Raw genomic sequence first — 57,671 nt, forward strand, 5'->3', positions numbered from 1 at the left:
CGCCGCTCTCGAAGCCGCAGGCGTCAGGGTCTCTCCCTCCCCCGCACGCCTCGGTACCACGCTCACCGAACTGCTGAAGGGTTGACATCAAGGGGCTGAGATCGGACCGGGGCCATGGCCCCGGCCTTCAGAACCGAAGGAACGGGACGATGGATCGTCAAGACGATAGGAACCTGCAAAGCTTCGCCTATGGTGGCGACGCCGAGTATCTCGAAGATCTTTATGCGCGTTACGAGGACAATCCGTCCTCGGTCAATGGCGAATGGGCGGCCTTCTTTGCCGGCCTCGCCGACGACAAGGCGATCGTCGAGAAGAATGCGCGCGGCGCGAGCTGGGCCAAGCCCAACTGGCCGATCGTGGCCAACGGAGAGATCGTCTCGGCCCTCGACAGCAATTGGGGCCAGATCGAGAAGAAGGTCGGCGAGAAGATCAAGGCCAAGGCGGATGCCCAGGGCGCGACCATCTCGTCCGAGGCCATGCTGCAGGCGACGCGCGATTCGGTGCGCGCCATCATGCTGATCCGTGCCTATCGCATGCGCGGCCATCTCTTTGCCAATCTCGATCCGCTCGGCCTGCAGGAGGCGCGCGACCACGAGGAGCTGCATCCGCAGACCTATGGCTTCTCGGAGGCCGACCTCGATCGCAAGATCTTCATCGACCATGTCCTGGGGCTCGAATTCGCCACTGTCCGCGAGATCGAGGCCATCCTCAAGCGCACCTATTGCTCGACGCTGGGCGTCGAGTTCATGCATGTCTCCGATCCCGCCCAGAAGGCCTGGATCCAGCAGCGCATCGAAGGGGCCGACAAGGAGATCACCTTCACCCGCGAGGGCAAACGCGCCATCCTGTCCAAGCTGATCGAGGCCGAGGGCTTCGAGAAGTTCATCGACGTCAAATATACCGGCACCAAGCGTTTCGGCCTCGACGGCTCGGAATCGGCCATCCCCGCGCTGGAGCAGATCATCAAGCGCGGCGGCGCGCTGGGCGTGCAGGACATCGTGCTGGGCATGGCCCATCGCGGCCGCCTCAACGTGCTGGCCCAGGTGATGGGCAAGCCGCACCGCGCCATCTTCCACGAGTTCAAGGGCGGCTCTTATGCGCCCGACGACGTGGAAGGCTCGGGTGACGTCAAATACCACCTCGGCGCCTCCTCGGACCGCGAGTTCGACGGCAACAAGGTGCATCTGTCGCTGACCGCCAATCCCTCCCACCTCGAGATCGTCGATCCCGTGGTGCTTGGCAAGGTGCGCGCCAAGCAGGACCAGCAGGGCGACACCGATTCGCGCGCCAAGGTGATGCCGCTGCTCATCCATGGCGACGCTGCCTTCGCCGGCCAGGGCGTGGTCGCCGAATGCCTGGGCCTGTCGGGCCTGAAGGGCCACCGCACCGGCGGCTCGATGCATTTCATCATCAACAACCAGATCGGCTTCACCACTTATCCGCGCTATTCGCGCTCCTCGCCCTATCCATCCGACGTGGCGAAGATGATCGAGGCGCCGATCTTCCATGTGAACGGCGACGATCCCGAGGCGGTGGTGTTTGCCGCCAAGGTGGCGACGGAGTTCCGCCAGACCTTCCACAAGACCGTCGTCATCGACATGTTCTGCTATCGCCGCTTCGGGCACAACGAGGGCGACGAGCCAGGCTTCACTCAGCCCCTGATGTATCGCAAGATCCGCTCGCATCCGGGCGTGGTCGAGCTCTACTCCAACAAGCTGATCGAAACCGGCGTGGTCACGGCCGGCGAAGTCGAGAAGATGAAGGCCGATTGGCGCGCCCGCCTGGAGGCCGAGCATGAAGCCGGCCAGGCCTACAAGCCCAACAAGGCCGACTGGCTCGACGGGCAGTGGGCAGGGCTACGTGCCATCGGCGCTACCGACGACGATCCGCGCCGCGGCGCCACCGGCGTCGACGTTGCCAAGCTCACCACCATCGGCAATGCGCTCACCACGGTTCCCGAGGGGTTCCAGGTCCACAAGACCATCCAGCGCTTCCTCGATACGCGACGCAAGATGATCGAGACCGGCGAAGGCATCGACTGGGCGACGGCCGAGGCTCTCGCCTTCGGCACGCTGTGCGACGAGGGTCACCGCGTGCGGCTGTCGGGCCAGGACTGCGAGCGCGGCACCTTCTCCCAGCGCCATTCCGTGCTGATCGACCAGGAGACGGAGAAGCGCTACACGCCGCTCAAGAACATCCGCGAAGGCCAGGGCAAATACGAGGTCATCAACTCGATGCTCTCGGAAGAGGCGGTGCTCGGCTTCGAATATGGCTACTCGCTGGCAGAGCCCAAGGCCCTGACCCTGTGGGAAGCCCAGTTCGGCGACTTCGCCAATGGCGCGCAGGTGGTGTTCGACCAGTTCATCTCCTCGGGCGAGCGCAAGTGGCTGCGGTTGTCCGGCCTGGTCTGCCTGCTGCCGCACGGCTATGAGGGGCAGGGACCCGAGCATTCCTCGGCCCGCCTCGAGCGCTTCCTGCAGATGTGCGCCGAGGACAACATGCAGGTCGCCAACTGCACGACGCCGTCGAACTATTTCCACATCCTGCGCCGGCAGCTCAAGCGCGACATCCGCAAGCCCTTGATCCTGATGACGCCGAAATCGCTGCTGCGCCACAAGCGCTGCGTCTCGAAGCTCAGCGAGATGGGGGCGGACACCACCTTCCATCGCATCCTGTGGGACGACGCCCAGTTCGGCAACTCCACCACCAAGCTGGTGGCGGACGAGAAGATCCGGCGCGTCATCCTGTGCACGGGCAAGGTCTATTACGACCTGCTCGACGAGCGTGAGAAGCGGGGCATCGACGACATCTATCTGCTGCGCGTCGAGCAGCTCTATCCCTTCCCGCTGAAGTCGCTGGCCAACGAGCTGTCGCGCTTCCGCAAGGCCGACGTGGTCTGGTGCCAGGAAGAGCCCAAGAACATGGGTTCCTGGTCTTTCGTCGAGCCCTATCTGGAATGGGTGCTGGGGCAGGCAGGCACCAAGGCCAAGCGGGCTGCCTATGCCGGTCGGCCGGCTTCCGCCGCGACTGCGACGGGCCTGATGTCCAAGCATCTGGCTCAGCTGCAGGCCTTCACCGACGAAGCCCTGACGATCTAACGGGCTCATTTCGCACCGACAGGCGGGACCTGATCCCGCTTGTCGCAACTCCATTGAAAAGAGGGCGCCTGAAGGCGGGCGTGAAATCATGGCGACGGAAATCAAGGTGCCGACTCTCGGCGAGTCGGTCACGGAAGCCACCATCGGCAAATGGTTCAAGAAGCCTGGCGAAGCCGTGAGGGCCGACGAGCCCCTGGTTGAGCTCGAGACCGACAAGGTCACGCTGGAAGTCAACGCTCCTGCCGCCGGTGTGCTCGGCGAAATCCTGGCCAAGACCGGCGAGACAGTCGGTCCGGGCGCTACGCTCGGCACCATCGCGGCGGGCTCCGGCGCAGCCGCTGCCCCGGCAGCTGCTGCGGCTCCGGCTCCAGCCGCCCCGGCCCCGGCTCCTGCCGCGCCTTCTGCCGCCGCACCGGTCTCTCCCGCGGCTCCGCCGTCGCCTGCCGCCGCCAAGATCGCCGCCGATCGCGGGCTCGACCCTGCCCAGATCGAAGGCTCGGGCCGCCGTGGCCAGGTCCTCAAGGGCGATGTGCTTGCGGCGCCTGCTCCTTCCGCCGCAGCTGCTCCGGCGCCGGCCGCCGCCCCGGTTCCGGCCGCGCCGCGCGTCGCTTCGCCGCCGGCCGATGCCGCGCGCGAGGAGCGCGTGCGCATGACCAAGCTGCGCCAGACCATCGCCCGCCGCCTCAAGGAGGCCCAGGCCAACGCCGCCATGCTGACGACCTTCAACGAGGTCGACATGACCAACGTCATGGCGCTGCGCAACCAGTACAAGGACCTATTCGAGAAGAAGCACGGCGTGAAGCTCGGCTTCATGTCCTTCTTCGTGCGGGCCTGCACCCAGGCCCTCAAGGAGATGCCGGCCGTCAATGCCGAGATCGACGGCCAGGACATCATCTACAAGAATTATTGCCATGTCGGCGTCGCCGTCGGCACCGACAAGGGCCTCGTCGTGCCGGTGATCCGGGATGCCGAGACACTCGGCCTTGCCGGCATCGAAAAGACCATCGCTGATTTCGGCAAGCGGGCCCGTGACGGCCAGCTCAAGATCGAGGAGATGCAGGGCGGCACCTTCACCATCTCCAATGGTGGCGTCTATGGTTCGCTGATGTCGACGCCGATCCTGAACGCGCCCCAGTCGGCCATTCTCGGCATGCACAAGATCCAGGAGCGCCCGATGGTGGTCGGCGGCCAGATCGTGGCGCGCCCGATGATGTATCTGGCGCTGTCCTATGATCACCGCATCATCGACGGCAAGGAAGCGGTCACCTTCCTGGTGCGCGTGAAGGAAAGCCTGGAGGATCCGGCTCGCCTCGTGCTGGACCTGTAACAGCCGTCATCCTGGACGCGGCGCAACATGCAATGTTGTGCCGCAGATCCGGGATCGCGTGCCGCAATATTCCTCATCCTGATGACGGTCCCGGGTCTGCGCAGCACCGCTTCGCGCTGCGGCGCGCCCGGGATGACACCCAGAAGCGAGTCTCCCCATGCCCTCTCATGATCTCGTCGTTATCGGCACTGGCCCCGGCGGCTATGTCTGCGCCATCCGCGCTGCCCAGCTCGGCATGAATGTCGCCGTGGTCGAGAAGCGCGCCACCTATGGCGGCACCTGCCTCAATGTCGGCTGCATCCCGTCCAAGGCGCTGCTGCATGCCTCCGAATTGTTCGACGAGGCCGGGCATGGTTTCAAGGCCTTCGGCATCGAAGTCCCCGCTCCGGTGCTCAATCTGCCCCAGATGCTGAAGCACAAGCAGGAGACCGTGGACGCCAATGTCCAGGGCGTTGCCTTCCTGTTCAAGAAGAACAAGATCACGGCCTATCGCGGCACCGGCAAGATCCTGGCTGCCGGCAAGGTCGAAGTGACGGCCGAAGACGGTTCGAAGCAGACGTTGGAAACCAAGTCGATCGTGATCGCCACCGGCTCGGACGTTGCGCAGCTCCCCAGCGTCACCATCGATGAGAAGACCGTGGTCTCCTCCACGGGCGCACTCGAACTGGCTGCCGTGCCCAAGAAGCTGGTCGTCATCGGCGCCGGCGTCATCGGCCTCGAGCTCGGCTCGGTCTGGCGCCGCCTCGGCGCCGAGGTCACCGTGGTGGAGTTCCTCGATCGCATCCTGCCGGGCATGGATCTGGAAGTCGCCAAGCAGGCCCAGCGCCTGCTCGGCCGCCAGGGCATCGAATTCAAGCTTGCCACCAAGGTGACCGGTGTCGAGACCAGCGCCTCGGGTGCCGTCGTTTCCGTGGAGCCGGTCGCCGGCGGTGACAAGCAGACCATCGCGGCCGACATCGTCCTGGTCGCCACCGGCCGCCGCCCCTATACGGACGGCCTCGGCCTGGAGGAAGCCGGCGTCGTCACCGAGCGCGGACGCGTGATCATCGACGACCATTTCGCCACCAATGTCCCCGGCATCTACGCTATCGGCGACGTGGTACGCGGGCCGATGCTGGCGCATAAGGGAGAGGACGAGGGCATCGCCGTCGCCGAGATCCTGGCCGGCCAGCATGGCCATGTGAACTATGACGTCATTCCGGCGGTGGTCTACACCTACCCCGAGATCGCCTCGGTGGGTAAGACCGAGGAAGAGCTCAAATCGGCCGGCATCGCCTACAAGGTCGGCAAGTTCCCCTTCACCGCCAATGGCCGTGCCCGCGCCAACCGCACCACCGAAGGCTTCGTCAAGGTGATTGCGGATGCGACCACGGACCGCGTGCTCGGCGTGCATATCCTCGGCGCCGGCGCCGGCGAGATGATCCATGAGGGCGTGGTGCTGATGGAGTTCACCGGCTCGTCCGAGGACCTGGCTCGTTCCTGCCATGCACATCCGACCATGTCGGAAGCGGTCAAGGAGGCAGCGCTTGCCGTCGAAGGTCGCGCGATCCATATTTGATCGCAGCTTCGGCACGGCTTTGTTGTCACAAAGTCGCTAAAAGGCCATAGACACGCTTTAGGGCACACTTCCCAGAGCAAAGCGCGTTTGGTGAAAACGCCGCTTTGCTCTAGTTCTTCGCTTTGACGCGTCTTTGCGATTCTTGGTGAGACCGTCGAATCGCAAAACGCTATGAAGTGTGCCCACACTGTTTTCTGTCGCCGGTTCCGGTCCCTCAGGCCGGCCGTCCCGGAGTTTGCAATGCCTTTTGCCCGTACCGTTCTCGTCGCTCTTAGCCTGTCCTTGCTGGCCGGCACAGCCTATGCGCAGAACGAGTCAGGCACACCGCCCGCCGAAACGGCGCCTGCTCCCGCGGATGCGTTGCCGCCGGCCGACCTGGTCGCCGCCAATCAGCCGCTGGAAATCGACACTCATCGCGTCAATCCCAAGGCGCTGAGTGCGGCCGATAAGGCGACGCTCGACCGGGTCGACAGTTATTTCAACAATATCAAGTTCTTCTCCGGCAATTTCGTGCAGGTCGGCTCGGACGGCAAGCGCATCACCGGCAAGTTCTGGGTGTCCAAGCCTGGCCGCATGCGTTTCGACTATGATCCGCCGTCTTCGCTGCAATTGCTGGCCGACGGTACCTCGGTGGCGGTGCGCAACCGCAAGCTCAACACCCAGGACCTCTATTTCATCAAGCAGACGCCGCTGCGCTTCCTGCTGGCCAGCAGGCTCGACCTGATCGAGGATTCCAAGGTCCTGGCCGTCGGCAACGAGCCGGCCGGCATCAGCGTCATCCTGGAGGAGGGCTCGGCTGCCAGCGGCGGCAAGTCCCGCATCCAGCTGACCTTTCCGGCACCGGCCTATGATCTGAAGCAGTGGACCGTCACCGATCCGCAGGGCTACGATACCACGGTGACCATTTCCGGCATCGACCGCAAGCTGCAGCTGCCTGACAAGATCTTCTATATCGATCAGACCAAGATCCTGAAGTAGCCGGGCGGGAGCAGGGCGCCCCATCATAGGCGTCTCAACGCGAATTCGTACAGCGCGCGCCCGGGTTACCTCCGAGGCTTCGCCATCAGGGCGATTCGCATCAAGGCACGCGCGACGATCGCCTGGCCCAGAACGGCGTTGCGGCGGGCGTCGAGCACGGCTTCCGACAGGTCCGCCACGATGCGGTCGAGCCTTGCCATGGTCAGGGCCGAGAGCTGGGCCGTGACGCCGGCCTTGCGTCGGAAATGCACCTGCATGCCCATGGAATCGACGACGCCCGCGGCCGGGCGGCCCTTCTCGACCTCGCCTCGCAGGCGGTGAAGCAGGAGTGCATGACGCAGGGCCGTTCCCGCCAGCTGCGAGGTGTTGACGCCTTCGTTCCAGGCCTTGGCGAGGGTGGAGTCGAGCAGATCCGCCCGGCCGGAAAAGGCAGCGTCGATGATCTCGTCGGTGGCGAGCGCACTGGCATCGCCTACCACGGCCTCGACGTCGCTGAGCTCGATGCGCCCGGCGCCATGGGCGTAGAGCGTGAGTTTCTTCAGCTCGCTACGGGTGGCCAGGCGATCGCCGCCGAGTAGCCCGATCAATGTCTCTCGGGCTTCAGGCGCGATGGTGAGGCCTGAAAGGGCGACTTCCTCGGCAATGATCTGGCCGATATTGGCGTTCTCGTCGCCGAAACAGGCGATCACCGCGCCGGCGCGCGACTTCTCCACCAGGGAGACCAGAGCATGGCTCTTCTTGAGGTCGCCCGCTTCGATCACGACCCGGCAGGCGCTGGGCGGATTGGCGAGCACGGGCTCGACTGCCGGCACGATATTGCGGCTGCCTGCCCTGAGGCGCACGGCGCGGCGCCCGCCGAAGAGGGGAATCGTGAAGACCTCGTCGGCGAGCCGCGCCGGATCACCGCTGATCTCGTCGCCGTCGAGCCGGACCAACTGGAACGGATCCTCGACATCGTCGACCGAGGCTGCGACCAGGGCGCGCACTCGCTCGCTCACCAGCCCGGTATCCGGCCCATAGACCATGATCACCGCGAAATGGGCGTCCGGCTTCTTGATGAAGGCATCGACGGCGCGCCGTTCGATGGAGGCCATGGGTCAATCAGCCATCAGGGATGGTCGGCGAGCCAAGTCGCCAACCTCAGGCGGATCTGGTCAGCCATCACGTCGGCCGCATCGTTCTCCGCATCGCGTCGGGCGCGTACGGTGGCGAAACGCTGCAGGCCGGAATTATAGGACTTGCGCGTGAAGTTCTTCGCCTTGAGCAGGATCTTGTCCGTGGCCGGGTCGAGCAAGGTGTAGTCGGTTGTCAGTGTCACTGTGTCGATTTGCGGCGTGGCGTTCAGCGCGTCGACCAGCGCCGAATCGGAGCTGGAAGAGGTTACAAGCACCAGCCGGTAGCGCGCCGGCGGAGCCTCGGCGCCGCCCGTGAGATTGAACGACAGCCGGTTGCGCACCTGCTGGCCGACACGGTCGTCGACCGGATCGATGGCAATGGCGGCAAGCCTGTTCTTCAGCCCGGGCGAACCGTTGCCGGGCTCGGCCAGCATCGGACGGAAGCAGCCACCCAGCATCACCGCCGGCACGAGGGCGAGGGCGAACAGTGCGCCGCGGCGCGAGGTCTGACTAGACGACGACATTCACAATCCTTCCCGGCACCACGATGATCTTTTTGGGAGCGCGCCCTTCCAGCACGCGCTGGACGGTTTCGTTCGCCAATGTGGCAGCTTCGACTTCCTTTGGCGATGCCGATTTCGGCACCGTCAGATCGGCCCGCTTCTTGCCGTTGAACTGTACCGGCAGGGTGACGGTGTCGTCTTCCAGCAGCGCAGGATCGGCCACCGGCCAGGAGGCCTGCGCCACTAGGCCCTGACAGCCCAGCACGCTCCAGCATTCCTCGGCCAGATGCGGCATCATCGGCGCGATCAACTGCACCAGCATGACGCCGGCTTCCTTCAGCGCAGCGGCGAGATTGGCGGGCACCGCCTCGCCGTTCTTGTAGCCGTCCAGCGTGCGCCCCAGGCTGTTCACCAGCGTGTAGATATGGGCGACGCAGCGGTTGAAGCCGAGACGCTCGATATCGCCCTCGACGGCCGCCAGGGCACGGTGTGCCGCCTTGCGCACGGCGAGGACATCTTCCTCGCTTGCGGGGGCAGCCGATGAGGGGATTTGGGCGGCGATCTCGTTGACGATGCGCCAGATGCGCTGCACGAAGCGGCTGGCACCCTGGACGCCGTCCTCGGTCCAGATCACGTCGCGCTCGGGCGGCGAGTCCGACAGCATGAACCAGCGCGCAGTGTCAGCGCCGTAATCGGCGATGATGTCGTCGGGGTCGACGACATTCTTCTTCGACTTCGACATCTTTTCGATCGAGCCGATCTCGACCGGCTCGCCGGTGCGGTTGTTGACGGCGCGGCGCTCGGCGCCGTCGCCCTCGATGCGCACATCGGCCGGCACCACCCATTCGCCATTTTCAGCGCGATAGGTCTCGTGCACCACCATGCCCTGGGTGAACAGGCCCTTGAACGGCTCGTCCAGGCCGACATGGCCGGTCTTCTTCATGGCGCGCACGAAGAAGCGACTATAGAGCAGATGCAGGATGGCGTGCTCGATGCCGCCGATATACTGGTCGACCGGCAACCAGGCATCGGCTTCCTTGCGCACCGTCGGCGCCGTCTCGATCCACGGATCGGTGAACCGGGCAAAATACCAGGAAGAATCGACGAAGGTGTCCATCGTGTCCGTCTCGCGCCGGGCCGGCTTGCCGCATTGCGGGCAGTCGACATGGCGCCAGGTCGGATGATGGTCGAGCGGATTGCCGGGCCGATCGAAGGTGACGTCGTCGGGCAGCTTGACCGGCAGGTCCTTCTTGGGCACCGGCACCACGCCGCAGACCTCGCAATGGATCACCGGGATCGGGCAACCCCAATAGCGCTGGCGCGAGATGCCCCAGTCGCGCAGGCGGAAATTGACCTTGCGCTCGGCCACTGGTGCGTTGCCATGCGTCCTGCTTTCCAGGCGACGGGCCACTTCTTCCTTGGCCTGCTCGATGGTCATGCCGTCGAGGAAACGCGAATTGATCATCCGCCCGTCGCCGTCATAGGCGACGTCGGTGATCACGAAGCTGGCCGGGTCCTGGTCCGGTGGGCACACCACCGGCGTGTTGCCCAGGCCATAGGCATTGACGAAGTCGAGGTCGCGCTGGTCATGCGCCGGGCAGCCGAAGATGGCGCCCGTGCCGTATTCCATCAGCACGAAATTGGCGACGTAAACCGGCAGCTTCCAATCGGGATCGAAAGGATGCACGGCACGGATGCCGGTGTCGAAACCCTTCTTCTCGGCCGTTTCGATCACGGCGGCCGAGGTGCCCGTACGCCCGATCTCCTCGATGAACGCAGCCAGTTCCGGGTTGTTCGCGGCGGCGGCCTTGGCGAGCGGGTGATCGGCCGCGATCGCCATGAACTTGGCGCCGAACAGCGTGTCGGGGCGGGTGGTGTAGATCAGCAGTTCGTTCTCGCCCGCCGGCGCCGTCGCCGTGTCGAGCTCGAAGCGCACCTGCAAGCCTTCCGACTTGCCGATCCAGTTCTTCTGCATCAGCCGGACCTTTTCGGGCCAGCGATCCAGCGTGTCCAGGGCCGAGAGCAGGTCCTGCGAGTAATCGGTGATCTTGAAGAACCACTGGGTCAGCTCGCGTTGCTCGACCAGGGCGCCCGAGCGCCAGCCACGGCCGTCGATCACCTGCTCATTGGCCAGCACCGTGTGGTCGACCGGATCCCAATTGACCTTGGAAACCTTGCGCTCGACCAGGCCCGACTGCAGGAAGTCCAGGAACATCGCCTGCTGGTGGCGATAATAAGAGGGATCGCAGGTCGCGATCTCGCGGCTCCAGTCCAGCGACAGGCCCATCGATTTGAGCTGGCCGCGCATGGTGTCGATATTGGCATAGGTCCATTTGGCCGGATGCGTCTTGTTCTGCATCGCGGCATTCTCGGCCGGCATGCCGAAGGCATCCCAGCCCATTGGGTGCAGCACGTTGAAGCCCTTGGCCCGGCGATAGCGCGCCACCACGTCGCCCATGGTGTAGTTGCGCACATGGCCCATATGGATGCGCCCGGAAGGATAGGGGAACATCTCGAGCACGTAGTAGCGCGGACGCGGATCCTCATTCCTGGTTTCGAAGATCGCCTGGTCGGCCCAGGTCTTCTGCCATCTGGGCTCGGCGTCGCGGGCGTTATAGCGCTCGGTGGTCATGGGGAAGGGAACTCGGCGTTGAATAGTCAACTGACAGTTGATTTTGAAACGCCGCTTTTAGCGGGCGCGGCGGTGCAAAGCTAGCCTCGTCTCCTTTCCAAGGCCTGAAGAGGACCGGTTTTTCGCAGGCGGGACGCCGAAACATGGTGTGCCGGTCTTCTCAGCTCCGTCAAAGGATAGAGCGGAACCGGCATTCTCGAAAGCGGCGCGCCTGCCGACCAGAGTGCCGATCCGAAGATCGGCACACCGGCCTTTGGCTCATGTCCGCCAAGTCTCGTAGGGCAGCGGGCGCCTAGGGTGCGAGCTTGACCGGCACCGGACGGGTCAGAAGATCGACGTAGAAATCGAAGAAGCGCTTGTTGTCGAACTGCTTGACCACCTTCACCTTCTGCAGGAGGTCCGTCGGCTGCTTCTGCCAATAGCCGAGCGTGCGGCCATAGCCCGGCCCGAACGCCACATCGACGTCGATATAGAGATCGTCGACCTTGGTCGCGTAGCTCGGATCGACCAGATAGGCGAGGGCGAGCGTATCGAACACGCTGGCCTTGGCCTTATCGTTCTTGGCGAACTTCTTGGCCATCCAGCTGTCCCGGAAGAGCTTCTGGACCGGGCCTTCGCCGGCGGTGAGGCGATCGAATTCGGGCTTGCCGATCTGGGTGATGTCGGTGACATCAAGGGGAATGAGGGCCTGTTCGATCGGCTCGCGCATGACGATACGGGCGGCCTCCGGATCGATCCAGACATTCATTTCGGCGGCGGGCGTGGTATTGCCCTTCACGTCGACCGCGCCGGCCATGTAGACGATACGCTTGATCAGCGGCACGATTTCCGGATTCTTGCGGATCGCCAGGGCGATGTTGGTGGCCGGCCCGATCACCAGCAGTGAGACTTCGTGCGGATTGGCCTTGATCGTCTCCACGATGAAGTCGACAGCATCCTCCTTGCGCAGCTTCGCCTTCTTGGCGAAGCCGTCCGGCGGGGCGATCAGGTCGGCCTCCTTGGGCTGCGGGCGATGGAACGAGGTCTTGTAGCTCTCCCCGAAGCCGAACAGGGCACGCTCGTGCTCGAAGCTCCTGGGATCGTGAACGAGGGGCAGGTTCGCGCCGGCATAGACGCCGACCCTGTCCTCGATGCCGAGGCGTTCGACGGCGCGCAGGGCATCGGCGACTTCCTGCTTCAACCAGTCGTTGCCGGTGACGACGGTGATGCCCAGGAGGTCGATCGCCTTATCCTTCTGCAACTGGGCCGCCATGATCAGCACCTGGCCGTCATCGCCGATCGTCGAGAAATCCGTGTCGAGAATGATCTTTTCGGGGGCAGCATAGGCGGGCGAAGCCAGGAATGCGCCTGCGGCCAGCACGAGGGCGGCCATTAATCGCTTCATAGAAATTTCCTCCTGATCCTCAATTGTCTGGTCATGCCTAAAGAGCGGCAGGCCATGCCGCTCGAATGGCGGCGAGACCACATTCGAGCCTGTGGCAGGGGATGACAAGCCGGCACGCGGCGGGGCTGGCCGGCGAGATGTGTTTCACGCGGAACAGATGATGGGCAAAGGGGAACTCCGCCGCGCTTGCGCCACAGCCAAAGCCCGACTTTGCCATCATCGGCGGGAAGCTTGGCCTGCCGCAATTCGATTGCAGAACGCCCGGGAGACATGCCGTGAAATTTCCTCTTCGCCTCGCTTTCGCGACGGCCAGCCTGCTGGCGCTCGCAGCGCCTATCCTGCCTGCCTACGCAGCTCCGGATGCGCAACTGCGCCCGCGCGTCGAGGTTGCCTTCGTGCTCGACACCACCGGCTCGATGGCGAGCCTGATCGACGGCGCCAAGCGCAAGATCTGGTCGATCGCCAACGCCATCGTCGACGCCAATCCGGATGCGGAGATCCGCATGGCTTTGATCGGCTACCGCGACCGTGGCGATGCCTATGTCACGGATGTCCATGCCCTCACCGGCGACATCCAGGGGCTTTATGGCGATCTGGTGCAATACACCGCCGATGGTGGCGGAGACACGCCCGAATCCGTGAACGAGGCCTTGGACAAGGCCGTCCGCAGCCTGCAATGGGACAGCGGAGGCCAGACCCGCAAGATCATCTTCCTGGTGGGGGATGCGCCGCCCCACATGGATTACCCCAACGCGCCGCGCTATCCCGAGGTCGTCAAGGCGGCCGTTGCCAAGGGCATCGTGGTCAATGCGGTCCAGGCCGGCGATGCCGGCGACACCCGGCAGATCTGGCAGGACATCGCTCGCCGCGGCAATGGCCGCTATTTGCCGATCCCCCAGGATGGCGGCCAGATCGTCGAAGTGCCCACGCCCTATGACGAGGACATTCTGCAGTTGCAGCAATCGCTCGACGATACCGTGCTGCCTTATGGCGATGGCGAAAGGCAGCAGGCCGTCCGCAACAAGATGGACCTGCGCAAGCAGGCTCCGGCACCAGCCCAGGTCGACAATTCCAGCTTCTACAGCAAGAAGGCCGGGCCCAAGGAGGTCGTGACCGGCGAGGGGGATCTCACCGCCGACATCGCCAATGGCCGCCAGAGCCTCGACAAGGTTGCAGCCTCCGCGCTTCCCAAGGTGCTGCAGGGCAAGTCCGACGCCGAGCGCAAGGCCTATGTCGAGGAACAACTCGCCAAGCGCAAGGCCCTGCAGGACAAGCTCGCCGAGATCAATCGCAAGCGCGATGCCTTCGTCACGGCGGAACGCGCCAAGTCGGGCAGGAAGAAGGCAGATTCCTTTGATTCCGCCGTGCAGGAAACGCTCAGGCAGCAGCTTTGAGGCTGCTTACGGCGCCTTCTGGCCGGCCAGCCCGATCAGGCTTTCGAAGGCAGCTGAGGTGGCATGGCCATCCGCCTTGGCCTTGACCAGGAGCCTGTCCTGATCCTGGGCGAACACGGCCCGTTCGATCCTGACGTCGAGGCCCGGTATCTCCGGCACGGAGGCCCGGGCCTTGTCCTTGTCGAGGGCCTTGGCCACGGCATCGGTGAAGCGCTGGTTGAGATTGCCGAGCAGGGCAGTCGCGATTTCGGTGATTTGCGGATCGCCGGTCTTGATCGAGGCTTCTCCCTTCACGCGTAGCGCGACCTGGCGCGGCGTCGGAATGTAGAGCTCGACCGGGATGGTGATGGCAATCCTGTCCGTGGCGATCTTGGTCTTGATCTTCTGCCCCAGCACCTTGGCGCAACCCCAGGCCGTCACCTTGCCGGCGACGTCGATCACCGCCGTGTCGCCCTCGGCGCGAATATGGGCGCTATCAATTGAGTTGACCACGAGATTGGGGCCCTTGCGGGCACAGGCATCCTGCGGAAACGGCAATTTGCGGGCGATCGCCAGAGCGTTGTCCTGCAGCGATTTCAGGTCACCAGTGACGGCGAGGTCGAGTTGGACGCCGTCGGTCTCGCTCTTGCTGTCGAGGGAAGCCTGGATCGGAATGTCGAGGGGAATGCCGAAGACCGGCACGGATATCGTGGTCGGACCGATGTCGAGGGCGAAGGCTGCCTGTCCAAGTCCACAGATCAGGAGCGCTGCCAGGGTGCTTCTTGCCAAGATAGATTTGGCCCCCTTGAACTGCATCATCGGCCTGCCCTCCTTACGCAACCCTTGTCCATGCAGGGCTTTTAGCATGGTCCGGCGAGGTTCCGGTAGCCATAGCCCGTCCGTCCCATTATGTCGGAGGCCTGTTTCGCCCTTTCGCCATTCTCTGGAAATCATGCCATGTCCGATGCTCCAGCCCGCCTTGCAGAGGTTCGCCTTGCCATTGCCCGCGCTGAAGCCGATGCGCTGCGCCCCGCCGGCTCGGTGACCCTGGTCGCCGTTTCCAAGACCTTCGGGCCGGAAGCGATCGAGCCCGTGCTTGCCGCGGGCCAGCGGGTCTTCGGTGAGAACCGCGTGCAGGAGGCGCAGGGCAAATGGCCTGATCTCAAGGCTGCCTATCCCGATGTCGAGCTGCACCTCATTGGCCCGCTACAGTCCAACAAGGCCAAGGAGGCGGTGGCCCTGTTCGACGTGATCCATACGGTCGATCGCCCCTCGGTGGCACAGGCACTCGCCAAGGAAATCGCCAGGCAAGGCAAGGCGCCGCGCCTGCTGGTGCAGGTCAACACCGGCGAGGAAGCCCAGAAGGCCGGTGTCGCCCCCCAGGAGGCCGACGCCTTCATTGCGGCCTGTCGGGATGACTACGGCCTCGCCATCGACGGGCTGATGTGCATCCCCCCGTTCGAGCAGGCACCCGGGCCGCATTTCGCCCTGCTTGCCAAGATCGCTGCCCGCAACGGGCTTTCGATGCTCTCCATGGGCATGTCGAGCGATTTCGAGACCGCCATCGAGGTCGGCGCCACCCATGTGCGGGTGGGCAGCGCCATCTTCGGGACACGCTGAGCCCTTTTCCGGGCTTTTCGGGAAATCGCACATGTCATCCCCGGCGGAGCCTTTGGCTCCGGGAAGGAGATCCAGGGGCCACGCATATATCCCTTTAGCCCCTGAATTCCCTTTCCGCCGCTTGCAGCGGCGCCGGGAATGGCAGGCCCGACATAGTCCGTTGATCTTATTGCGATAATGCTTCGTTGGGAGGTGTGGGACCGCTATTTCTTGCTGCCGTCGCTGGCGGGATCGGCGAGGGGGTAGCTCTTGTCGGTCAGGCAGGCGTGCAGCCAGGGGCTATCCTCATCCTCGCCGAGATCGGCGCTGATCTTGGGCGACGGCGTGCTCGTGGCGCTGGCATTGGCGCTTGCGGCCGGTTGGACGGTCCAATGCCGGTCGGCGGAAGGCTGGCCGTCGGGGCAGGGGCTGTTGCCGTTCTCGTCGCCGCAGGTCGCGATCGTCTTGAGCTTGCCATCGACGACTTCCGCCACCGTCTGGGTGGTGTAGAGCGCGTTGGTGGCAAAGTCCGTCGTCACGGAGCAGACCCTATCGTTGTTCTGATAGGTGCGGGTTCCCAGGCAGGTATAGATCTGATCACTGCCACTCGGCAGAAAGTCGCAATCGGCGCTATAGCCGGCGAAGGGGCCGCCGCTGAACTGGGCATTGAACCGGCGCTGGCCGTTTGCGATCTCGATCAGCCGCGGCAGCTTGGGATCGGTCTTGGAGAGCTCTGCCAAATCGGCGGTGCGCGCCTCGATCGCCTTGAGGAGATTGTTTTTGGGCGTTTCTTCGCCGGAATCGCCGGCACCTTCCGCCCCGTCCTCCTGGTCGAGGCGAAGGTCCCGCCGCGCCAGCCAATGTTTCTGGCTCTCGACCAGCATCGCGCGGATCTCGGGATCCTGGCTGGCCTTGAGGATCCTGGCATAGGCAGCGCCCATGGCGGCGTCAGCCCGCCGCAACGATTTGTCGGCGCAGATGCGGCGTTCGATCGAGGTCGAGGCCTTCTTGCAGTCGATGGCGTAAGCGGGCAGGGCGTGGAGGACGGTCAGGGCGGCTATGCCGAAAGCCAGGCGTTTCATAGCGGATGTTCCAGGGGGAAGGACGAAGGAGGAGCAGCGGAATCGGGAGCAAAGCGGGCGGCAGAGCGCAGATGTCAGCGGCTTCTGCGCTTGTAGATGCCGTCTATCACGCTGCCCTCGCCGCCGCAGATAGCTGCCGCATCGGCACCGCGAACCGTGATCGCGCCATTGCCGAGCGAGAAGGCGAAGCCGAGGCCGGGTTTGGCCGCTTCGCCCTCTTCGTCGAGGCCGGCCACGATGTTGACCCGGGTAACCTTGCCGTCGAAGGCGCTGCCCGTGATCGAGCCCTCGGCAATGAAGCCGCAATCGGCAACCGTCGCCCCGCCGTTCGGAACGCCGCCGATGGCGGCGCTTACCCGCCAATACTCGCCGCTGCGCTTGACGACGAGCGTGGCTTCGCCGTTCTGCCGGCGGACATAGCTGCCGGCGGCGGCGTCCTGAATGCTCATGGCTGCCGTCGCATCGGCGAAAGCCATGGCGGCAATCGCACAGCCGGCTGCGGCGAAAATGATCTGCTTCATCAATAATCCTTGCTCTGAAATATCCCGCAGGCTTCGCGCGGCGGACACTCGTCAGTCGATGATCATCACGGCATGGCGCGACAATCTCGGCAGCACCTTGCGGAACACCTCCGGCGCCACGGCGACGCAGCCGGCGGTCGGCGCGTTGTTCTCGCGGGAGACATGCCAGAAGATGGCGCTGCCCCGCCCCCTGACGATCGGTGCATCGTTCCAGCCGAGCGGCACGATCACGTCATAGAGGCGATCGCCGCGGGCCAGCCTTTCCTCGGCGTTCTGCTCGACGGGGCGGTGGATCAGCGTGTTGTAGCGCCGGTCGCAGACGTCGTCACACCAGGCATCCTCAGGGCGAATGGCGCGGAAGGACAGCTGGCTCGGAATGCGGGGGGCGCGGTCGAGCCGTTGGAACAGGCCGCGGAGCGGCAGCACGGCCCGGGGCGTGACGCCATCTCCCTCCCGTTTGGTGACGGCAATGCCGCTGCGGCCCAGCACGCAGGGATAGGAAACTCCGCCCACCGTCAGGCGGCCGCGGCTGCGCGAAAGCGGGGATGCCTGCACGCGAATGAGATCGATCTTGCGCTTCAAGGGCCGACTTCCAAATTTTTCACCGCAAATCCCTGTCGAAAGTGCCGTCATGCGATTCACAAATCATGGCGTACGCCGTCATAATGCGATAGAGCGCTAAAGCGTTTTGCGATTTGTCGGAATCACCAACAATCGTAAAGACGCGTCAAGACAAAGAGCCGGAGCAAAAGGGCGTTTTCGCTGAAACGCGCTCTGCTTTGGTATTCAAAGCGCGAAAGCATACCGGGTTTCCTGCCGCGCACGCCGAGCGCCCAGGCAGATTCCTCCTGATCGATCGCTTCCGCCTTCTGGGGAATGTCATGTCCGGCAGCCGCAAAATTCTGATCGTCGACGATGATAACGAACTGCGCCAGGCGCTGGCCGAGCAATTGGCGCTCTATGACGAGTTCGAGCTCGAGCAGGCCGAATCCGCCAGCCGCGCTGTCCAGATCGCCAAGGCCGACCATCTCGATCTGGTGATCATGGATGTCGGCCTGCCTGATATGGACGGGCGGGAAGCGGTCAAGCTCCTGCGCAAGAACGGCTTCAAGTCGCCGATCATCATGCTCACGGGGCATGATTCCGATGCCGATACCATTCTTGGCCTCGAAGCCGGCGCGAACGACTATGTCGTCAAGCCCTTTCGCTTTGCCGTGCTGCTGGCGCGTGTGCGCGCCCATCTTCGGCAGCACGAGACGAGCGAGGATGCCGTGTTCAACATCGGCCCCTTCACCTTCAAGCCGGCCTCCAAGCTCCTGTTGACCGACAAGGGTTCCAAGGTCCGGCTGACCGAGAAGGAGACCTCGATCCTGCGCTATCTCTATCGTTCCGGTCAGAAGGCGGTGCAGCGCGACGTGCTGCTGCAGGAGGTCTGGGGCTACAATTCCGGCGTGACTACCCATACGCTCGAAACCCATATCTACCGCCTGCGGCAGAAGATCGAGAAAGATCCCTCTAACGCGGCCTTGCTGGTGACCGAAGGCGGCGGCTACAAGCTCGTGCCGTGAGATCTCACGGCACTTGATCGTGTGGCTGGAATCTCGTCATTGCGAACGCGGCGAAGCAATCAAGGGGCCGGGATAACAGCCCTTTGCCTGGATTGCTTCGCGACGCTCGCAATGATGGTTTGAATTATTGTTTGCGCGTAGGACGTTTCCTTCCGAATCCAAGGCCGCAGATGGCGCTCGAAGACGATATGGCATTGCTGGAAAGAGTGGCGCTGTTCCGCGCCATGGACCGTGATGCCCTGCGCCTGCTCGCCTTCTCGTCCGAGACCAGGCGGTTGCGTGCCGGCGACACGCTGTTTCGCAAGGACGACATCTCCGAATATGGCTTCGTCGTCGCCTCGGGCGCGATCACCCTGATCGACGATGACGTCGCCACCGCCATCGTCGGACCTGGCACCCTGATCGGCGAGATGGCCCTGTTGTCGGAAACCCGCCGTCCCACCACCGCGATCGCGCGGGAGGCCAGCGTGGTGCTGCGCGTGTCGCGCCAGATGTTCAGGCGCACGCTGGAGGAATATCCGGCGACGGCGGCCCGTATCGCCGACGAGGTTCGTCGCCGTGTGCAGGACATGTCGAGCGAGCTGGCCAAGGTGAAGGATCGCCTGCGCCGTATCGGCGTCAACCATCATGAGGAAGAAAGCTGATTCGCTCGCTTTTCGTTCCAGTGCTGTTCACTTTCCTAAAGTGTTGGCCGCAATAGGCCCAAGTTGATCCATCGCGGGACACGCATCTGTGCCGTTCAGCTACGGTTCAGCCGTTGCCTGCTAAATTCGACGCCCAGAAACCCTCATTGTTTCGATGCGTCTTTACGGTGCCTGGCGTTATTGCCGAGCCGTAAAACGGTCAAGGAGAGTGCAGGATGAGAACGCCTATCGGGTTGATCTTCGCAGCTTGCTTTGCTGCGATTGGTTTCTTTGCGGTCGCTCAAAGCTCGTCGGCCATGCCCATCGCCCCCGCCGGCCAAACCAGAGCCGACAGTCAGGCGCAGGGCAACGGCTTGGTTCAGAATATCCGCCATCGCCGTCATTGGCGTCCTTATTACCGCTACCATTATCGTCCCTATTACAGGCGCCACTATTATCGCCCCTATTATCGTCCCTACTACAGGCGCCATTATTATCGGCCCTATTACCGTCCCTACTATCGCCCCCGCTATTACCATCATCGGGGCTGGGGATGGGGTCATCGCCGCTGGCATCGCTGGTAGGAGGCAGGCTTCGTCACTCGAAGGTGACGTGGTTCACGGGCCGGTCTCAGGACCGGCCCGTTTTGCTGTCGAACGAAGTCGGTGATTCGGGCGCCCTTTGTTCCAGGCACGTACCAGGCCTTAAGCAACGCTGCCAAAAACCAGGCAGGGTGGCCCATTCCGGGAATTAATCCCTGTCGGCCGGAAGGAAGTGGCTGCGACGCTTTCGTCATGGACGAAGGGAAGCAGGCGCGAGGCCGCATTGTTCGGCGTGAGGCTTTCGGGGGATTGCGGAATGGGAATCGGCAGGACGGTCGGTGATTCGCTCCCGCTTCGTTCAAAGGCCGTTCCCGGCATTAATGGCTCACCATGAAACGCCGAAAGCCTGGCCCAAAATGGGAACGCGTTCCTCGCATTGCCGGTGTCGGCCAAGCTCGCCCTTAACCCTGTTGAGGCTGAGGGGGGGCGCCGATCACGCCATGCCCATCCGGCAATGGCTGAACGGAGCGGGAATTTCGCCCGGGCAGTGATTCGGGCGCTTTCCGTTCCAGTCTCGTTCGGGGGGTTAAATTTCGGCCGTCCACGCCCATATTTGCGTTTCACGGCGAGACAGAATGATATGTGTCTGGTACCAGAATGCAGGAAATACGCGCAAAGGTCGTATTTCCTTGACGTCGCGGGGCATTGGGTGTCTGGCGAATCCTGAATCCGGGACGCTCCGGCTTCCCTCAAGGCGTCTTGTGATCTGACTGAAGCTGGTCGAATCGCAAGGACGTGTCGAAACAAGGAGTTAAAGCCAGGAAGCGTTGCCGCCGAAACGCGCTTTGCTCTGCGAAATGACGCCCGAAAGACCGCCGACCTTGATGCTGCCTCCCATCCTGCCTCCATCCGTGCGCGCACGCGGCGTCACAGCGGTGCTGGGGCCGACCAATACCGGCAAGACCTATCTGGCCATCGAGCGCCTGCTCGGCCATGGCGCCGGCATCATCGGCCTGCCGCTGCGCCTGCTGGCGCGCGAGGTCTACAACAAGCTGGTCGAGCGCGTGGGCGCCGAGTTCGTGGCGCTTGTGACCGGCGAGGAGAAGATCAAGCCCGACAAGGCCCGCTACTGGGTGGCGACGGCGGAAGCCATGCCGCGCGACCTGGAAGTACCGTTCGTGGCGCTCGACGAGATCCAGATCGCCGCCGATCTCGAGCGCGGGCACGTCTTCACCGACCGGCTGCTCAATCGCCGCGGCACGCATGAGACGCTGCTGCTTGGCTCGGCGACGATGAAGCCGATCGTCGAGAAGCTGATTCCGGGCGTCAATGTCGTGACCCGGCCGCGGTTGTCCCATCTCCTGTTCGCCGGCGACCGCAAGCTGACCCGCCTGCCGAGGCGAACCGCCATCGTCGCCTTCTCGGCCGACGAGGTCTATGCCATCGCCGAACTGATCCGCCGCCAGCGCGGCGGTGCCGCCGTGGTGCTGGGTGCGTTGTCGCCGCGCACCCGCAACGCCCAGGTGGCGATGTACCAGAACGGCGACGTCGATTTTCTGGTCGCCACCGACGCCATCGGCATGGGCCTTAACCTCGATGTCGACCATGTCGCCTTCGCCGGCGACCGCAAATTCGACGGCTATCAGTTCCGCCGCCTGACGCCGGCCGAATTCGGCCAGATCGCCGGGCGCGCCGGGCGCCATGTCCGCGACGGTACCTTCGGTTCGACCGGGCGCTGCGAACCGTTCGAGCCGGAACTGGTGGAGGCCATCGAAGGTCATAGCTTCGACAGCGTGAAAGTGCTGCAGTGGCGCAATCCGGCCCTGAACTTCGCCTCGCTGGAGGCGCTGCAGGCCTCACTGTCCGCCACGCCGGAAGAGGCGGGGCTGACCCGGGCACCTGATGCCGACGACATCCGAGCCCTCTCCATCCTCGCCCGCGACGAGGAGGTCAAGCGCCTCGCCAAGGGACCGCAGGCCGTGGCGCGGCTGTGGGAAGTGGCCGGGCTGCCCGATTATCGCAAGATTTCCCCTCATTCCCATGCCGACATCATCACGAATCTCTATGGATTTTTGATGCGGGAGGGTAAGGTCCCGGACGACTGGTTCGCCCGTCAGGTTGCCATGTCGGATCGGACCGACGGTGACATCGATACGCTTTCAACCCGTATCGCCCATATCCGAACCTGGACTTTTGCGGCAAATCGGCTTGACTGGCTGAAAGACCCCGCTCATTGGCAAGGTGTGACACGCAGTGTGGAGGATAAGCTCTCCGACGCATTGCACGAACGTCTTGCCCAACGCTTTGTCGACCGTCGCACCAGCGTGCTGATGCGGCGCCTTAGAGAAAACGCCATGCTTGAGACTGAAATTACCAAAACCGGCGATGTGATTGTCGAAGGACAGCATGTCGGAACACTGCAGGGTTTCCAGTTCGCGCCCGACCCGAGTGCCGGTGACGGTGAAAGCGGCCGCGCCTTGCGAGCCGCCGCGGCCAAGGCTCTGGCAGGCGAGATCGAGGCGCGGGCCCAGAAATTCGCGCAGGCGCCCGATACCGAATTCGCCCTGGCGGCGGATGGCACTGTGCGCTGGATCGGCGAGCCGGTGGCCAAGCTCATCGGCGGGGAGAAGCCGCTGGCGCCGCGCATCCGCCTGCTGGCGGATGAGCAACTGACCGGGCCTGCGCGCGATTCCGTGCAGACGCGCCTCGACATCTGGATCGGCAACCATATCACCCGCCTGCTCGGGCCATTGCTGCTGCTCGACAAGGCCGAGGATCTGCAGGGTCTGGCCAAGGGCATCGCCTTCCAGCTCGTCGAGGCATTGGGTGTGCTCGACCGCTCGAAGGTGGCCGAGGACCTCAAGCAGCTCGACCAGAATCAGCGTGCCTCGCTGCGCAAGCATGGCGTGCGCTTCGGCGCCTATCACATCTATCTGCCGATGCTGATGAAGCCGGCACCCCGTGCCCTCGCCGCGCAGTTGTGGGCTCTCACCCATGGCGGCCTCGACCAGAAGGGGCTCGACGAGATCCCGCATCTGGCGGCCTCGGGCCGGACCTCCATGCCGGCCGACAAGACCATCGACAAGGGCCTCTATCGCCTGGTCGGCTATCGCGTCTGCGGCGAGCGGGCGGTGCGCGTCGACATTCTCGAACGCCTCGCCGACCTCATTCGCCCGGCGATCGCCTATCGCCCCGGCACCACGGTGGGCCAGCCGCCGGCCGGTACGGCCGATGGCGACGGTTTCGTCGCCACCGTGCAGATGACCTCGCTGGTCGGCTGCTCGGGCGAGGATTTCGCCTCGATCCTGCGAGGCCTGGGCTATCGTTCGGACAAGCGCAAGGGCCCGGCGATCACCCAGGAAATCCGGCTGCCGGCGCCGACCGAGCCGGCAGCGCCTGTCGAGGCCGCCGCGTCCGAGACAGCGGACGGTGCTGAGGCTGCCGAATCGAACCAGGATGCCGCCCCGACGCCCGCCGAGATCGATGCCATGGAGGCGATCGGCTCGCCGCCGCATGAGCACAGCTTCCAGGAAGTCGCAGAGGCTGCCGGAGAGGCGGTGAGCGACGCACCGGCCGACGATGTGCCCAGCACCGAGGCTCCGACCGAGGAAGCGCAGATCGCGGAGGCCCTGGCCGAGGAAGCTCAAACCAAGGAAGCTCAAGCCGAGCAGGTCCAAGCCGAGCAGGTCCAATCCGAACAGGTCCAAGCCGAGGAGGTTCAGGTCTCCGAAGCCCCGGCCGAGGAAACGGCCGGAACCGAGGCTGCGGCTTCTGAAGAGCCCGCGCAAGCGAGCGAGAGCATCGAAGGTGCCGAGGCTGCGACCACGGCTGAAACCTCCTCCGAGACGCCCGCCGCCGAGGCGGTGGCCGAGGAAGTGCCGGAGATCGAGGTCTGGCGTCCGGCGCGCTTCGAGCGGCATCAGCGCCCGCATCACCATGGCCGTCCCCAGCATGGCAACCGCCAGCCCGGCGCCGAACGCAAGCCTGAGGCAGGCGGTGGCTTCCGCCGTGGCCGACCGGCTCCGGCGGAAGGCGCAGCTCCCGCCGAAGGTGCGGAGGCCCGGCAGGGCGAGCGGCCCAACCGCTTCGACCGGCCGCGCCGCGACGATCGCGGCAATGGCCGTCCGCGGGAGGACAGGGGCTCCGGCGAGCGCAAGCAGAGCGGTGAAGGTGGGCGGTCCCGGGCGGATGCCCGCCCCGACCGTGGCCCGCGTCCCGATCGTGGCCCGCGGCCCGACCGGCAGGAGCGGGGCGGCGACCGCCCGCGCAACTGGTCGAGCGACTCCAAGCCGCAGGGAGGACGCGACTCCAATCGTGCACCGGATCCGAATTCGCCCTTCGCCAAGCTGCTTGCCCTCAAGGAGCAGATGCAGGGCGGCAAATCGGACAAGACCTGATCCATAGCGTTTTGCGATTTGACGGAGTCACCCGAATCGCAAAGACGCGTCTGAACGCGTTTTGCTCTAGGGAACCTGACTTATGAGCCAGGCCGGAAGCCAGGATCGTCTTCGGATCGACAAATGGCTCTGGCATGCACGCGTTGTGAAGACGCGCTCTCTGGCCGCCAAATTGGTGGCGGACGGTCATGTCCGCCTCAACGGTACGCGCACGGATAACCCGGCCAAGGCCGTCAAGGCGGGGGACGTCCTCACCATCGCCCTGGAGCGTACCGTGCGGGTCTATCGCGTTCTCGCCCTTGGCGATCGGCGCGGCCCGGCGAGCGAGGCCCAGACGCTCTATGAGGACCTGTCGCCCGAACCGCCGGGCCGGCCGGCGGCGGGGTCCGAGCAAAGTGATGCCGGATAGCTGGCGGCGAGTTCACGTGTGTCTGCGCGGCTCCCCTCATCCCCCTGCCGGGACCTTCTCCCGCAAGGGGAGAAGGGGTGTTGCGCTGCCACCTTCCTAGCAATGGCTCTTACCGATTCGGTCCATAATCCCTATATTCGTGATAGACAGGATGGACTTTGTCCTGCGTGGAGCGAATCGGTCAATGCTGACGAACAAGGGCAAATATGGTCTCAAGGCGCTGGCGCACCTCGCCAGCCTGCCGGCCGGCGAGACGGCGCAAAGCCAGGAAATCGCCGAAGCCAACCGCATTCCCAAAAAGTTTCTCGACGCGATCCTGGGCGAGTTGCGCGTGGCCGGCATCGTACGCTCCAAGAAAGGCAAGGGCGGTGGCTACATGCTGGCGCGCGAGGCCAGCCAGATCAGTGTCGGCAATGCCATCCGGGTTCTCGACGGTCCGCTCGCGCCGATCGCCTGCGCCAGCCATACCGCTTATCAGCCTTGCCTCGACTGCCCGGATGTTCCAGGTTGCACTGTACGCCTTTTGATGCGGCGTGTGCGGGACCTCTCTTCCAACCTGCTCGACAACATGTCGGTGGAAGAGATGCGTCAGGCAGGGGGCGGGGAACAAGAGCTGACCTATTCGATTTGAACTCCCTGCGGCCCTTGAGCCCGAACCGGCACGCTCGTGTGCCGGACGGCCCATTTGTTGTCATGAATATGGAGAGCATTCATGGAAAAACGTGCGATTGGACGGTCGGATCTGTCGGTTGCTCCGCTTGGCCTGGGTGGCAATGTCTTCGGCTGGAGCGCGGATGAGAAAGCCTCCTTCGCCGTCCTCGATGCTTTCGTCGGGGGTGGTTTCAACCTGATCGACACTGCCGATGTCTATTCAGCCTGGGTTCCCGGCAATCAGGGCGGCGAATCCGAGGCGATCATCGGCAAATGGATGAAGGCTCGCGGCAATCGCGCCGAGATCGTGATCACCACCAAGGTCGGCTCGGAAATGGGGCCGGGCAAGAAGGGCTTGTCGCGTGCCTACATCGTCCAGGCGGTGGAGGATTCGCTCAAGCGCCTGCAGACCGACTATATCGATCTCTATCTCTCCCACTGGGAGGATCCGGAAGTCGAACTCGAGGAGACGCTGGGCATCTATGCCGAGCTGGTCAAGGACGGCAAGGTCCGGGTGATCGGCAATTCCAATCATAGCGCCAACACCATGTTCAAGGCGCTGGCGATCAGCACCAAGGAGATGTGGCCGCGCTTCGAGAACTTGCAGACACAATATAATCTCTATGATCGTTCCGGTTATGAGCGCGAACTCGAGGCTTTCTGTCTCAAGAACGAGATCGGCGTGACCAGCTATTTTTCGTTGGCCAAGGGCTTCCTGTCCGGCAAATATCGCAGCGAAGCCGATTTCGCCAAGAGCAATGCCCGTGGCGGCGACATGGGCAATTACCTCAACGAGCGGGGCCTGCGCATCCTTGCCGCCCTGGATGCGGTGGCCGCGGCCAAGAACGCCACGCCGGCCCAGATTGCCATAGCCTGGCTGATCGCAAGGCCCGGGATCGTCGCTCCGATCGCCAGTGCCACCAGCGTCGAGCAGCTCGCCGACCTGATCAAGGCGACCGAGCTCAATCTCGGATCGGCCGAGATCGAGCAGCTTACCAAGGCAAGCGCATAATTTTCCTGCCGCTGTCGAAAGCGAACGGGATGGCGCGTCATTGTCATGCCGGCGCATCATGCGCCGGCAGAGACAGGAGGAACCCATGCAGTTCGCAATTCTGATCTACAGCAACGAAGAAGCCATGCTGAAGGCGGATCCCGCCAACAAGCAGCAGATCCTGGCCGCCTACCAAGCCTACACGCAGGCGCTCCAGTCGTCCGGCAGCCTGGGACCGTGGAGCCGCTTGCGTCCGACGGCTTCGGCCACCACCGTGCGTATCGCCGACGGCAAGAGCCAGGTGCTCAACGGTCCCTTTGCCGACACCCGTGAGCAGCTCGGCGGCTTCTACATCATCGACGTGCCGGACCTGGATGCCGCGATCGGCTGGGCGGCGCGCTGCCCGAGCGCGGCCATCGGGACCATCGAGGTCCGGCCGATATGGGACCCGAAGGACTATTGAGCAAACGAGCCGAGCCGGTGTCTTCGGCCCCCGCTGCCGACCTTGCCGAAGTCGTGGCGCGACGCAGCTATGGCCGTCTCGTCGCACTTCTTGCGGCACGCTCGAGCGACATTGCGGGGGCGGAGGACGCCCTGGCCGACGCCTTCGCGGCAGCCTTGGAACATTGGCCGGCGGGCGGCGTGCCCGCCAATCCCGAGGCCTGGCTCCTGACCGCGGCCCGCCGCCGCCAGATCGATGCGGCCCGCCGCGCCAGGCTGCGCGGCGAAAAGGCGGACGCGGTCATCCGCCATGTCGAGGCCCTCGCCTCGGAGCAGGGCGAGCGGCATGCCGTGCCCGACGAGCGCCTGCGCCTGATGTTCGCCTGCGCCCATCCCTCTCTCGATGCTTCCGTGCGTGCGCCCCTGATCCTGCAGGTGATATTGGGGTTCGATGCCGGCGCGATCGCCAGCGCCTTCCTGGTCTCACCCACTGCGATGGGCCAGAGGCTGGTGCGGGCCAAGGCCAAGATCAAGCAGGCCGGCATTCCCTTCCGCATCCCGGAGCCCGACGAGCTGCCCGGCCGCCTCGATGCGGTGCTGGCGGCCGTCTACGCCGTCTATGCCGAGGGCTGGGCCGATCCGGAAGGGGCTCACGCCCGCGAGCGCAATCTGTCGGCGGAAGGTATCTGGCTCGGCCGGCTGCTGGCCTCGCTCCTGCCCGGCGAGGCAGAAGTGCTGGGACTGCTGGCGCTGATGCTGCACGCCGAAGCGCGGCGAGCGGCACGCCGCGGCCCGGGTGGCGATTATATTCCGCTGGAGCAGCAGGATACCGCGCTCTGGGATGCCGGGCTGATCGAGGAGGCCGAGGCCTTGCTTGCCCGGGCCGGCCAGGTCCGCCAGATCGGCCGCTATCAGCTGGAAGCCGCGCTGCAATCGGCCCATGCTCATCGACGCATCTGCGCGGCGACGGACTGGGCCGCGATCGTCACGCTGTATGAAGCCCTGGTCCTGCTGACCGCTTCTCCGGTGGCCGCCATCAACCGGGCCGTGGCGCTGGGCCGCCTTGCGGGGCCGCAGGCTGGTCTGGACGCGCTCGACGAGGTCGCCGGCGACGGACGCATCATCGATTACCAGCCCTATTGGGCAGCGCGTGCCGACTTGCTGGCGCGGGCGGCGAAGCCGGAAGAGGCCCGCAATGCCTATTCGCGGGCGATCGGCCTGGAGAGCGACCCGGCCATCCGCCGCTATCTGCAGGGACGCCTGGCGGATCTGGGGGCGTGATTGCGTGGCCAGAGAACTGGTCAGACACTGATGCTCACCCTTACACCAACTCGCGCAATCCCCGACCCGTCATTGCGAGCGAAGCGAAGCAATCCAGGAACTCGCAGGCCTGGAGTTCAGGGCTCTTGGATTGCTTCGCTTCGCTCGCAATGACGTTGATGAGTCGAACTCAAAGCGTGCTGGTATTACTCACTACGTCGCGCAGCCTTGGCGAAAGGAAGCGGGCGGGCAATGCCCGCAAACCGCCCTCAGGATTGCTTGGCGAAGGTCTCGTCGAAGGAATAGCCGGCGCCACGCACGGTGCGGATCGGATCGATCTCGCGGGTGCGATTCATCGCCTTGCGCAGGCGGCCGACATGCACGTCGACCGTGCGCTCGTCAATATAGACGTCGCGGCCCCAGACGCTGTCGAGCAACTGCTCGCGCGCGAACACCCGTCCCGGCGCCTGCATTAGGAATTCGAGCAGGCGGAACTCGGTCGGGCCGAGGCGGATCTCGCGATTGCCGCGATGGACACGCTTGGTCTCCCGGTCGAGCGAGATGTCGCCGGCCTTGAGCAGGGAGGCGACGTGATCGGGCTTGGCCCGGCGCAGCAAGGCACGCACGCGGGCCGAGAGTTCGGGCACCGAGAAGGGCTTGACGACATAGTCGTCGGCGCCGGTGGCAAGGCCACGCACGCGTTCGGTTTCCTCGCCGCGCGCCGTGAGCATGATCACCGGCAGGCGCTCGGTTTCCGGCCGCATGCGGATGCGCCGGCACAATTCGATGCCGGACAGGCCCGGCAACATCCAGTCGAGCAGGACGAGGTCCGGCACGCTTTCGCGCAGCCGAATCTCGGCATCGTCTCCGCGTGCGACGCTATCGACCTCATAGCCTTCGGCTTCGAGATTGTAGCGCAGCAGCAGAGTCAGGGCTTCTTCGTCCTCGACGATCAGAACCTTGGGAGGCATGGCCTATCCCTTGTTATTTAGCCGGCACAGGAAGATCGACAAGATCGGTGCTGTTGTCCGCCTTGGGCCGCTCGCCGGCCGGCGATTCACCGGTGACCAAATAGTGCACCGTCTCGGCGATGTTGGTGGCGTGGTCGCCGATGCGCTCGATGTTCTTGGCGCAGAACAGCAGATGGGTGCAGAAGCCGATATTGCGCGGATCTTCCATCATGTAGGTCAGCAATTCGCGGAACAGCGAGGTATACATCGCATCGATCTCGCCGTCCGAGCGCCAGACCGAGAGCGCTTCCTCGACGTTGCGCTGGGCGAAGGCATCGAGCACCTGCTTGAGCTGCTCGAGCACCAGGTCGGCCATGTGATCGAAACCGCCGAAGAGCTGGGCCGGCTGGGCGTGGCTGTGGATGGCCACCACGCGCTTGGCGACGTTCTTGCCGAGGTCGCCGATCCGTTCGAGGTCATTGGCCACCCGCAGGGCCGAGACGATTTCGCGCAGGTCGAGGGCCAGCGGCTGGCGCTTGGCGATGATCAGGATGGCCCGGTCCTCGACCTGGCGCTGCAGCTTGTCGATCGCGGCATCGAGATCGATCACCGCTTTGGCGCGCTGGGTGTCACGCTTGAGCAGGGCTTCGACGCTGTCGGCCACGCTCTTCTCGGCGTAGCCACCCATTTCGGCGATCATGTTGCGCAGTTCGCGCAGTTCCTGGTCGAAGGATGTAACGATATGGTCGGACATGCCGCCTCCAAATGAATTCGACGCTGGCCGGGAATCAGCCGAAGCGGCCGGTGATGTAGTCCTGCGTACGGCTGTCGTTCGGGGTGGTGAACATCTTGTTGGTCTGGCCGACCTCGATGAGGTCGCCCAGATAGAAGAAGGCCGTCACATCCGCGCAGCGCGCCGCCTGCTGCATATTGTGCGTGACGATGACGATGGTGAAGTCCCGCTTCAATTCGTCGATCAGTTCCTCGATCTTGGCGGTCGAGATCGGATCGAGTGCGGAGGTCGGCTCGTCCAGCAGCACGACTTCGGGCTTCACCGCGATGGTGCGGGCGATGCACAGGCGCTGCTGCTGGCCGCCGGACATGCCGAGGGCCGAAGCGTGCAGGCGGTCCTTGACCTCGTTCCACAAGGCGGCCTTGGTGAGGCACCACTCGACGCGCTGGTCCATCTCCGCCTTGGAGATGGACTCATGCAGGCGCACGCCGAAGGCGATATTGTCATAGATCGACATCGGGAAGGGCGTCGGCTTCTGGAACACCATGCCGATGCGGGCGCGCAGCACGGCCGGATCGATTTCCTTGCCGATGACGTTCTGGCCGTCGAGCAGCACGCGGCCCTTGGCGGTCTGCCCCGGATAGAGGTCGTACATGCGGTTGAGCACGCGCAGCAGGGTCGACTTGCCGCAGCCGGAGGGACCGATCATGGCAGTGACCTGCCGGTCGATCATGTCGAGGTTGATGCCCTTGAGCGCATGCTTCTCGCCATAATAGAAGTCGAGATTCTCGACCTTGAGCTTCACGGCGGCGGCTGGATCAGCGATCGGGCGTTCGGCAACCGCGATGGAGGCTTGGGGGGTAGCGGACATGGGAGCACTCATTTCTTGGGAGCGAGCACGAAGCGGGTCAGGATATTGAGCGCCAACACGCCGGCCGTGATGAGGAGGGCGCCACTCCAGGCCACCGAGACGGCCTTGGGGTCGGGATAGGGCGCGAGCTGGTAGATGGCTGCCGGCAAGCTGGCAAATGCGTTGCCGAGGTTGAGCGACCAGTTGGAATTGCCGAAGGCTGTAAGCAGCAGCGGTGCCGTCTCGCCGGCGGCGCGGGCCAAGGCCAGCAGGATGCCGGTGACGATACCGGTACGGGCCGAGCGCCAGGTTACGAAGGTGATGACCTTCCACATCGGCGATCCCAGGGCAAAGGCGGCTTCACGCAGGCTGGTCGGCACCAGGGCCAGCATGTCCTCGGTGGTGCGCACGACCACCGGCAGGATGATGATGGCGAGGGCGATCACGCCGGCCCAGCCGGAGAAGCCGCCCGTTGCCACCACGATCATCTGGTAGACGAACAGGCCGATCAGGATGGACGGCGCGGAGAGCAGAATGTCGTTGATGAAGCGCACCGCATCGGCGAATTTGCTGCCGCGGCCAGCCTCGGCGAGGAAGGTGCCGGCCATGATGCCGATCGGCGCACCGATCAGGAGGGCGAGCAGCACCATGACGAGAGAGCCGACGATGGCGTTGCGCAGGCCGCCATCGGCCATGTCCTTGGTGAAGAGGTCCATGGTCAGCGAGGGCAGCCCCTCACGCAGCAGCGTGAACAGGATCCATGCCAGCGCCAGCAGGGAGATAGCGGCAAAGCTGATGGAGACGACCTTGTAGGCATAGTCGAGGGCGCGGCGGCGGGCGAGACGGGCGCTGCCTTGGGCGAGATTGGCCATGATGCTCTCCCTTACTTGGCGTTGGTGCGCACGAGCATGCGGGAGATCGCAAGCACGATGAAGGAAATCACGAAGAGGACGAAGCCCAGCTCCAGCAGCGACTGGCTGCGCAGCGAGCCGGCCGGTGCGTCCGGGAATTCGTTGGCGATGGTGGAGGCGATGGTCGCGCCCGAGGAGAACAGCGATGCCGATATTCGGTTGGCGTTGCCGATCACGAAGGTCACCGCCATCGTCTCGCCCAAAGCGCGGCCGAAGCCGAGCATGACGGCGCCGACCAGGGCCGTGCGGCCATAGGGCACCGAGACGTTGCGGAAGACCTCATAGGTGGTGGCGCCGACGCCATAGGCCGATTCCTTCAGCATGGCGGGCACGGCTTCGAGGATCTCGACGAACATCGCGGTGATGAAGGGAATGATCATCAGGGCCAGGATGATGCCGGCCGTGAGCATGCCGGCGCCGTTGGTGGGGCCCTTGAACAGATAGCCGAGCACCGGCACGTGCGAGAGGATGGAGATGATCGGCGGATAGATCGTCTGGGCCAGGATCGGCGCCACGATCAGGGACCCCCACATGCCGAAGATGATCGAGGGCACGGCCGCCAGGAGCTGGATGGCGATGCCGATCGGCCGCCGCACGCTCTGGGGTGCGATCTCCGTGAGGAAGAAAGCGATGCCGAAGGACATCGGCAAGGCAATGATCAAAGCGAGAATGCCGGTGAACAGCGTGCCGTAGATCATGACGCCGGCGCCGAATTTCTCGGTGACGGGGTTCCAGGCGGTGGACCAGTAGAAGCTCGGCCCGAAATGGGCCAGCGCCGGCCAGCCGCCATAGAAGAGCAGCACGACGATCGAGCAGAGCAGGATCAGCACGAGGGAGCCGCAACCATAGAGGGCGGCCTTGAAGATGGGATCCAGATTGGCGCCAGGAACCGTCTTGGCCCCGGGCGAGGGAGAACCCTGCGCGACCTTTGCGGCCGAGTTGGATGCGTCCAGCGAGGAGTCGGCTACGGCGCTCATGGCGATATTCCAGCCTGTGATTCGATCAAAGAGGATGACCCGGCGCAGTTCTGCGCCGGGCCGGGTTTTCAGCTTATTCGTAGACGGCCTTGCCGTCGGCAGCCTTCACTTCGCTCTTCCAGGCGGTGCGAACGGTATCGATCACTTCCTTGGGCAGCGGGATGTAGTGCAGCTTCTCGGCCGTCGCGCCGCCATCCTTGTAGGCCCAGTCGAAGAACTTCATGACTTCGGCCGACTGCTTGGCGTCCTTGGGATCCTTCGGCAGCAGGATGAAAGTGGTGGAAACGATCGGCCAGGAGGTTTCGCCGCCGACGTCGATCATCGAGACGGCGAAATCCTTGGCGCCCTTCCAATCGGCCTTGGCGGCCGCGGCCTGGAACGCGGGAACGGTCGGCTTGACGACCTTGCCGTCCTTGTTCTGCAGCTGCGTGGTGGTCAAGCTGTTGTTGGCAGCGTAGACATATTCGACATAGCCGATGGCGCCCTGGGTGTTCTTCACGGCGCCGGCGACACCGTCATTGCCCTTGGCCCCCGAGCCGGTCGCCCATTGCACCGAGGTGGCGGCGCCGATATTGCTCTTCCAGTCGGGGCTCACGGCCGAAAGATAGGACGTGAAGACATAGGTCGTGCCCGAGCCGTCGGCGCGGTAGACCGGGGCGATGTCGAGATCGGGGAGCTTCACATCCTTGTTGAGCTCGGCGATCTTCGGATCGTTCCACTTGGTGATCTTGCCCTGGTAGATGTCGGCGATGATCGCGCCGGTCAGCGTCAGCTGGTCGGCGGACACACCCTCGATGTTCACGATCGGCACGATGGCGCCGATCACGGTCGGGAACTGCAGCAGCTTGGCAGCGGTCAGCTTGTCGGTGGCCATCGGAGCATCGGACGCGCCGAAATCGACGGTGCGGTTGGTGATCTGGGTCTGGCCGCCGCCCGAACCGATTGCCTGATAGTTCAGCGCAGTGCCGGTCTTGGCTTTGAAATCGCTACCCCAGGCATTGTAGACCGGGGCGGGGAAGGTGCCACCGGCGCCGGTGATGTCGGCAGCGAAGGCGGCGGTCGCGGCGATCGTGCTGGACAGGGCTACCGAAGCGGCGAGCGCGAGGAAGGAAAGCTTCACGGTCTATCTCCGTTGTTCTCTGGACAGGCGCTACGATCGTTTACCGGTCGGCAACCCTGTCTACGGCGCGACTCCTAACAAGCCGGCAGCAACGGTTCTATGACAGTTAGGCTATCGTTTTATGACAAATAAAACCGTTTTAATTCAATGGCTTGATCGAATCTTGTCAGCTGCCTCGCAAGAGCGATGACGGGATTGTTAAAATCCGCCGAAATTCTATGACGATGCCCGCAGCTTTCGTCATCATGCAAGATTCGAGATTGCGGACCTTTCCTGCTCAGGCGCCCGACGTTTTTTGAGATCAACTCGAAAATTTGGCGAAATCGCCGAAAGAGGCGGCATTTCCTGAAAATACCTCACGGCGTCAGTCGATCTGGTCGATCCGAACCGAGAAAACCGTGCTTTCGCCGGGTACGCTCTCAATGCCCAGGCGGCCGCGGTGGCGTGCCACGATGTGTTTGACGATGGCGAGCCCGAGGCCGGTGCCGCCCTTCTCGCGGGATTTTGCGGCATCCACTCGGTAGAAGCGTTCGGTCAGACGCGGCACATGCTCGGCTTCAATGCCCGGGCCATAGTCGCGTACCGTCACCACCGCCTCGCGGCCTTTGCCCTGTGGCTTGGGCAGCGAATCGAGGGTAACCTCGACCTTGCCGCCGGACGCGCCATATTTGATGGCGTTTTCCACCAGATTCTCGAAGACGCGGATCAGTTCGTCCCGCTCGCCGCGCACTTCCAGCGTCGGGACGCGCTTGTCGACGCTGAGCGTGACGCTCCGATCCTGGGCGAGAGGGCCGAGCGTATCGGCGACATGGCCGACCACGGCACCGAGCTCGACCGGCTTGTCGGGCTGGACATGGGCGTTGAGCTCGATGCGCGAGAGCGACAGGAGATCGTCGATCAGCCGGGACATGCGATTGGCCTGGGAGCGCATAATGTCGAGAAATTTCTCGCGCGCGGCGGCATCGTTGCGTGCCGGACCCTGAAGGGTTTCGACGAAGCCGAGCAGGGAGGCGAGCGGCGTGCGCAGTTCGTGGCTGGCATTGGCGACGAAATCAACCCGCATCTGCTCGACCCGGTGGCGCTGGGTGACATCGCGCAGCACGATCACCACGAAGGCCGTGCGCCCGTTCTCGCCGGCAATGGTGGAGATCTGCGCTTCGATGACGCGATCGATCGGCACACGTTCGGAATATTCGATCTGTCGGCTGGCCCCGGTGTCGAGGGCGGAGCGGATGGCATCCACCAGTTCCGGCACGCGCAGCGCATAGGTCAGCGCTTCGGAGATGCGCAGATTAGGCACGATGTCGCGGGCACGGCGGTTGAAATAACGGACGGCAAGCTCCGAATCGAGCACGATGACGGGATCCGGAATGGCCATTACCAGATCGTCGAAGGAGGGCTTGCCGCTACCTTCGGGAAGAGCGGGCCGGATGCTGCCGTCATGGCTGCCGGTCGAAGGAATGGTGCCCGTCGCGGCGACGATCATGGCGAAGATGAGCAACCCATGCCAGGGATTGGCGCCGTCCCACAGCACGAGAGCGGCCAGCAGGACCGCGATCGAGAGCACGAGCCAACGGCGACTCCAGATGCGGTTCAGGATGTTTCGGTTTGAGCCCACCGGACCACCTACACCGCCCCAGGCCAATTTCGTCAAGAGCCAGGAGCGTTCCATCACCATCGACATTGCGGCTTTCCATCCAAAGCGTCTTGCGATTTGACGGATTGGTCTCGAATCGCAAGGACGCGTCCAACCAGAGAGCCAGGGCAAAGGGTGTTTCTGCCGGAACGCGCTTTGCTCTAGGCATTGTGGAAATCGTTCATGCTGGCAATGTAGACAGAGCGATGACAGTTTCACGACGATCGCGCGGATTTGGAGAGGTTCCATGACAAAGAAGGTGGGTAAGCAGACGGATGAAGCGCTCAAGAAGGCGATTGCCGGGTTTCGTCTGGATGATCTCGACCTGCCTCCGGAGATCGACGAGGCCGCTTTCCGATCAGGCAACTACCCGCACAAGGAAAAGTTGAAGTCCAAGACCTACAAGCGGGATCTGCGCGCTCTACAGATTGAGCTCCTCAAGGCACAGACCTGGGTCAAGGAGCAGGGTGAGCGTGTGGTGGTGGTGTTCGAAGGGCGGGACACGGCCGGCAAGGGCGGTGCCATCCATCGCTTTACTCAGCATCTGAGCCCTCGGGATGCGCGCGTGGTCGCATTGTCGAAACCGACGCCCACCGAGCAGGGACAGTGGTATTTCCAGCGCTATGTCAGCCAATTGCCGACCAAGGGCGAGATCGCGATCTTCGACCGCTCCTGGTATAATCGCGGCGGCGTCGAGCCGGTGATGGGGTTTTGCACGCCGGAACAAACCGACAAATTCCTGCACGAAGCGCCGCAGTTCGAGGCGATGCTGGTGCGTGACGGCATCCGGCTGTTCAAGCTCTTCCTTACCATCGGCCAGGCTATGCAGCTCAAGCGCCTGCACGCGCGCTATGCGGACCCGCTCAAGCAGTGGAAGCTCTCGCCGATCGACCACCACGCGGTGGGCAAATGGGATGATTATTCTCAGGCCTATGACCGCATGCTGGAGGCGACCGATACAGTGGACACGCCCTGGACCATCATCAAGGCCAATGACAAGCTGCGCACCCGCTTGGCCGCCATCCGCGCCGTGCTGGTGGACCTGCCCTATCCCGACAAGGACGAGAAGCTGGTGGGCGGGCAGGACAGCAAGATCGTTCTAAGCGCGGAGCGTTTTCTCGCCAATGGCGGGGAGGCCTGAGACGCTCGCAAGGCGGAGAGGCCGATTCTGCACTCGACATCCTTGCCGATGATCCGTCCGCGAATGCCGATCCTCGCCCAGCTCGCCATGGAGCGGAGCGTCAATCCTTGCCTGCCCTGGGAACCAGGCGCCCGCGAGCACGTTTTCATCGTGACGGCCGGCCGATCGCGGTTGGGCGAACGTCGTGCCATGACTTTGCCCCAGCGCCCGACCAGTGCCGTCCCGTAAAACCCGACGAGGGAGCGCAGCAATGCCACACACGACCGAACAGCGTATTCGAATGAAGGCCTATGAGATCTGGCTGCGCGAAGGCTGTCCGGAAGGCAGCGATCTTCGCCACTGGGAGATGGCCAAGAAGTTCATCGTTGGCGAGGAGGCAAAATCGACGCTGACCTCCCGCTTCTATGACGTGCACGAGCTGAATGAAAAGGGGGCGCCGGAGGAAAAGGCTGTCCCTGCTGTTGCCAAGCCCAAGACCCGCAAGCATTGAGTCGCATCGGCGGCTTGCCGGACATTCGCATCGTCCATCGACTCTGGGCCTTGCTTCTCTAGTGGCTAGAGGAGTTAGGTTTCTCCTGCACCGCGGCATTGGGCTGCGGCAGTGGCGAGGGGTATGATGGGACACCGGCATGTGCAGGGGGCGGTCTCGCGCGGAGAGACGGCGGCTGGTCGCCATAAGGGCAGTCTGCTGGCTGCTTTCGCCTTGACCTCGGCCTTCATGGTGGCCGAGGTTGTCGGTGGCCTGTGGACCGGCAGCCTTGCTTTGCTGGCGGATGCTGCTCATATGCTGACGGATGCCGGTGGCCTGGCCTTGGCCCTGATCGCCATCCGCTTCGCCGAACGGCCCGCCACGCCCCAGAAGACCTATGGCTATGTGCGTATGGAGGTGCTCTCGGCGCTCACCAATGCCGTCGTGCTGCTGCTGCTGACCGTCTACATTCTCTATGAAGCCTATGAGCGCTTCCGCAATCCACCCGAGATTCTCGGCGGCCCGATGCTGGCGGTGGCCGCGACAGGGCTGGCGGTCAACCTGATCAGCATGAAACTCCTGTCCGGTGGCTCTTCGGAGAGCATCAACGTCAAAGGTGCCTATTTTGAAGTGCTGTCAGACATGTTCGGCTCCCTCGGCGTCATCCTCGCCGCCCTCGTGGTGATGCTGACGGGCTGGACGAAGGTCGATCCCCTCATTGGCGCGGGGATCGGCCTGTTCATCGTGCCGCGCACCTGGATCCTGCTGAGGCAGGCGGTGCACATCCTGATGGAAGGCACGCCGCCCGAGGTCGATCTCGCGCTGCTCGAGAAAAAGCTGGTCGAGATTCCCGGCGTGGTCGCTGTGCATGATTTGCATGTGTGGACGATCACCTCGGGGCTCGACGCCATGAGCGGCCATCTGGTGCTGGCCGACATGGCGCGGGCACGCGAGGTCCTGGTGGCGGCACGCGAACTCGTCGGGCACGAGTTCGGCATCAGCCATGTCACAATCCAGACCGAGGATCGGGCATTGCGTGAGGCCGAAGGCGACGCCAGGCTGTAGCGGCCATCCGGGCTCAGCCGAGCGGCACGCGCCGATGCAGCGAGAAGCCGATTTCGCCCGGCGTTTCGAGCCCGGCTCGCAATTGCATGGTCGGAATCAGGTAGTCGCCCGCATTCTGGCGCCGGTAGGGGATGGGCGATATCGACGGCAGTGTTCGCATTCTGTCCCGCAGGCGTTCGGCCAGAGCCTCGAAACCCGCTTCCTTCAGGCTATCGGCGCGATAGGCCACGAAGGGTGGCGTCACGTCGTAGCCGGGATAATAGAGAATACCGTGATGGATCGGGAACAAGAGGTCGTCGATCGGGCCATTGATGCCGCGCGGCGTATAATGTTCTTCCCAGCCTCCGGCCGTGACGATCAGCATCGAGCGCTTGCCGGCCAAGGTCCCCTCGCCATACCGATCCCCCCAGCGCCGCTCGCTGTGCTCACCCACGCCATAGGCGAAACCATAGGCGAAGACACGGTCGACCCAGCCCTTGAGGATGGCCGGCATGGCGAACCACCAGAGGGGAAACTGCAGGATGAGGACATCGGCCCAGAGCAACTTCTCGATCTCGGCCTTGACGTCGTCGGTCAACGTGCCGGCCTCGAAGGCCTTCTCGGAGGCTTGCACCGGTATCAGCCGGGTGTCGGCTTCCAGCGCCGGAAAATCGGCCTGGTCGACTTCTGATTTCCATTTGTCGGCATAGAGATCGGACAGGCGGACCTCATGGCCCTGGGCCTCGAGTTCGGCGATGGCGACGTCGCGGAGCCTTGCGTTGAGCGAGCGGGGTTCGGGATGCGCGAAGACAAGCAGGACTTTCATGGGTGCTTCCAGGAATGAGAAATCATTCCTCAAAGCTAGGGAAGCTCCGTATAATCCGCTACATCGAGAGAATGCATAATATTGTGCCGAATTATGAATAAATCGGACGTCACTTTGGAACGCTTGCGTAGTTTTGTTCGCGTCGCAGAGCGTGGAAATTTCTCCGCGGTCGCGCGCGAACTGAACATCGGCCAGTCCAGCGTCACGCGGCACCTGAGCGAGCTCGAGGATGCGCTGGGCGTGGCTCTTCTCAGCCGCACGACCCGGCGTGTCTCGCTCACCGAGGAAGGCGGCCGCTACTATGCGCATGCCGTCCAGATCCTGCGCCTCGTCGAGCAGGCCGGCGACGAGGCGCGACAGGGGCAGGGCGAGCATGCCGGCACGGTCCGCGTGTCTTGCACGGCGGCCCTCGGTGTTCGGTACATCGCCGGCCTGCTCTTTGCCTTCCAGGATCGTCATCCCGACATCAGGGTCGAATTCAGCCTTACGGACGCGCAAATCGATCTCGTCCGGGAAGGCGTCGACCTGGCGCTACGGCTCGGGCCACTCGACGAGAGCTCCATGAAGAGGCGATCGCTAGGTCGCAGCCGGCGGATCCTCGTGGCGGCTCCAGGCTTTCTGGCCCGGTACGGCCGACCGGAGACGCCGGAAGACCTGGGCGGGCTCGAGGGGATACGCATGTCGAACATTGCGGGTAGCGAGACGCTCATTCTCGAGGGGCCGGACGGAAGCCGCCATGCCATACCCTTCGGCGGCCGCCTGCAGGTCGATCACGGACTTGCGGCGCGCGAAGCCTTCGCGGCCGGCCGCGGCTTCGGCCCGACCCATGTCTGGCTGGTCGACGATCTCCTGGAGCAGGGGCGGCTGGAGCCAATCCTGCCTGAGTATGCGCCGCTGCCGACACCTTTGAACATGCTGATCGTGCCCGAACGCGCCGGGATTGCGCGTGTCAGGCTGCTGATCGAATTTCTCGCCGGCGCGATCGCCCAGCTGCCGGGCATCGATGCCAAGGTGCCCTGAGGACTGTCGCCCCTGACGCTACAGCCGCGTGACTCAGCCTCGAATCGTTCCTGTTCCTTGTCACCGCGGGGTGATGCACCTCTGGGTTGCAGGTAGTATTAAACCTGTCAAAAGGGAGATGGAGAGACGTTTGCCCGAGCCGGTCGAATCGGGACGCGTCGCTGCATTGCCTTCACGCCGAGTGGGGTGAGTGCAGGCAGGCCCCCCAACCCCTGAAGCGGCGTCCATGAATCTAGAAGAAAAGCGTCTTGCAGTTACGCGTCGGCTCGTCGGGGAGGTCGCCGACAAGCTTGGAGCGGATCTCAGCCTCGAATTGTGGAACGGCGAAGTTCTGCCGCTCGGGCCTCGCGCCAGAGACGACATCCGCTTCGTGTTGCGCTCGCCCGAGGCGATACGGCGGATGTTGACGCGCCCGAGGCTGATGACGCTGTTCGAGCTATACGCCGAACAGGAGGTCGATATCGTCGGTGGAAGCCCGCTCCAGGCGGCGGCACGCTGGAATCACAGCAAGGCACTCGCCACGGGCCGGTCATTCCCCAAAATGAAGCTGTTGAGGTTTGCCACGCCATTCCTCTTCGGCCGGATGGCCAGGGCAGCCCCACTGCCCAGCTTCGGTGGCTCGGTTCCGATGCACTATGCCAAGGGGCGGGACGACAAGGAGCTGATCCAGTTCCATTACGACGTCTCGAACGAGTTCTATCAATTGTTCCTGGATCCCGAGATGGTCTATTCGGCGGCCTATTTCCAGAGCCCGGAATCCTCGCTCGAAGATGCCCAGAGGACCAAGCTCGACCGTATCTGCCAGAAGCTTCAGTTGAAACCCGGTGACCGATTGCTCGACATCGGTTGCGGCTGGGGAGGGTTGGTCTGTCATGCCGCCAGGCATTACGGCGTCACGGCCTATGGCGTGACCCTGGCGCAGCGCCAGCTGGAATTCTGCCACGCGAAAATCGAACGGGAGGGACTGGGAGACAAGGTCAAGGTGGAATTGCGCGATTATCGCAACATCGAGCCATCGGGGCAGTTCGATGCGGTCGCGCAGATCGAGATGTTCGAGCATGTGGGGCTGAAGAATCACGACCGCCATTTCATCCACATGCGTGACCTGATGACCCCCGATGGCCGCTATCTCCACCAGGCCAGCGTTCGGCGTGCCTTGTTCGACATGTCCAAGTTCGGCCGGGAAACGGCCTATATGAGAGTCATCCGCCGCTATATTTTCCCGGGCGGCGAGATGGACCACATCGGCATGACCGCGACCAATCTCGAGCGGCATGGCTTCGAAATCCATGATATCGAGCCGATGCGCATGCATTTTTACCTGACCCTCAAGCACTGGGTCGACAATCTCTGGGCGAACCGGGAGAAGGCCTGCGCCATGGTCGGCTGGGAACGCACGAGGCTATGGCTGCTCTATTTGTCGATGTGCTGCATCAGCTTCCAACGCGGCGGTATCAACGTGTTCCAGACCGTGGCAACCCGGCGCATCCATGGTCCATCGATCTTGCCCTTGCGAAGAGCGGAGTGGTTTCAGGAAGCCTGAAATCCCTCTGTCTATCGCAAATGAGCCGCCCCCCTGCTGCCGGGACGGCGAGGTCACCGGCCCACAAGACGCAACAGCACCGGACTCGATTCAGGAATCAGGTCCGACGCTGCAAGGAGGCTGTTGCCGCTTCGTTTTGGCAAAAACCGGTGTCTGCCTTTTGGCGCGACGCTCTCTATAGTCTGAAGATGCGCTTGGGCAGCAATTCGCCGCGCTCGAGTTCGGCGAGCGCCACCAGCGTGCCGCCGGACATCACTGCCGCCACGCCTTCGAAGACCGGCGCGTCGCGGCCGCGCAGGATCACGCCCTGGCCGCGGGCAAGGCGGCTGGCGTCATGCTGGGAAACCATCAGGGTCGGCAGGGCCTCGAGGGCGGTTTCCACCGGCAGCAGGGCTTCCGCCAGCGGCGGCAGGTCCGGGGTGCCTTCCTTCATGGCGCGCAGTTCGTCGGGCGTGACCGCATCCTGCTCGTCGAAAGTACCGACCATGGCCCGGCGCAAAGCGGTGACATGGCCGTAGCAGCCGAGGTCGCGGCCGAGGTCGCGCGCCAGGGCCCTGACATAGGTGCCCTTGCCGCATTCGGCCTCGAAAGTGGTGGTCTCGCCGGTAAATTCGACGATGCGCAGGGCATGAACCTCGATATTGCGGGGCTCGAGCTCAACTTCCTCGCCGTCACGCGCAAGGTCGTAGGCGCGCTCGCCATCCACCTTGATGGCGGAAAAACGCGGGGGGACCTGGCTGATAACGCCGGTGTAGCGGGGCAGCAAGGCTTCGATCTCTGCTTTTTCAGGCCTAAGGTCGGAGGTCGCCACCGGGCCGCCTTCGGTGTCGTCGGTGTTGGTCTCCACCCCCCAGGTGACGGTGAAGCGATAGACCTTGCGGCCGTCCATGACATAGGGGACCGTCTTGGTGGCTTCACCGAGGGCGATGGGCAGGATTCCGGAGGCCAGGGGGTCGAGCGTGCCGGCATGGCCCGCCTTCTTGGCGTTGAACACGCGCTTGACCACCGAGACGCCCTGGGTCGAGGTCATGCCGACGGGTTTGTCGAGGATGATCCAGCCATTGACCTCGACGCGGGTGGAACGGGGAGCACTCATTCCTCGTCCTCCTCCTGGCCCGGCAGCTTTTGCTCGAGATCACGGCTGACGTCCGGCTGGCGCAGCAGGGTGTCTACCTTGGAGGCGTAGTCGAAGGTCGTATCGATGAGGAAGCGAAAATTGGGCGCATATTTCATGGTCACGCGCCGCGCGATCAGGCCGCGCAGATATTTGGCATGGGAGGCCAGGGCCTTGATCACGGCCTCGCCATCCCCGCCGCCCAGCGGCATCACATAGACGGTTGCGACCTTGAGATCGGGCGACATCCTGACTTCCGGCACGGTGATGACCTTGCCTTCGAGCACGGGATCCATGATCTCACCGCGCTGCAGGATGTCGGCGATGGCGTGGCGGATCAGTTCCGCGACACGCAATTGCCGCTGCGACGGGGCTTTGGAAGAGGAGGGGGTAAGACGGGGCATGGTGTTCTTCTGGGAGCGCGGACATCCTGTCCGCTCTTTTCTTTTCATGGGCTGGAGCGCTGTCCGAAACAAGAGCGGACAGGATGTCCGCGCTCCATAAAACAGCAATGGCCGGGCTTGCACCCGGCCATTGCGCGACTTTCTGCCGAGACCAATCAGAGCGTACGCTTGATTTCCTCGACGCGGTAGCACTCGATGACGTCGCCCGAGCGCATGTCCTGGTAGTTCTCGAAGGCCATGCCGCATTCCTGGCCGACCTGGACTTCCTTGACCTCGTCCTTGAAGCGCTTGAGCGTGGAGAGCTTGCCTTCGTGGATGACGACATTGTCGCGGATGAGGCGGACATTGGCGCCACGCTCGACATGGCCGTCGGTGACGCGGCAACCCGCGACCTTGCCAACCTTCGTGATGTTGAACACCTCGAGGATCTGGGCATTGCCGAGGAACTCTTCGCGCAGGGTCGGCGCCAGCAGGCCGGAGAGCACGCCCTTCACGTCATCCACGAGGTTGTAGATGATGTTGTAGTAGCGGATCTCGGTACCCGTACGCTCGGAGGCCTCGCGAGCTTCCTTGTGGGCGCGGACGTTGAAGCCGATCACCGCGGCACCCGAAGCTTCCGCCAGGGTGATGTCGGACTCGGTGATGCCGCCGACACCCGAATGGATGACGCGAGCCTTCACCTCGTCGTTGCCCACCTTGTCGAGGGCACCGATGATGGCTTCTAGCGAACCCTGCACGTCGGCCTTGACGACCAGCGGTAGTTCACGGGCGCCCGAGCCGGCCTTCACCGCGGCCATCATGTCGGCGAGCGTGCCACGACCGGCACCAAGGCGGGCCGCGGTGTTCTCGCGCTTCTGACGCGTACGATATTCGGTGATCTCGCGGGCACGGGCTTCGCTCTCGACCACGGCAACGCGATCACCAGCTTCCGGCGTGCCGTTGAAGCCGAGCACCTCGACCGGCAGGGACGGGCCGGCCTCGGGAAGGTTGGCGCCCAGATCGTTGACCAGAGCGCGCACGCGGCCCCACTCGGCACCGGCGACGACGATGTCGCCGACCTTGAGCGTACCGCGCTGCACCAGCACGGTGGCAACCGGACCCCGGCCGCGATCGAGCTTAGCTTCGATCACCGAGCCTTCGGCCGGACGATCGGGATTGGCCTGCAGGTTGAGAATTTCGGCCTGCAGCTGGATCATTTCCAGCAGCTTGTCGAGATTGGTACGCTGCTTTGCCGAGACATCGACCTCGATGGTCTCGCCGCCCATCGATTCCACCTGGATGTTGTGCTGCAGCAGTTCGGTGCGCACGCGTTCCGGCTTGGCGTCAGGCTTGTCGATCTTGTTGATCGCCACGATCAACGGCACCTTGGCTGCCGTCGCGTGATTGATGGCCTCAACCGTCTGCGGCATGACGCCGTCATCGGCTGCAACCACCAGAACGACGATGTCCGTCACCTTGGCACCGCGGGCACGCATGGCCGTGAAGGCGGCGTGGCCGGGTGTATCGATGAAGGTGATCTTGCCGCCGAGCGGCGAGGTCACCTGATAGGCGCCGATGTGCTGGGTGATGCCGCCGGCTTCGCCGGAGACGACATTGGCCGAGCGGATCGCGTCGAGCAGCGAAGTCTTGCCGTGGTCGACATGGCCCATAATGGTCACCACCGGCGGGCGCGGCTCCAGATGATCGTCGATGTCGGCTTCGGCGAACAGGCCTTCCTCGACATCGGCTTCCGAGACGCGCTTGGCGGTGTGGCCGAGCTCTTCCACGATCAACTGCGCGGTATCGCCGTCGATGACGTCGTTGATCTTCTTCATTTCGCCCTGCTTCATCAGCAGGCGAATGACGTCGACCGCGCGTTCCGACATGCGGTTGGCGAGTTCCTGGATGGTGATCGCTTCCGGAATCACCACCTCGCGCATGATCTTTTCCTTGGCCTCGACATGGCGATGGCCGGTCATGCGCTGGGTACGGCGGCGGAAGGAAGCGACGGAACGCGTGCGCTCGTCCTGCTCACCCGTCGCGCTGGTCACGGTCAGACGGCCACGGCCCTTCTGCTCGGTCGTGCGCGGCGTTGCTTCGCGGCGCGGAGGGGCGGCATTGCCACGCCCGGGGCCGCCGGGACCACGGCGCACGCTGCGACCGCTATCGTCGTCATCGGCAACCGCGCGGGTGCGGACCGGGCCGCCGACATTGCGGCCGGCCGGCGGCGTGATGGCCGGCTCCGAAGGCGTAAAGGCAGTGGCGCCACGATTGGCACCGAAGCCACCGCCGGGGCGGCGATCGCCAAAGCCGCCACCGCCTTCGCGCGGCGGGCCACGACGTTCGCCGAAACCGGTGCCACCCTCGCGCGGCGGACCACGGCGTTCGCCGAAGCCCGAACCACCCTCGCGTGGCGGACCACGGCGCTCGCCGAAGCCCGAACCACCTTCGCGCGGCGGACCGCGACGTTCACCAGCCGGTCCTGCGCCGCCTTCACGGGGACGCCGGTCACCGAAGCCGGAACCGCCTTCGCGCGGCGGACGCCGGTCGCCGGAGCCTTCGCGCCGGTCGCCATAGCCGCTGGGCCGGGCCGGTGCTGCCCCTTCACGGGGCGCCGGCGCGGCATCGCCAAGATGGCGCCGTGCTTCGGCCTCGCCATGGCGGCGGGTTTCTTCCTCGCGGCGATGACGCTCTTCTTCTTCGCGCTTGCGGATTTCAGCAGCCTTGCGCTCTTCCTCGCGACGAGCTTCCTCGGCCGCACGGCGCACGGCTTCCTCGGCTGCGCGCTTGCGCTCCTCGGCCTCGCGAACACGGGCTTCGGCCAGCACGCGGGTGCGGGCATCCATTTCCTCGCTGGAGAGCGTGCGCAGAACCATGCCGGCACCCGGACGGTTCGGGCGCTGCCCCTGGGGGCGACCTCCCATCGATTGGCCGGGGCGTCCGCCCTGCTGGGGACCGCCCGGACGTCCCGGTGCAACCGGACGCGGTGCGGAGGGAGCGGCAGCGGCGGGAGCCGCGGGGCGGGGAGCCGCCGGGGGCGCTGCTGCCGGAGCCGGAGCCTGGACTGCGGGACGCGGGGCCGGTGCTTCCGCCTGCGGGGTCGGCGTCGGAGCGACAGCCACTGGAGCGGCAGGCTTCTCGACAGCGACCGGCGCGGGCTGAACCGGCGCGGGCGTCGGGGCCTTGGGAGCTTCTGCCGGAAGCGGCGCAGGTGCCGGTTCGGCAGCGCGCGGAGGCGGAGCCGGCTGGGGCGCTGCTGCTGCTGCCGGAGGTGCGACCGGCCGCGGAGGTTGCGCAACGGGGGCAGCCTGACGCGGGGGCGGCGCGGCAGGCGGCGGCGCGGCAGGCGGGGTAACGGGGCCTGACGGACGGCGCTTCACCGTCTCGACGACGACAGTCTTAGAGCGGCCGTGCGAAAAGCTCTGGCGAACCGTATCCGGCGCGCTCGAGGGCCGCTTCAGTGTCAGCGTCTTGGTGGGCGGAACAGTCAGCGTATCGCCCGGGTTTTTCGTATCAGTCATTCCGTGCCAAATCCTGCGGGTCGCCCCGTTTCATTCGAAAGTTCAGCTGACGTCGTCGCCGTCTTGCGACGGGGCGGCATCTTGCGTTGAGGGTTCGTCGTCCGCCTGCAGCGGGGCTTCGGAGGATGGATGTGGTTCAGCCGAAGCCAGTCCGCCATCCTGCCAGAAAGCAAGCGCTGCAACGCGATCCAGGAATCCGGTAACCGCCGGGCCCGCGCAGAGCGCAGCATGTATCACATTTGTCCGCCCTAATGCCAAATCCAAATGGGCAGAATCGAAAATCGTAATGAAGTTTGGTGCATTTTTATCCCAATAGGCCCGTTTGACGGCTTGCGCAAGCTTGCGGCCACCGTCTTCGGCACCGTCACGCGCTTGAATCACGGCCACGAGGCGGCGTGAAACACGTTCGGAGTCGATGGCGTCCGTCACTTTGGCGAAGCCGGCAAGTACGAGTCCGGCCTTGTTGGCAAAGCTGAGCATGTCGAGAGCCGCCTTGCGCAGGAGCCGCTCGATGACATCGGGTAGATCGGCCGGCACCTCGACCGGGCGTTTGAGCAGGCGGGCGAAAGCCCGCTTGCGCATGGCTTCCTCGACGCTGGCACGGTTGGCGGTGACCCAGACGCCGCGTCCGGGCAGGACGCGCTTGAGATCCGGGGTGAGCGTGCCGTCGGGCGCTGCGACGAGGCGTATCAGCGTATCGACAGGACGCACCAGGCGCGTGGCCGCACACAGGCGCTCGCGCGCCCGGCGGTCATCGTCATCCTCGATGCGTTCTGTCAGCACTATGGGTCATGCTCCATGCTCGGAGAGTGCGGAGGCTTCTTCCTCGGCGGGCTCTTCTTCGGCCGGGGCAGGAGCCTCGACCCATCCTGCCTTGATGCGGGCGGCCATGATGATCGCCTCAGCCTCATCGCGGCTCAGCTCGAAGCCGTCGAGGTAACCGGCATGCTTGGTGGTCTCGCCATCCTTGCGCTCGGTCCAGCCGACGAGATCGTCGGTGGCGCAACCGGCAAGGTCCTCGACCGACTTCACGTCGTTCTCGCCCAGCGCCACCAGCATGGCGGTGGAGACGCCCTCGACCGTCTTCAGCTCGTCCTCGACGCCCAGCGCCTTGCGCTTGGCATCGAACTCTTCCTCGACCGCGGTGAGGTAGTCGCGGGCGCGGGTCTGGATCTCCTCGGCCGTTTCTTCGTCGAAGCCTTCGATCGACGACACGTCGGAGGGATCGACATAGGCGACTTCTTCGACGGTGCGGAAGCCTTCGGAGGCGAGCAACTGGCCGACGACTTCGTCGACGTTCAGGGCGGTCATGAAGGTCTGGGTGCGCTGCACGAATTCCTTCTGGCGGCGCTCGCTCTCTTCGGCCTCGGTGAGGATGTCGATGTCCCAGCCGGTGAGCTGGGAGGCGAGGCGCACGTTCTGGCCGCGGCGGCCGATGGCCAGCGAGAGCTGGGCCTCGGGCACGACGACCTCGATCTTCTCGGAATCCTCGTCGAGCACCACCTTCGACACTTCGGCCGGCTGCAGCGCGTTGACGATGAAGGTGGCCACATCCGGCGACCAGGGAATGATGTCGATCTTCTCGCCCTGCAGTTCGCCGACCACGGCCTGCACGCGCGAACCGCGCATACCGACGCAGGCGCCGACCGGGTCGATGGAGGAATCGCGCGAGATCACCGCGATCTTGGCGCGCGACCCGGGATCACGGGCCACCGCCTTCACCTCGATCACGCCGTCATAGATCTCCGGCACTTCCTGCTCGAAGAGCTTGGACATGAACTGGGGATGGGTGCGCGACAGGAAGACCTGCGGACCGCGCTGCTCGCGGCGCACGTCGAAGAGATAGGCGCGGATGCGGTCGCCGGGGCGGAACACTTCACGCGGGAGCAGTTCGTCGCGGCGCACCACGGCCTCGCCGCGGCCGAGATCGACGACGACGTTGCCATATTCCACGCGCTTGACCAGGCCGTTCACCACGGTACCGACGCGATCCTTGAATTCGTCGAACTGGCGGTCGCGCTCGGCTTCGCGCACCTTCTGCACGATGACCTGCTTGGCCGACTGGGCGGCGATGCGGCCGAAATCGAAGGGCGGCAGGGTTTCGGCGATCCAGTCGTCGACCTGAGCGGCCGGGTTCTTGCGGCGGGCGTCTTCGAGCAGGATCTGGACGGCGTCGTTCTCGATCTGGTCGACCACCTGCAGCAGCCGCGACAGGCGGATCTCGCCGGTCTTGGGGTTGATCTCGGCGCGGACTTCCGTCTCCTGACCATAACGGGAGCGGGCGGCCTTCTGAATGGCGTCTTCCATCGCGGCGAGCACGATCTGACGATCGATCACCTTCTCGCGGGCGACGGCGTCGGCAATCTGCAACAGTTCCAGGCGGTTCGCGCTGACGGCCATGATTCTTTCCTCTCAGCGGGTTTTTGGTTGTCTATGCGGCTGCTTGGCCGGCGTTTCCGGATCGGAGCTCTCGCCCGACTCCAGCTCGGCCGCTTCCTGAGCCTCGAGTTGCGCGGCCAGCGCCTTGGAGGCCACCTTGGCGCGGCGCAGCGATTCCGTCACCAGCGCGTCGGTCAGGATGAGATGGGCCTCGCTCATCTCGTCGACCTTCAAGTCCACGTCGGTGGCCTCACCGGGACCGGCATCGGTGCGACGAATCCTGGCCTTGCTGCCTTCGGCGCCCAGCAGGATGCCCCGGAACCGGCGGCGGCCGGCCACGATCAGGGTCATCTCGATCTTGGCCTCGTGCCCGGCCCAGCGCTGGAAGTCGCTGACGCGAACCAGGGGGCGGTCGATCCCCGGCGAGGAGATCTCCAGGTGATAGGCCTTGCCGATTGGATCGTCGACGTCGAGGACGGGCGAGAGCGTCTTGGAGATCAGCTCGCAATCCTCCACGGTCATGGTGCCGTCGGGACGTTCGGCCATGATCTGCACGGTGCCGCCATTATTGCCGTTGAGGCGCACCCGCACGAGGCGGTAGCCGAGCGGCAGGATGGTGCGCTCGGTGATTTCTGCCACGCGTGCGGCAACGCCAGTCTCGGTGAGACGGCGCGGTTCGTTCAACGCGTCGGCCGACGAATCGGCCTGGCTGACAATGGCTTCGGGTTCGGTCACGTAACCCTCGAAACAAAAAGAGCGGGTCCCGGGTGGGGCCCACTCTCAAAACCAATGATCCAGTGGACCATCTATGAGATGTCTCATCGAGACAGTCGCAATATAGGGATTTTTCGCGGCCATGCAAGGAAGGATTTGTTCACCTTGTGGAAGAGGAACCTTCAGGCGCCCGATTTCAGTAGTAAACCCCGGCCGCCAGGGCCACATCCGTCACGCTCAGCCGATGCCAGTGCTCATCCCGCACGACATGCAAGGTGTCGTGCCGGGCTACAAGCAGTCGGGCCGGCCGTTCGCGGCTGAAGCCGAGGTCGAGATCGAAGACGGCGAGAATCTTGACCTGATGGCTGCTGAGGCGGAACAGCACGATGCGGTGGCTGTCTTGGGCGTAGCCGCCGATCAGCAGGCAGAGATGGCGATCCATGGCGATGGCCTTCACCCCGCTGATGTCGTTGGACCAGAGCTGCTGCTTGCCCGACGGTTCGACACGCAGGATGGGGAAGTCGGTGTAGTAGCAGCTCCAGATCTCCTTGCGCTCGACGTTCAGCGCATAGCAATCGACCACGGGGAAGCCAGCCTGGGCCACGCCCTGCGACCACAACGCCGTTCCGTCGGCGGCGAAGCGCATCAGGCCGCTGGCCCGCATGCCCGGTCCTCCCCGGCCCCAGGCGCGATTGATCAAGGCCCCTTCGTCCCAATAGCCGCACCAGATCCTGCCCTCGCTGTCACATTGCAGATGTTCGATGGCATCGCCCAGGCAGAAGCGCCGCAGCACGGTTCCGTCTTCGGCCAGATGTCGGGCATTGTCCTGCCCCTGGCGGCAACGCGCGTCGGCGATGATCCAGCCGCCGCCGGGTATTCCGTCGAAGACCGGATAGTCGAATTCCAAAGAAAAATGCGTTTGGTTTCCCTGCCACTCGCCGTCGAAGGTCGTGAGCCTGCCTATCGTCGACGTGGGTTTGGGGGATGGCTCGCGCCCCGGGGCCAGCATGTCACGACCGGCATCGAGGCAGGCCAATCGGCCGTCCATGGTGACCGCATAAGCCAGTTCGAACCAACCGAGCCCGCGCTCCGGTAGAAGAACGGCGCTGGAGGGGGCGATCCTCGATCTCGCCGTTCCCTTCGCTTCCTTGGCGCTCATTCCGTTACCGATCCCGCGCTCTCGCGCTCGTCGAGAACGCCCTTCAGCATGGTCAACCGGTCCGGGATGGTTTCGCCCCGCATCATCGCGAGCAGAAGGGCTGCGCCGGTGGATCCGAGTTCGAAGCGCGGCTGGCGAATGGTGGTCAGGGTCGGTTCGACGAAATCGCCGAACTCGATGCCGTCGAAGCCGACGATGGACACGTCCTGCGGCACCCTGAGGCCGCTGCGTCGGATGGTCGTCATGAAGGCGATCGCCATCTCGTCGCTGGTGGCGACCACCCCGGTTGGGCGACGATCCAGGGCCAGGAAGGCCTTGCCCGAGGCGACTCCGGAGGCAAAGTCGTAACGGCCCTCGAACCGTACGAAATCATCGGGCCCGAGGCCGGCGGCGGCGATTTCGGCCTGGAAGCCGGCATAGCGATGGCGCTCGTTGTAATTGCCCCTGGGGCCGGCGAGATAGGCCAGATTCCGATGGCCCCTGTCGAGAAGATAACGTGTCTGGGCCCTGCAGCAGACCTCGTCGTCGACCACCACCGCCGGTATGCCTGGAACATCCGTCTCGGCGCAGACGCCGACGATGGGAATACCGGAGTCGGCGATGGTGCGTCCGGCATGCGAGGGCACCGTCGAGGCAAGCACCAGCGCTCCATCGATATGGCCGCCGAAGACGAGGTCGACCAGATATTTCTCCTTGCCGTCGACGCTGTCGAGATTGCCCATCAGCACGGCATAGCCGGCCTGGGACAGGGCGACGTCGATGCCCCTGAGCACCTCGCTGAAGAAGGGCGGATTGCGCCGGGGCCCGACGACCACCAGCACGGTGCGCGAGGAGCCGGCACGCAACTGCCGGGCAGCGCTGTTGGGCGTGTAGCCGAGTTCTCGCACGGCCATGAGCACGCGTTCGCGGGTCTCGGCTTGGACGCGGTCGGGAAAGGTGAGGGCGCGGCTGACGGTGGCGGTCGAGACGCCGGCGGCGCGCGCCACGTCGCCGATGCGGACCTTGGAGGCATCACGCGGGGCGCGCCTCTGGATGCGTCTGGCTCGTTCCTTGGCGGGCGGCATGGGACTACCGTTCTCCAACCTGCTGGCAAAACTTCGAAAAAGCTCTGCCATCTGCCTGTTGCGGGTGCGACCGGAGCCCTGAGCCAATCCCCTTGACACGAACCCCGATCGCAATCAATATCCCGGCGCGTGCAATCGATTACATAAACACAGCATGCGATCCTTTAGGGAGGATGTCCATGGAAAAAACGAGGGCGTTTCTGCTGCGGGCTCCGGCACGCTCCATGCTTGCCGGCGTGTTCAGTACCCGTGGCGCGCTTGCCGCCCTGGCCCTGGCCCTGGCCGGGCTGGAGCTTTCAGGCCAGGCCTTGGCCCAGGACAAGCCCAAGGCCGAAGTGATGCATTGGTGGACATCGGGTGGCGAGGCGGCGGCCGTGAAGGTCTTCGCCGACCAGTACACCAAGGCTGGCGGCGTCTGGGTCGACTCGGCCGTCGCCGGGGGGCAGGCTGCACGTTCGGCTGCAATCAACCGCATCGTCGGCGGCAATCCGCCCACGGCCTCGCAGTTCAACACCGGCAAGCAGTTCGACGATCTGGTCAGCCAGGGCCTGCTCAACACCGTCGACCAGGTTGCCGAGGAAGGCAAATGGAAGAGCTTCCTGCCGCCTTCCTTCATCGAAGCCGCGAGCCGCGAGGGGCATATGTATGCCGTTCCGGTGAACGTGCATGGCCAGAACTGGGCTTTCTATTCCAAGGAAGTGCTCGACAAGTCCGGTGTCACCGCGGTGCCTACCAACTGGGATGATTTCTTTGTCGCCCTCGACAAGATCAAGGCGGCTGGCTTCACCCCGCTGGCACAGGGCGGCGAGCCCTGGCAGGAGCGTCTGCTGTTCAACGTCGTGCTGCAATCGGTCAGCAAGGACACGTTCACGCGGCTCTATGCCAAGAACGATGCCACCGCTATCGATACACCCGAGTTCAAGAAATCGGTCGAGATTTTCGGCAAGTTGCGCGGCTACACCGATGCGGGATCGCCGGGGCGCAACTGGAACGATACCACGGCCCTCCTGATCACCAACAAGGCCGGCGTGCAGTTCATGGGCGACTGGGCCAAGGGCGAGTTCAAGGCGGCCAACAAGGAGGCGGGCAAGGATTTCTACTGCCAGATCGGTATCGACGACAAGGAACTGGTGATCGGCGGTGACGTCTTCGTTTTCCCCAAGACGACCGACGCGGCCCAGATCAAGGCGCAGAACCTCCTCGCTTCGACCATGCTGTCGCCTGAGACGCAGGTGTTGTTCAACATCCAGAAGGGCTCGATGCCGGTGCGTACCGATGTCGATGCCAGCAAGTTCGATCTGTGCGCACAGAAGGGCATGAAGCTGCTCGCCGACCCCACGCATCAGACGCCGGTGATCGACATGCTGGCCAGTGCCGACCTGGTCGGTGCGCTCGAGGATGTCATCACCAATTTCTGGAACAACAAGAGCCAGACGCCGGAAGAGTTCACCGCCAAGTTCGCGGATGCGCTGAAGTCGGCGCAGTAGGTTCATCGGGGGCGGGTCTTCAGGCCCGCCCGACCTGCGCGCCGGCAAGCCGGGCTGGAGAGCGGCCCGCCAAATCCCACCGCAAGACGGATCCTGAAGGAGGTCGCAATGGCCGAGCCTGCAAGATTGTCGCGTCCCAATCGTCGGCCCTACCGTCTGAACATGGCGGCCCTGGCCCTGATACCGGCCTGGATCATCGTCGTCGCCGCCTATATCGGCACGATGATCTGGACGATCGTCATCTCCTTCACCGGCTCCAAGCTGCTGCCGGTCTACAATTTCGTTGGTTTCGACCAGTATGTCCGGTTGTTTGCCTCCGATCGTTGGCAGGTTTCGGTGTGGCATCTGGTCGTGTTCGGCGTGCTCTTCATTGTCTGCTGCCTGATCGTCGGCTTCCTGCTGGCGGTGGCGCTCGACCAGAAGATCCGCTTCGAAAACACGTTCCGCACCATCTTCCTCTATCCCTATGCGATGTCCTTCATCGTCACTGGCCTGATCTGGCAGTGGCTGATGAACCCCAATCTCGGTATCCAGAACACGGTGCGCAATTGGGGTTGGACGAGCTTTACCTTCGACTGGGCGGTGAATTCGAATCTTGCCGTCTTCGCCTTGGTGATCGCCGCAATCTGGCAGGCCTCGGGCCTGGTGATGGCGCTGATGCTGGCGGGGCTGCGCGGCGTCGACACCGAATTGTGGAAGGCAGCCAAGATCGACCGTATCCCGACCTGGCGCGTCTATGTCTCCATCATCCTGCCGATCCTCACCCCCACCATCACCACGGCGACGGTGCTGCTCTCCATCGCGGTGATCAAGGTCTATGACCTGGTGGTCGCCCTCACCAATGGCGGGCCCGGTACGGCCTCCGAAATGCCGGCCAAATTCGTGATGGACAATCTCGGCCAGCGCCAGAATATCGGCCTCGCGACGGCGGCCTCGACGATGATGCTGATCACGGTGATCTGCGTGGTCTCGCCATGGCTCTACCATACCTATTTCCGCCGGCAGTCGCGGAGGCCAGCATGAGCGCCCTCGAGACACCACGCGGGCGCAAGCCGGCCCGCCTGACCCCCGGCCGCATCGGCCTCTATGTCTTCCTCGTCGTGGCAGCCGCCTTCTTCCTGCTGCCGGCCGTGGTGATGGTGCTGACTTCGCTCAAGACCATGGAGGAGATCCGCCAGGGCCAGATCTTCGCCCTGCCGCTGGCCTTCGATCTCGCCGCCTGGAGCAAGGCCTGGTCGTCAGCCTGCACGGGCCTGGCCTGCAACGGCATCAGCGTCGGCTTCCTCAACTCGGTGAAGATCCTCATCCCCAGCGTGGTGATCTCCATCGCCGCCGGCGCGATCAATGGCTATGCGCTGTCGCTGTGGAACGTGCGCTACGCCAACCTGCTGTTCGGCATCCTGCTGATCGGCGCCTTCATTCCCTATCAGGTCTTCATCTACCCGCTGGTGCGCGTCTCTTCGCTGGCCGGCATCTTCCAGACCCTGCCCTGCATCGTGATCGTGCACACCATCTTCGGCATGCCGCTGATGACGCTGATCTTCCGCAACTACTATGCCAGCCTGCCGGCCGAATTGTTCAAGGCTGCACGCGTGGATGGCGGCGGCTTCTGGCAGATCTTCTTCCACGTCATCCTGCCGATGTCGACGCCGATGCTGATCGTGGCCGCCATCCTGCAGGTCACCGGCATCTGGAATGACTTCATCCTCGGCCTGACCTTCGCCGGCGGATCCAACTCGCCGATGACGGTGCAGCTCAACAACATCGTCAATTCCACCACGGGCGAGCGGGCCTACAACGTCAACATGGCGGCGACCCTGCTGACCGCCTCCGTGCCGCTCATTGTCTATTTCGTCTCCGGACGCTGGTTCGTGCGCGGCATCGCCGCCGGCGCGGTGAAAGGATAAAGCGCATGCACACCACGCCTTTCTCCGTCTCCGTCAAGGATCTGTCGATCCGCTACGGCGCCGTGTCCGTCATCGACAATCTCCAGCTCGACATCCGCCAGGGCGAGTTCATCGTGCTGCTCGGACCCTCGGGCTGCGGCAAGTCCACCTTGCTGAACGCCATCGCCGGTCTCCTGGAGATCAGCGACGGCGAGATCTGGATTTCGGGCAAGAACGTCACCTGGGCCGAGCCGGCCGATCGCGGCATCGGCATGGTGTTCCAGTCCTACGCGCTCTATCCGCGCATGAGCGTGGAGGGCAACATGTCCTTCGGCCTTAAAATGGCCCGCGTGCCCAAGGCGGAGATCGCCGCGCGTGTCGCCAAGGCCTCCAAGCTCCTGCATCTCGATCCGCTCCTGCAGCGCAAGCCCTCCGAATTGTCGGGCGGCCAGCGCCAGCGTGTCGCCATCGGCCGCGCCCTGGTGCGCAATGTCGACGTCTTCCTGTTCGACGAGCCCCTGTCCAATCTCGACGCCAAGCTGCGCAACGAGCTGCGCGTGGAGATCAAGAAGCTCCACCAGGGCCTCGGCAACACCATGATCTATGTCACGCATGACCAGATCGAGGCCTTGACCCTGGCCGACCGCATCGCCGTGATGAAGGGCGGCGTCATCCAGCAATTGGCGAGCCCGCTCGAGATCTACCACAAGCCGGCCAACCAGTTCGTGGCGGGCTTCATCGGCTCGCCCGGCATGAACTTCATCGAAGGCCGGCTTTCGGGAGGGCCGGGCAGCTGGCGTTTCGAAGCCGACGGCGAGAGCATCGACCTTGCCGCCTACGCGTTCTCTGCCGATCCCGGCGCACGCAAGGCGGTGCTGGGCATCCGACCCGAGCATATCGATGTCGGCTCCGCGCCATCGGGCCGGCATGCTGCCCGCGGAAAAATCGACATCGTCGAGCCGATGGGCGCCGAGACGGTGCTGTGGACCAGCTTCGCCGGCAAGCCCGCCACCATCCGTGTCGATGGCGACAATGAAAGCGGGCCTGGGGACGAGATCGATTTTCATTTCGACGTCGGGCGTGCCTCGCTGTTCGACGCGGAAAGCGGAGAACGCCTGTGAAGAAGCCCTGCCGCGATTGCCACCCAACCCGTTGATTTTTCTCATTTTATGAAAGGACCCGCCATGACTTTGCAACATCCCCTGTCGTTCCAGCTCTATTCCGGGCGTAACTTCCCGCCGCTCGAGGGCCAGCTCAGGACGATCGCCGAGGCCGGCTTCAGCAATGTCGAGCCCTATGGCGCCTTCTACGAGGACGTGCCCGCCGCCGCCCGCCTGTTCAAGGAATTCGGCCTGACGGCCAAGAGCGGCCATTTCGGCATCGATTCCCTGGAGGCCGATCTCGATCGCAATCTTCGCATTGCCGAGGCGCTGGGCATCGAAACCATCGTGGCGCCCTATCTGGTGCCCGATGCCCGCCCCAAGGATGCGGCGGGATGGAAGGCGTTCGGCGCGCGGCTGGCGGCCGTGGCGCGCAAGGCCCGTGAGGCCGGCTATGGCTTTGCCTGGCACAATCACGATTTCGAGTTCATCGCCCTGTCGGATGGCTCCTATCCGATCGAGCACCTGCTCGTCGACGGTGTGAAATGGGAAGCGGATATCGCCTGGATCGTCAGGGCCAATGCCGATCCCAAGCCCTGGATCGCGCGCTATGGCGCCATCATGCCGCTCGTCCATGTCAAGGACATCGCGCCCGCCGGCGAGAAGGTGAACGAGGACGGCTGGGCCGATGTCGGCACCGGCGTGGTGGATTGGGCGACGATCTGGCCGCTCTGCGTGGCCGCGGGCGCCGAGATCATGGTCGCCGAGCACGACAACCCCTCGGACCTCAAGCGCTTCGCCACGGTGAGCGGCGAGGCCATGCGCAAGCTGGCGGGGTTTTGAAGGGTGTGCCGATCTCCAGATCGGGACAGGCTGCAAAACGTGCCGATCAGGAGATCGGCACACCAAATCTTCAGGAGACCATCATGCCTTTGCGCGTCGGATTGATCGGCTGCGGCAATATTTCGGACATCTATCTTCTCAATGCCGCCCTGTTTCGCGATTTCGATTTCATCGCCTGCGCCGATCTCAGGGAGGAAGCGGCCAAGAAGCAGGCCCAGAAATACAATCTGCAGCGGCGCAGCATCGAGGCGCTGCTGGCGAGCGACGATGTCGACATCGTGCTGAACCTCACCATACCCGAGGCGCATGCCGAGGTCTCGCGCGCCGCAATTGCGGCCGGCAAGCATGTCTATGGCGAAAAGCCCATCGCCACGCGTCTCACCGACGGCATTGCGCTGATGGAAGCGGCGAAGGCGAAGGGGCTGAGGGTGGGGTGCGCACCCGATACGGTGCTCGGCGCCGCCATCCAGCAGGCGAGGCTGCGGATCGATGCCGGCGAGATCGGCCGGCCGCTGATCGGCACGGCCGCCGTGCTCGGGCATGGCATGGAGCACTGGCACCCAAACCCGGAATTCTTCTTCAAGCCCGGGGCAGGGCCTGTCTTCGACATGGGTCCCTATTATCTCTCCACCCTCGTCAACCTGCTGGGGCCGGTCGCCTCGGTCATGGCCTTGAGCCAGAGCGGCTTCGAGGAGCGAGTGGTGACCACGGAGAGTTCGCCGTTCAAGGGGCAGAGCATCGTGGTGGAG

Annotated in this window: 50 protein-coding genes (1 of these 50 running past the window's edge); 26 read left to right on the top strand and 24 right to left on the bottom strand. The window is 64.2% G+C overall.

The features are described 5' to 3' along the window. Positions 1-149 precede the first annotated feature (149 nt). From U1R88_RS06410 to U1R88_RS06425, 4 genes are all read left to right on the top strand, one after another. A complete protein-coding gene (locus tag U1R88_RS06410; protein WP_322430520.1) occupies positions 150-3,098 on the top strand; it encodes a 2-oxoglutarate dehydrogenase E1 component in 2,949 nt (982 codons plus the stop codon). A gap of 88 nt (positions 3,099-3,186) precedes the next feature. Further along, positions 3,187-4,425 (top strand): 2-oxoglutarate dehydrogenase complex dihydrolipoyllysine-residue succinyltransferase, encoded by a 1,239-nt coding sequence (gene odhB / locus U1R88_RS06415; protein WP_322430521.1) that lies wholly within the window; start codon positions 3,187-3,189, stop codon positions 4,423-4,425. A 157-nt stretch (positions 4,426-4,582) separates the two neighbouring features. Next, positions 4,583-5,983: a dihydrolipoyl dehydrogenase gene (gene lpdA, locus U1R88_RS06420; RefSeq protein ID WP_322430522.1), complete on the top strand. Its 1,401-nt coding sequence runs from the start codon at positions 4,583-4,585 to the stop codon at positions 5,981-5,983. Between the two features lie 240 nt (positions 5,984-6,223). Next, positions 6,224-6,961: a LolA family protein gene (locus U1R88_RS06425; RefSeq protein WP_068299238.1), complete on the top strand. Its 738-nt coding sequence runs from the start codon at positions 6,224-6,226 to the stop codon at positions 6,959-6,961. 65 nt (positions 6,962-7,026) lie between these two features. Here U1R88_RS06425 and holA read toward each other — a convergent pair whose 3' ends face one another. The 4 genes from holA to U1R88_RS06445 form a co-directional block, all read right to left on the bottom strand. Continuing rightward, entirely contained in the window at positions 7,027-8,055 is a 1,029-nt protein-coding gene (gene holA / locus U1R88_RS06430; protein WP_322430523.1) for a DNA polymerase III subunit delta, read from the bottom strand. A gap of 14 nt (positions 8,056-8,069) precedes the next feature. Next, entirely contained in the window at positions 8,070-8,600 is a 531-nt protein-coding gene (gene lptE / locus U1R88_RS06435) for an LPS assembly lipoprotein LptE (protein WP_322430524.1), read from the bottom strand. Next, positions 8,587-11,211 carry a leucine--tRNA ligase gene (gene leuS, locus U1R88_RS06440; RefSeq protein ID WP_322430525.1) on the bottom strand — a complete coding sequence of 875 codons (2,625 nt, stop codon included), beginning with the start codon at positions 11,209-11,211 and terminating at the stop codon, positions 8,587-8,589. The genes lptE and leuS overlap by 14 nt, the downstream gene beginning before the upstream one ends. A 292-nt stretch (positions 11,212-11,503) precedes the next feature. Then, a complete protein-coding gene (locus tag U1R88_RS06445) occupies positions 11,504-12,595 on the bottom strand; it encodes a nucleoside hydrolase (RefSeq protein ID WP_322430526.1) in 1,092 nt (363 codons plus the stop codon). A gap of 275 nt (positions 12,596-12,870) precedes the next feature. Here U1R88_RS06445 and U1R88_RS06450 point away from each other — a divergent pair, with 275 nt between their 5' ends. Further along, the gene (locus tag U1R88_RS06450; protein WP_322430527.1) at positions 12,871-13,989 is read left to right on the top strand and encodes a vWA domain-containing protein; all 1,119 of its coding nucleotides are present in this window, start codon (positions 12,871-12,873) and stop codon (positions 13,987-13,989) included. 6 nt (positions 13,990-13,995) lie between these two features. On the opposite strand, the gene U1R88_RS06455 is transcribed toward U1R88_RS06450, so the two are convergent. After that, a complete protein-coding gene (locus tag U1R88_RS06455) occupies positions 13,996-14,787 on the bottom strand; it encodes a hypothetical protein (protein WP_068299204.1) in 792 nt (263 codons plus the stop codon). 138 nt (positions 14,788-14,925) lie between these two features. Between U1R88_RS06455 and U1R88_RS06460 the strand changes: the two genes are divergently transcribed. Continuing rightward, on the top strand, positions 14,926-15,588 hold the full coding sequence (locus tag U1R88_RS06460) for a YggS family pyridoxal phosphate-dependent enzyme (protein WP_425545389.1): 663 nt from the start codon (positions 14,926-14,928) through the stop codon (positions 15,586-15,588). A gap of 203 nt (positions 15,589-15,791) precedes the next feature. On the opposite strand, the gene U1R88_RS06465 is transcribed toward U1R88_RS06460, so the two are convergent. From U1R88_RS06465 to U1R88_RS06475, 3 genes are all read right to left on the bottom strand, one after another. Continuing rightward, the gene (locus U1R88_RS06465; RefSeq protein WP_322430529.1) at positions 15,792-16,649 is read right to left on the bottom strand and encodes a lysozyme inhibitor LprI family protein; all 858 of its coding nucleotides are present in this window, start codon (positions 16,647-16,649) and stop codon (positions 15,792-15,794) included. 74 nt (positions 16,650-16,723) lie between these two features. Beyond that, positions 16,724-17,170, bottom strand: coding sequence for a hypothetical protein (locus U1R88_RS06470; protein ID WP_322430530.1), 447 nt, complete (start codon positions 17,168-17,170; stop codon positions 16,724-16,726). 51 nt (positions 17,171-17,221) lie between these two features. After that, positions 17,222-17,752: a L,D-transpeptidase family protein gene (locus tag U1R88_RS06475; RefSeq protein WP_322430531.1), complete on the bottom strand. Its 531-nt coding sequence runs from the start codon at positions 17,750-17,752 to the stop codon at positions 17,222-17,224. Positions 17,753-18,051: 299 nt separating this feature from the next. Here U1R88_RS06475 and U1R88_RS06480 point away from each other — a divergent pair, with 299 nt between their 5' ends. The 9 genes from U1R88_RS06480 to U1R88_RS06520 all read left to right on the top strand — a co-directional run bounded on the left by U1R88_RS06480 (position 18,052) and on the right by U1R88_RS06520 (position 28,073). Continuing rightward, positions 18,052-18,738, top strand: a complete 687-nt coding sequence (locus U1R88_RS06480) for a response regulator transcription factor (RefSeq protein WP_322430532.1) — start codon at positions 18,052-18,054, stop codon at positions 18,736-18,738. Positions 18,739-18,908: 170 nt separating this feature from the next. After that, on the top strand, positions 18,909-19,382 hold the full coding sequence (locus U1R88_RS06485) for a cyclic nucleotide-binding domain-containing protein (RefSeq protein WP_322430533.1): 474 nt from the start codon (positions 18,909-18,911) through the stop codon (positions 19,380-19,382). A gap of 215 nt (positions 19,383-19,597) precedes the next feature. After that, positions 19,598-19,945 carry a hypothetical protein gene (locus tag U1R88_RS06490; protein ID WP_322430534.1) on the top strand — a complete coding sequence of 116 codons (348 nt, stop codon included), beginning with the start codon at positions 19,598-19,600 and terminating at the stop codon, positions 19,943-19,945. Positions 19,946-20,787: 842 nt separating this feature from the next. Then, complete coding sequence (locus U1R88_RS06495) at positions 20,788-24,300, top strand: helicase-related protein (RefSeq protein ID WP_322431346.1); 3,513 nt, start codon at positions 20,788-20,790, stop codon at positions 24,298-24,300. A gap of 82 nt (positions 24,301-24,382) precedes the next feature. Beyond that, a complete protein-coding gene (locus U1R88_RS06500; RefSeq protein WP_322430535.1) occupies positions 24,383-24,709 on the top strand; it encodes an RNA-binding S4 domain-containing protein in 327 nt (108 codons plus the stop codon). A gap of 184 nt (positions 24,710-24,893) precedes the next feature. Then, positions 24,894-25,340: an RrF2 family transcriptional regulator gene (locus U1R88_RS06505; protein ID WP_068299180.1), complete on the top strand. Its 447-nt coding sequence runs from the start codon at positions 24,894-24,896 to the stop codon at positions 25,338-25,340. Between the two features lie 81 nt (positions 25,341-25,421). Further along, on the top strand, positions 25,422-26,372 hold the full coding sequence (locus tag U1R88_RS06510) for an aldo/keto reductase (protein ID WP_322430536.1): 951 nt from the start codon (positions 25,422-25,424) through the stop codon (positions 26,370-26,372). Between the two features lie 85 nt (positions 26,373-26,457). Further along, entirely contained in the window at positions 26,458-26,814 is a 357-nt protein-coding gene (locus U1R88_RS06515; protein WP_322430537.1) for a YciI family protein, read from the top strand. A gap of 17 nt (positions 26,815-26,831) precedes the next feature. Continuing rightward, positions 26,832-28,073, top strand: coding sequence for an RNA polymerase sigma factor (locus tag U1R88_RS06520; protein WP_322430538.1), 1,242 nt, complete (start codon positions 26,832-26,834; stop codon positions 28,071-28,073). 248 nt (positions 28,074-28,321) lie between these two features. Here U1R88_RS06520 and phoB read toward each other — a convergent pair whose 3' ends face one another. The 7 genes from phoB to U1R88_RS06555 form a co-directional block, all read right to left on the bottom strand. Further along, positions 28,322-29,023, bottom strand: a complete 702-nt coding sequence (gene phoB, locus U1R88_RS06525; RefSeq protein WP_068299173.1) for a phosphate regulon transcriptional regulator PhoB — start codon at positions 29,021-29,023, stop codon at positions 28,322-28,324. 13 nt (positions 29,024-29,036) lie between these two features. After that, positions 29,037-29,756 (bottom strand): phosphate signaling complex protein PhoU, encoded by a 720-nt coding sequence (gene phoU / locus U1R88_RS06530; RefSeq protein WP_068299159.1) that lies wholly within the window; start codon positions 29,754-29,756, stop codon positions 29,037-29,039. 34 nt (positions 29,757-29,790) lie between these two features. Continuing rightward, the gene (gene pstB / locus U1R88_RS06535; RefSeq protein ID WP_425545390.1) at positions 29,791-30,606 is read right to left on the bottom strand and encodes a phosphate ABC transporter ATP-binding protein PstB; all 816 of its coding nucleotides are present in this window, start codon (positions 30,604-30,606) and stop codon (positions 29,791-29,793) included. An 8-nt stretch (positions 30,607-30,614) separates the two neighbouring features. After that, positions 30,615-31,457 carry a phosphate ABC transporter permease PstA gene (gene pstA / locus U1R88_RS06540; RefSeq protein WP_068299153.1) on the bottom strand — a complete coding sequence of 281 codons (843 nt, stop codon included), beginning with the start codon at positions 31,455-31,457 and terminating at the stop codon, positions 30,615-30,617. Between the two features lie 11 nt (positions 31,458-31,468). After that, positions 31,469-32,473: a phosphate ABC transporter permease subunit PstC gene (gene pstC / locus U1R88_RS06545; RefSeq protein ID WP_322430540.1), complete on the bottom strand. Its 1,005-nt coding sequence runs from the start codon at positions 32,471-32,473 to the stop codon at positions 31,469-31,471. Positions 32,474-32,546: 73 nt separating this feature from the next. Next, on the bottom strand, positions 32,547-33,593 hold the full coding sequence (gene pstS / locus U1R88_RS06550; RefSeq protein WP_322430541.1) for a phosphate ABC transporter substrate-binding protein PstS: 1,047 nt from the start codon (positions 33,591-33,593) through the stop codon (positions 32,547-32,549). 364 nt (positions 33,594-33,957) lie between these two features. Continuing rightward, positions 33,958-35,277, bottom strand: coding sequence for an ATP-binding protein (locus tag U1R88_RS06555; RefSeq protein ID WP_322430542.1), 1,320 nt, complete (start codon positions 35,275-35,277; stop codon positions 33,958-33,960). A 199-nt stretch (positions 35,278-35,476) separates the two neighbouring features. On the opposite strand from U1R88_RS06555, the gene ppk2 reads away from it, so the two are divergent. The 3 genes from ppk2 to U1R88_RS06570 all read left to right on the top strand — a co-directional run bounded on the left by ppk2 (position 35,477) and on the right by U1R88_RS06570 (position 37,904). Further along, positions 35,477-36,370, top strand: coding sequence for a polyphosphate kinase 2 (ppk2, locus tag U1R88_RS06560; RefSeq protein WP_322430543.1), 894 nt, complete (start codon positions 35,477-35,479; stop codon positions 36,368-36,370). A 250-nt stretch (positions 36,371-36,620) separates the two neighbouring features. After that, on the top strand, positions 36,621-36,860 hold the full coding sequence (locus tag U1R88_RS06565) for a DUF2934 domain-containing protein (RefSeq protein ID WP_322430544.1): 240 nt from the start codon (positions 36,621-36,623) through the stop codon (positions 36,858-36,860). Positions 36,861-36,983: 123 nt separating this feature from the next. Further along, entirely contained in the window at positions 36,984-37,904 is a 921-nt protein-coding gene (locus tag U1R88_RS06570; protein ID WP_425545391.1) for a cation diffusion facilitator family transporter, read from the top strand. A gap of 13 nt (positions 37,905-37,917) precedes the next feature. On the opposite strand, the gene U1R88_RS06575 is transcribed toward U1R88_RS06570, so the two are convergent. Beyond that, the gene (locus tag U1R88_RS06575) at positions 37,918-38,709 is read right to left on the bottom strand and encodes an NAD(P)H-dependent oxidoreductase (protein ID WP_322430545.1); all 792 of its coding nucleotides are present in this window, start codon (positions 38,707-38,709) and stop codon (positions 37,918-37,920) included. 93 nt (positions 38,710-38,802) lie between these two features. On the opposite strand from U1R88_RS06575, the gene U1R88_RS06580 reads away from it, so the two are divergent. Beyond that, positions 38,803-39,729, top strand: a complete 927-nt coding sequence (locus U1R88_RS06580; RefSeq protein ID WP_322430546.1) for a LysR family transcriptional regulator — start codon at positions 38,803-38,805, stop codon at positions 39,727-39,729. 226 nt (positions 39,730-39,955) lie between these two features. Then, complete coding sequence (locus tag U1R88_RS06585) at positions 39,956-41,272, top strand: cyclopropane-fatty-acyl-phospholipid synthase family protein (RefSeq protein ID WP_322430547.1); 1,317 nt, start codon at positions 39,956-39,958, stop codon at positions 41,270-41,272. 175 nt (positions 41,273-41,447) lie between these two features. Here the strand turns inward: U1R88_RS06585 and truB are convergent, their stop codons facing one another. The 8 genes from truB to U1R88_RS06625 all read right to left on the bottom strand — a co-directional run bounded on the left by truB (position 41,448) and on the right by U1R88_RS06625 (position 51,606). Beyond that, positions 41,448-42,368 carry a tRNA pseudouridine(55) synthase TruB gene (truB, locus tag U1R88_RS06590; RefSeq protein WP_322430548.1) on the bottom strand — a complete coding sequence of 307 codons (921 nt, stop codon included), beginning with the start codon at positions 42,366-42,368 and terminating at the stop codon, positions 41,448-41,450. After that, a complete protein-coding gene (gene rbfA / locus U1R88_RS06595; RefSeq protein ID WP_311944238.1) occupies positions 42,365-42,790 on the bottom strand; it encodes a 30S ribosome-binding factor RbfA in 426 nt (141 codons plus the stop codon). The genes truB and rbfA overlap by 4 nt, the downstream gene beginning before the upstream one ends. A 155-nt stretch (positions 42,791-42,945) precedes the next feature. Beyond that, positions 42,946-46,290, bottom strand: coding sequence for a translation initiation factor IF-2 (gene infB, locus U1R88_RS06600; RefSeq protein ID WP_322430549.1), 3,345 nt, complete (start codon positions 46,288-46,290; stop codon positions 42,946-42,948). Between the two features lie 42 nt (positions 46,291-46,332). Further along, positions 46,333-47,073: an RNA-binding protein gene (locus U1R88_RS06605; protein WP_322430550.1), complete on the bottom strand. Its 741-nt coding sequence runs from the start codon at positions 47,071-47,073 to the stop codon at positions 46,333-46,335. Positions 47,074-47,079: 6 nt separating this feature from the next. Continuing rightward, the gene (gene nusA, locus U1R88_RS06610) at positions 47,080-48,690 is read right to left on the bottom strand and encodes a transcription termination factor NusA (RefSeq protein ID WP_068297363.1); all 1,611 of its coding nucleotides are present in this window, start codon (positions 48,688-48,690) and stop codon (positions 47,080-47,082) included. Between the two features lie 12 nt (positions 48,691-48,702). After that, on the bottom strand, positions 48,703-49,404 hold the full coding sequence (rimP, locus tag U1R88_RS06615) for a ribosome maturation factor RimP (RefSeq protein ID WP_322430551.1): 702 nt from the start codon (positions 49,402-49,404) through the stop codon (positions 48,703-48,705). 175 nt (positions 49,405-49,579) lie between these two features. Beyond that, positions 49,580-50,542, bottom strand: a complete 963-nt coding sequence (locus tag U1R88_RS06620) for a hypothetical protein (protein WP_322430552.1) — start codon at positions 50,540-50,542, stop codon at positions 49,580-49,582. Next, a complete protein-coding gene (locus U1R88_RS06625; RefSeq protein WP_322430553.1) occupies positions 50,539-51,606 on the bottom strand; it encodes a LacI family DNA-binding transcriptional regulator in 1,068 nt (355 codons plus the stop codon). The genes U1R88_RS06620 and U1R88_RS06625 overlap by 4 nt, the downstream gene beginning before the upstream one ends. Before the next feature lie 179 nt (positions 51,607-51,785). Here U1R88_RS06625 and U1R88_RS06630 point away from each other — a divergent pair, with 179 nt between their 5' ends. The 6 genes from U1R88_RS06630 to U1R88_RS06655 all read left to right on the top strand — a co-directional run. Beyond that, the gene (locus tag U1R88_RS06630; protein WP_322430554.1) at positions 51,786-53,093 is read left to right on the top strand and encodes an ABC transporter substrate-binding protein; all 1,308 of its coding nucleotides are present in this window, start codon (positions 51,786-51,788) and stop codon (positions 53,091-53,093) included. Between the two features lie 108 nt (positions 53,094-53,201). Next, a complete protein-coding gene (locus U1R88_RS06635) occupies positions 53,202-54,116 on the top strand; it encodes a carbohydrate ABC transporter permease (RefSeq protein ID WP_068297358.1) in 915 nt (304 codons plus the stop codon). Then, positions 54,113-55,000 (top strand): carbohydrate ABC transporter permease, encoded by an 888-nt coding sequence (locus U1R88_RS06640; protein WP_068297355.1) that lies wholly within the window; start codon positions 54,113-54,115, stop codon positions 54,998-55,000. The genes U1R88_RS06635 and U1R88_RS06640 overlap by 4 nt, the downstream gene beginning before the upstream one ends. Before the next feature lie 5 nt (positions 55,001-55,005). Next, complete coding sequence (locus U1R88_RS06645; RefSeq protein ID WP_322430555.1) at positions 55,006-56,100, top strand: ABC transporter ATP-binding protein; 1,095 nt, start codon at positions 55,006-55,008, stop codon at positions 56,098-56,100. Between the two features lie 63 nt (positions 56,101-56,163). Beyond that, a complete protein-coding gene (locus tag U1R88_RS06650; protein ID WP_322430556.1) occupies positions 56,164-56,922 on the top strand; it encodes a sugar phosphate isomerase/epimerase family protein in 759 nt (252 codons plus the stop codon). An 83-nt stretch (positions 56,923-57,005) separates the two neighbouring features. Beyond that, a protein-coding gene (locus tag U1R88_RS06655; RefSeq protein WP_322430557.1) for a Gfo/Idh/MocA family protein crosses the window boundary here: on the top strand, positions 57,006-57,671 show its 5' portion. The gene runs 468 nt beyond the window's last position; only the first 666 of its 1,134 coding nucleotides appear in the window; it begins with the start codon at positions 57,006-57,008; its stop codon lies off the right edge, out of view.

The sequence above is a fragment of the Labrys sedimenti genome, from assembly GCF_034424805.1.
GTDB classification, from domain to species: domain Bacteria; phylum Pseudomonadota; class Alphaproteobacteria; order Rhizobiales; family Labraceae; genus Labrys; species Labrys sedimenti.

Excerpts from the sequence above, each read along its gene's own strand:
- U1R88_RS06490 (WP_322430534.1), top strand. The coding sequence starts at position 19,598 with ATGAGAACGCCTATCGGGTTGATCTTCGCAGCTTGCTTTGCTGCGATT.
- pstC (WP_322430540.1), bottom strand. The coding sequence starts at position 32,473 with ATGAGCGCCGTAGCCGACTCCTCGCTGGACGCATCCAACTCGGCCGCA.
- lptE (WP_322430524.1), bottom strand. The coding sequence starts at position 8,600 with ATGTCGTCGTCTAGTCAGACCTCGCGCCGCGGCGCACTGTTCGCCCTC.
- odhB (WP_322430521.1), top strand. The coding sequence starts at position 3,187 with ATGGCGACGGAAATCAAGGTGCCGACTCTCGGCGAGTCGGTCACGGAA.
- truB (WP_322430548.1), bottom strand. The coding sequence starts at position 42,368 with ATGAGTGCTCCCCGTTCCACCCGCGTCGAGGTCAATGGCTGGATCATC.
- lpdA (WP_322430522.1), top strand. The coding sequence starts at position 4,583 with ATGCCCTCTCATGATCTCGTCGTTATCGGCACTGGCCCCGGCGGCTAT.
- U1R88_RS06470 (WP_322430530.1), bottom strand. The coding sequence starts at position 17,170 with ATGAAGCAGATCATTTTCGCCGCAGCCGGCTGTGCGATTGCCGCCATG.
- U1R88_RS06510 (WP_322430536.1), top strand. The coding sequence starts at position 25,422 with ATGGAAAAACGTGCGATTGGACGGTCGGATCTGTCGGTTGCTCCGCTT.
- U1R88_RS06565 (WP_322430544.1), top strand. The coding sequence starts at position 36,621 with ATGCCACACACGACCGAACAGCGTATTCGAATGAAGGCCTATGAGATC.
- U1R88_RS06650 (WP_322430556.1), top strand. The coding sequence starts at position 56,164 with ATGACTTTGCAACATCCCCTGTCGTTCCAGCTCTATTCCGGGCGTAAC.
- U1R88_RS06500 (WP_322430535.1), top strand. The coding sequence starts at position 24,383 with ATGAGCCAGGCCGGAAGCCAGGATCGTCTTCGGATCGACAAATGGCTC.
- phoB (WP_068299173.1), bottom strand. The coding sequence starts at position 29,023 with ATGCCTCCCAAGGTTCTGATCGTCGAGGACGAAGAAGCCCTGACTCTG.
- U1R88_RS06460 (WP_425545389.1), top strand. The coding sequence starts at position 14,926 with ATGTCCGATGCTCCAGCCCGCCTTGCAGAGGTTCGCCTTGCCATTGCC.
- nusA (WP_068297363.1), bottom strand. The coding sequence starts at position 48,690 with ATGGCCGTCAGCGCGAACCGCCTGGAACTGTTGCAGATTGCCGACGCC.
- U1R88_RS06570 (WP_425545391.1), top strand. The coding sequence starts at position 36,984 with ATGATGGGACACCGGCATGTGCAGGGGGCGGTCTCGCGCGGAGAGACG.
- U1R88_RS06425 (WP_068299238.1), top strand. The coding sequence starts at position 6,224 with ATGCCTTTTGCCCGTACCGTTCTCGTCGCTCTTAGCCTGTCCTTGCTG.
- U1R88_RS06585 (WP_322430547.1), top strand. The coding sequence starts at position 39,956 with ATGAATCTAGAAGAAAAGCGTCTTGCAGTTACGCGTCGGCTCGTCGGG.
- ppk2 (WP_322430543.1), top strand. The coding sequence starts at position 35,477 with ATGACAAAGAAGGTGGGTAAGCAGACGGATGAAGCGCTCAAGAAGGCG.
- U1R88_RS06445 (WP_322430526.1), bottom strand. The coding sequence starts at position 12,595 with ATGAAGCGATTAATGGCCGCCCTCGTGCTGGCCGCAGGCGCATTCCTG.
- U1R88_RS06465 (WP_322430529.1), bottom strand. The coding sequence starts at position 16,649 with ATGAAACGCCTGGCTTTCGGCATAGCCGCCCTGACCGTCCTCCACGCC.
- U1R88_RS06515 (WP_322430537.1), top strand. The coding sequence starts at position 26,458 with ATGCAGTTCGCAATTCTGATCTACAGCAACGAAGAAGCCATGCTGAAG.
- U1R88_RS06575 (WP_322430545.1), bottom strand. The coding sequence starts at position 38,709 with ATGAAAGTCCTGCTTGTCTTCGCGCATCCCGAACCCCGCTCGCTCAAC.
- U1R88_RS06580 (WP_322430546.1), top strand. The coding sequence starts at position 38,803 with ATGAATAAATCGGACGTCACTTTGGAACGCTTGCGTAGTTTTGTTCGC.
- rbfA (WP_311944238.1), bottom strand. The coding sequence starts at position 42,790 with ATGCCCCGTCTTACCCCCTCCTCTTCCAAAGCCCCGTCGCAGCGGCAA.
- phoU (WP_068299159.1), bottom strand. The coding sequence starts at position 29,756 with ATGTCCGACCATATCGTTACATCCTTCGACCAGGAACTGCGCGAACTG.
- U1R88_RS06410 (WP_322430520.1), top strand. The coding sequence starts at position 150 with ATGGATCGTCAAGACGATAGGAACCTGCAAAGCTTCGCCTATGGTGGC.
- infB (WP_322430549.1), bottom strand. The coding sequence starts at position 46,290 with ATGACTGATACGAAAAACCCGGGCGATACGCTGACTGTTCCGCCCACC.
- leuS (WP_322430525.1), bottom strand. The coding sequence starts at position 11,211 with ATGACCACCGAGCGCTATAACGCCCGCGACGCCGAGCCCAGATGGCAG.
- U1R88_RS06555 (WP_322430542.1), bottom strand. The coding sequence starts at position 35,277 with ATGTCGATGGTGATGGAACGCTCCTGGCTCTTGACGAAATTGGCCTGG.
- U1R88_RS06620 (WP_322430552.1), bottom strand. The coding sequence starts at position 50,542 with ATGAGCGCCAAGGAAGCGAAGGGAACGGCGAGATCGAGGATCGCCCCC.
- U1R88_RS06625 (WP_322430553.1), bottom strand. The coding sequence starts at position 51,606 with ATGCCGCCCGCCAAGGAACGAGCCAGACGCATCCAGAGGCGCGCCCCG.
- U1R88_RS06485 (WP_322430533.1), top strand. The coding sequence starts at position 18,909 with ATGGCGCTCGAAGACGATATGGCATTGCTGGAAAGAGTGGCGCTGTTC.
- U1R88_RS06455 (WP_068299204.1), bottom strand. The coding sequence starts at position 14,787 with ATGATGCAGTTCAAGGGGGCCAAATCTATCTTGGCAAGAAGCACCCTG.
- U1R88_RS06480 (WP_322430532.1), top strand. The coding sequence starts at position 18,052 with ATGTCCGGCAGCCGCAAAATTCTGATCGTCGACGATGATAACGAACTG.
- U1R88_RS06640 (WP_068297355.1), top strand. The coding sequence starts at position 54,113 with ATGAGCGCCCTCGAGACACCACGCGGGCGCAAGCCGGCCCGCCTGACC.
- U1R88_RS06630 (WP_322430554.1), top strand. The coding sequence starts at position 51,786 with ATGGAAAAAACGAGGGCGTTTCTGCTGCGGGCTCCGGCACGCTCCATG.
- pstA (WP_068299153.1), bottom strand. The coding sequence starts at position 31,457 with ATGGCCAATCTCGCCCAAGGCAGCGCCCGTCTCGCCCGCCGCCGCGCC.
- holA (WP_322430523.1), bottom strand. The coding sequence starts at position 8,055 with ATGGCCTCCATCGAACGGCGCGCCGTCGATGCCTTCATCAAGAAGCCG.
- U1R88_RS06505 (WP_068299180.1), top strand. The coding sequence starts at position 24,894 with ATGCTGACGAACAAGGGCAAATATGGTCTCAAGGCGCTGGCGCACCTC.
- U1R88_RS06495 (WP_322431346.1), top strand. The coding sequence starts at position 20,788 with ATGCTGCCTCCCATCCTGCCTCCATCCGTGCGCGCACGCGGCGTCACA.
- pstB (WP_425545390.1), bottom strand. The coding sequence starts at position 30,606 with ATGTCCGCTACCCCCCAAGCCTCCATCGCGGTTGCCGAACGCCCGATC.
- U1R88_RS06645 (WP_322430555.1), top strand. The coding sequence starts at position 55,006 with ATGCACACCACGCCTTTCTCCGTCTCCGTCAAGGATCTGTCGATCCGC.
- U1R88_RS06635 (WP_068297358.1), top strand. The coding sequence starts at position 53,202 with ATGGCCGAGCCTGCAAGATTGTCGCGTCCCAATCGTCGGCCCTACCGT.